The sequence below is a fragment of the Thermus sp. FJN-A genome, assembly GCF_054655095.1.
Genome location: NZ_BAAHSC010000190.1, coordinates 1 through 50,738 on the forward strand (window position 1 = coordinate 1; position 50,738 = coordinate 50,738).

At 69.7% G+C, this 50,738-nt stretch carries 63 protein-coding genes and 2 pseudogenes (1 of these 65 running past the window's edge); 34 read left to right on the forward strand and 31 right to left on the reverse strand.

The genetic code is table 11. The annotated features are described in order from the left end of the window. A pseudogene (locus ACYQ0J_RS07505) lies at positions 1-223 on the forward strand (transposase); the annotation flags it as partial. Positions 224-437: 214 nt separating this feature from the next. Here the strand turns inward: ACYQ0J_RS07505 and ACYQ0J_RS07510 are convergent. Genes ACYQ0J_RS07510 through ACYQ0J_RS07530 form a run of 5 tightly spaced genes read right to left on the reverse strand, consistent with a single transcriptional unit; the run spans position 438 to position 4,228 of the window. After that, the gene (locus ACYQ0J_RS07510; protein ID WP_460171543.1) at positions 438-1,187 is read right to left on the reverse strand and encodes a hypothetical protein; all 750 of its coding nucleotides are present in this window, start codon (positions 1,185-1,187) and stop codon (positions 438-440) included. Then, the gene (locus ACYQ0J_RS07515; RefSeq protein WP_460171544.1) at positions 1,184-1,708 is read right to left on the reverse strand and encodes a nitrous oxide reductase accessory protein NosL; all 525 of its coding nucleotides are present in this window, start codon (positions 1,706-1,708) and stop codon (positions 1,184-1,186) included. Before ACYQ0J_RS07515 ends, ACYQ0J_RS07510 begins: the two co-directional genes overlap by 4 nt. Before the next feature lie 9 nt (positions 1,709-1,717). Next, positions 1,718-2,395 carry a nitrous oxide reductase accessory protein NosL gene (locus ACYQ0J_RS07520; protein WP_460171545.1) on the reverse strand — a complete coding sequence of 226 codons (678 nt, stop codon included), beginning with the start codon at positions 2,393-2,395 and terminating at the stop codon, positions 1,718-1,720. Continuing rightward, the gene (locus ACYQ0J_RS07525) at positions 2,379-3,056 is read right to left on the reverse strand and encodes an ABC transporter ATP-binding protein (RefSeq protein ID WP_460171546.1); all 678 of its coding nucleotides are present in this window, start codon (positions 3,054-3,056) and stop codon (positions 2,379-2,381) included. Before ACYQ0J_RS07525 ends, ACYQ0J_RS07520 begins: the two co-directional genes overlap by 17 nt. Further along, positions 3,035-4,228 carry a right-handed parallel beta-helix repeat-containing protein gene (locus ACYQ0J_RS07530; protein ID WP_460171547.1) on the reverse strand — a complete coding sequence of 398 codons (1,194 nt, stop codon included), beginning with the start codon at positions 4,226-4,228 and terminating at the stop codon, positions 3,035-3,037. The genes ACYQ0J_RS07525 and ACYQ0J_RS07530 overlap by 22 nt, the downstream gene beginning before the upstream one ends. Before the next feature lie 90 nt (positions 4,229-4,318). Here ACYQ0J_RS07530 and ACYQ0J_RS07535 point away from each other — a divergent pair, with 90 nt between their 5' ends. After that, positions 4,319-4,729, forward strand: coding sequence for a copper chaperone PCu(A)C (locus ACYQ0J_RS07535; protein WP_460171548.1), 411 nt, complete (start codon positions 4,319-4,321; stop codon positions 4,727-4,729). Beyond that, the gene (locus tag ACYQ0J_RS07540; RefSeq protein ID WP_460171549.1) at positions 4,726-5,316 is read left to right on the forward strand and encodes an SCO family protein; all 591 of its coding nucleotides are present in this window, start codon (positions 4,726-4,728) and stop codon (positions 5,314-5,316) included. Before ACYQ0J_RS07535 ends, ACYQ0J_RS07540 begins: the two co-directional genes overlap by 4 nt. A 69-nt stretch (positions 5,317-5,385) precedes the next feature. Here ACYQ0J_RS07540 and ACYQ0J_RS07545 read toward each other — a convergent pair whose 3' ends face one another. Then, positions 5,386-6,180: a ZIP family metal transporter gene (locus tag ACYQ0J_RS07545; protein ID WP_460171550.1), complete on the reverse strand. Its 795-nt coding sequence runs from the start codon at positions 6,178-6,180 to the stop codon at positions 5,386-5,388. 65 nt (positions 6,181-6,245) lie between these two features. Between ACYQ0J_RS07545 and prfA the strand changes: the two genes are divergently transcribed. Both prfA and ACYQ0J_RS07555 read left to right on the forward strand, forming a co-directional pair. Continuing rightward, positions 6,246-7,310, forward strand: a complete 1,065-nt coding sequence (gene prfA, locus ACYQ0J_RS07550) for a peptide chain release factor 1 (RefSeq protein ID WP_460171551.1) — start codon at positions 6,246-6,248, stop codon at positions 7,308-7,310. Continuing rightward, on the forward strand, positions 7,310-7,777 hold the full coding sequence (locus ACYQ0J_RS07555) for an NUDIX hydrolase (RefSeq protein WP_460171552.1): 468 nt from the start codon (positions 7,310-7,312) through the stop codon (positions 7,775-7,777). The genes prfA and ACYQ0J_RS07555 overlap by 1 nt, the downstream gene beginning before the upstream one ends. Positions 7,778-7,780: 3 nt before the next feature. On the opposite strand, the gene ACYQ0J_RS07560 is transcribed toward ACYQ0J_RS07555, so the two are convergent. Next, positions 7,781-8,443, reverse strand: a complete 663-nt coding sequence (locus tag ACYQ0J_RS07560) for a hypothetical protein (RefSeq protein ID WP_460171553.1) — start codon at positions 8,441-8,443, stop codon at positions 7,781-7,783. A 168-nt stretch (positions 8,444-8,611) separates the two neighbouring features. Between ACYQ0J_RS07560 and ACYQ0J_RS07565 the strand changes: the two genes are divergently transcribed. Beyond that, a complete protein-coding gene (locus ACYQ0J_RS07565; protein ID WP_460171554.1) occupies positions 8,612-9,661 on the forward strand; it encodes an NADH:flavin oxidoreductase/NADH oxidase in 1,050 nt (349 codons plus the stop codon). A 74-nt stretch (positions 9,662-9,735) separates the two neighbouring features. Here ACYQ0J_RS07565 and ACYQ0J_RS07570 read toward each other — a convergent pair whose 3' ends face one another. From ACYQ0J_RS07570 to ACYQ0J_RS07580, 3 genes are read right to left on the reverse strand one after another with little or no spacing between them, the layout of a single operon-like run. Further along, positions 9,736-10,029: a winged helix-turn-helix domain-containing protein gene (locus ACYQ0J_RS07570; protein WP_460171555.1), complete on the reverse strand. Its 294-nt coding sequence runs from the start codon at positions 10,027-10,029 to the stop codon at positions 9,736-9,738. Next, positions 10,011-10,562, reverse strand: a complete 552-nt coding sequence (locus ACYQ0J_RS07575) for a hypothetical protein (protein ID WP_460171556.1) — start codon at positions 10,560-10,562, stop codon at positions 10,011-10,013. The genes ACYQ0J_RS07570 and ACYQ0J_RS07575 overlap by 19 nt, the downstream gene beginning before the upstream one ends. After that, positions 10,559-10,987 (reverse strand): hypothetical protein, encoded by a 429-nt coding sequence (locus ACYQ0J_RS07580; protein ID WP_460171557.1) that lies wholly within the window; start codon positions 10,985-10,987, stop codon positions 10,559-10,561. The genes ACYQ0J_RS07575 and ACYQ0J_RS07580 overlap by 4 nt, the downstream gene beginning before the upstream one ends. A gap of 74 nt (positions 10,988-11,061) precedes the next feature. Between ACYQ0J_RS07580 and ACYQ0J_RS07585 the strand changes: the two genes are divergently transcribed. Beyond that, complete coding sequence (locus tag ACYQ0J_RS07585; RefSeq protein ID WP_460171558.1) at positions 11,062-12,021, forward strand: quinone oxidoreductase family protein; 960 nt, start codon at positions 11,062-11,064, stop codon at positions 12,019-12,021. Here ACYQ0J_RS07585 and ACYQ0J_RS07590 read toward each other — a convergent pair. Further along, on the reverse strand, positions 12,010-12,918 hold the full coding sequence (locus ACYQ0J_RS07590; RefSeq protein WP_460171559.1) for a carbohydrate kinase family protein: 909 nt from the start codon (positions 12,916-12,918) through the stop codon (positions 12,010-12,012). The two genes, ACYQ0J_RS07585 and ACYQ0J_RS07590, sit on opposite strands and share 12 nt — an antisense overlap. A 135-nt stretch (positions 12,919-13,053) precedes the next feature. Between ACYQ0J_RS07590 and ACYQ0J_RS07595 the strand changes: the two genes are divergently transcribed. Beyond that, a complete protein-coding gene (locus ACYQ0J_RS07595; protein ID WP_460171805.1) occupies positions 13,054-14,877 on the forward strand; it encodes an aldehyde ferredoxin oxidoreductase family protein in 1,824 nt (607 codons plus the stop codon). 66 nt (positions 14,878-14,943) lie between these two features. Beyond that, positions 14,944-15,453 (forward strand): ubiquitin-like small modifier protein 1, encoded by a 510-nt coding sequence (locus ACYQ0J_RS07600; protein ID WP_460171560.1) that lies wholly within the window; start codon positions 14,944-14,946, stop codon positions 15,451-15,453. Here ACYQ0J_RS07600 and ACYQ0J_RS07605 read toward each other — a convergent pair. From ACYQ0J_RS07605 to ACYQ0J_RS07615, 3 genes are read right to left on the reverse strand one after another with little or no spacing between them, the layout of a single operon-like run. Further along, on the reverse strand, positions 15,450-16,127 hold the full coding sequence (locus ACYQ0J_RS07605; RefSeq protein WP_460171561.1) for an ATP-binding cassette domain-containing protein: 678 nt from the start codon (positions 16,125-16,127) through the stop codon (positions 15,450-15,452). The two genes, ACYQ0J_RS07600 and ACYQ0J_RS07605, sit on opposite strands and share 4 nt — an antisense overlap. Then, the gene (locus tag ACYQ0J_RS07610) at positions 16,124-16,756 is read right to left on the reverse strand and encodes an ABC transporter permease (RefSeq protein WP_460171562.1); all 633 of its coding nucleotides are present in this window, start codon (positions 16,754-16,756) and stop codon (positions 16,124-16,126) included. Before ACYQ0J_RS07610 ends, ACYQ0J_RS07605 begins: the two co-directional genes overlap by 4 nt. Further along, entirely contained in the window at positions 16,743-17,540 is a 798-nt protein-coding gene (locus ACYQ0J_RS07615; protein ID WP_460171563.1) for an ABC transporter substrate-binding protein, read from the reverse strand. Before ACYQ0J_RS07615 ends, ACYQ0J_RS07610 begins: the two co-directional genes overlap by 14 nt. Positions 17,541-17,562: 22 nt before the next feature. Between ACYQ0J_RS07615 and ACYQ0J_RS07620 the strand changes: the two genes are divergently transcribed. The 5 genes from ACYQ0J_RS07620 to ACYQ0J_RS07640 all read left to right on the forward strand — a co-directional run bounded on the left by ACYQ0J_RS07620 (position 17,563) and on the right by ACYQ0J_RS07640 (position 21,987). Next, complete coding sequence (locus ACYQ0J_RS07620; RefSeq protein WP_460171564.1) at positions 17,563-17,844, forward strand: DUF309 domain-containing protein; 282 nt, start codon at positions 17,563-17,565, stop codon at positions 17,842-17,844. Continuing rightward, the gene (locus ACYQ0J_RS07625) at positions 17,841-18,821 is read left to right on the forward strand and encodes an asparaginase (RefSeq protein ID WP_460171565.1); all 981 of its coding nucleotides are present in this window, start codon (positions 17,841-17,843) and stop codon (positions 18,819-18,821) included. The genes ACYQ0J_RS07620 and ACYQ0J_RS07625 overlap by 4 nt, the downstream gene beginning before the upstream one ends. Before the next feature lie 106 nt (positions 18,822-18,927). Beyond that, entirely contained in the window at positions 18,928-20,217 is a 1,290-nt protein-coding gene (locus ACYQ0J_RS07630) for an ABC transporter substrate-binding protein (protein WP_460171566.1), read from the forward strand. A 55-nt stretch (positions 20,218-20,272) separates the two neighbouring features. Then, positions 20,273-21,148, forward strand: coding sequence for a carbohydrate ABC transporter permease (locus ACYQ0J_RS07635; protein WP_460171567.1), 876 nt, complete (start codon positions 20,273-20,275; stop codon positions 21,146-21,148). Continuing rightward, a complete protein-coding gene (locus ACYQ0J_RS07640; protein ID WP_460171568.1) occupies positions 21,145-21,987 on the forward strand; it encodes a carbohydrate ABC transporter permease in 843 nt (280 codons plus the stop codon). Before ACYQ0J_RS07635 ends, ACYQ0J_RS07640 begins: the two co-directional genes overlap by 4 nt. A 7-nt stretch (positions 21,988-21,994) precedes the next feature. Here the strand turns inward: ACYQ0J_RS07640 and ACYQ0J_RS07645 are convergent, their stop codons facing one another. Both ACYQ0J_RS07645 and ACYQ0J_RS07650 read right to left on the reverse strand, forming a co-directional pair. Further along, positions 21,995-22,315 (reverse strand): FUN14 domain-containing protein, encoded by a 321-nt coding sequence (locus tag ACYQ0J_RS07645; protein ID WP_460171569.1) that lies wholly within the window; start codon positions 22,313-22,315, stop codon positions 21,995-21,997. A gap of 36 nt (positions 22,316-22,351) precedes the next feature. After that, a complete protein-coding gene (locus ACYQ0J_RS07650) occupies positions 22,352-22,903 on the reverse strand; it encodes an HD domain-containing protein (RefSeq protein ID WP_460171570.1) in 552 nt (183 codons plus the stop codon). A gap of 16 nt (positions 22,904-22,919) precedes the next feature. On the opposite strand from ACYQ0J_RS07650, the gene ispF reads away from it, so the two are divergent. Both ispF and ACYQ0J_RS07660 read left to right on the forward strand, forming a co-directional pair. Continuing rightward, positions 22,920-23,378, forward strand: coding sequence for a 2-C-methyl-D-erythritol 2,4-cyclodiphosphate synthase (gene ispF, locus ACYQ0J_RS07655; protein WP_460171571.1), 459 nt, complete (start codon positions 22,920-22,922; stop codon positions 23,376-23,378). Further along, a complete protein-coding gene (locus ACYQ0J_RS07660; RefSeq protein ID WP_460171572.1) occupies positions 23,371-23,967 on the forward strand; it encodes a trimeric intracellular cation channel family protein in 597 nt (198 codons plus the stop codon). Before ispF ends, ACYQ0J_RS07660 begins: the two co-directional genes overlap by 8 nt. Before the next feature lie 9 nt (positions 23,968-23,976). Here ACYQ0J_RS07660 and ACYQ0J_RS07665 read toward each other — a convergent pair whose 3' ends face one another. After that, a complete protein-coding gene (locus ACYQ0J_RS07665; protein ID WP_460171806.1) occupies positions 23,977-24,678 on the reverse strand; it encodes a hypothetical protein in 702 nt (233 codons plus the stop codon). Positions 24,679-24,735: 57 nt separating this feature from the next. Here ACYQ0J_RS07665 and ACYQ0J_RS07670 point away from each other — a divergent pair, with 57 nt between their 5' ends. After that, complete coding sequence (locus tag ACYQ0J_RS07670; protein WP_460171573.1) at positions 24,736-26,196, forward strand: tetratricopeptide repeat protein; 1,461 nt, start codon at positions 24,736-24,738, stop codon at positions 26,194-26,196. A 5-nt stretch (positions 26,197-26,201) separates the two neighbouring features. Further along, positions 26,202-26,978, forward strand: coding sequence for an SAM hydrolase/SAM-dependent halogenase family protein (locus ACYQ0J_RS07675; RefSeq protein WP_460171574.1), 777 nt, complete (start codon positions 26,202-26,204; stop codon positions 26,976-26,978). On the opposite strand, the gene surE is transcribed toward ACYQ0J_RS07675, so the two are convergent. The 3 genes from surE to ACYQ0J_RS07690 all read right to left on the reverse strand — a co-directional run bounded on the left by surE (position 26,975) and on the right by ACYQ0J_RS07690 (position 28,570). Next, positions 26,975-27,724 carry a 5'/3'-nucleotidase SurE gene (surE, locus tag ACYQ0J_RS07680; protein WP_460171575.1) on the reverse strand — a complete coding sequence of 250 codons (750 nt, stop codon included), beginning with the start codon at positions 27,722-27,724 and terminating at the stop codon, positions 26,975-26,977. The two genes, ACYQ0J_RS07675 and surE, sit on opposite strands and share 4 nt — an antisense overlap. A gap of 57 nt (positions 27,725-27,781) precedes the next feature. After that, positions 27,782-27,988, reverse strand: coding sequence for a cold-shock protein (locus ACYQ0J_RS07685; RefSeq protein WP_022797725.1), 207 nt, complete (start codon positions 27,986-27,988; stop codon positions 27,782-27,784). Between the two features lie 117 nt (positions 27,989-28,105). Beyond that, positions 28,106-28,570 (reverse strand): FKBP-type peptidyl-prolyl cis-trans isomerase, encoded by a 465-nt coding sequence (locus ACYQ0J_RS07690; RefSeq protein WP_460171576.1) that lies wholly within the window; start codon positions 28,568-28,570, stop codon positions 28,106-28,108. Positions 28,571-28,698: 128 nt separating this feature from the next. Between ACYQ0J_RS07690 and cysK the strand changes: the two genes are divergently transcribed. Then, the gene (gene cysK, locus ACYQ0J_RS07695; protein WP_460171577.1) at positions 28,699-29,622 is read left to right on the forward strand and encodes a cysteine synthase A; all 924 of its coding nucleotides are present in this window, start codon (positions 28,699-28,701) and stop codon (positions 29,620-29,622) included. A gap of 34 nt (positions 29,623-29,656) precedes the next feature. After that, positions 29,657-30,592, forward strand: a complete 936-nt coding sequence (locus ACYQ0J_RS07700; RefSeq protein ID WP_460171578.1) for a DUF4388 domain-containing protein — start codon at positions 29,657-29,659, stop codon at positions 30,590-30,592. Here the strand turns inward: ACYQ0J_RS07700 and ACYQ0J_RS07705 are convergent. The 3 genes and pseudogenes from ACYQ0J_RS07705 to ACYQ0J_RS07715 form a co-directional block, all read right to left on the reverse strand. Beyond that, entirely contained in the window at positions 30,589-31,227 is a 639-nt protein-coding gene (locus ACYQ0J_RS07705) for an outer membrane lipoprotein carrier protein LolA (RefSeq protein WP_460171579.1), read from the reverse strand. The genes ACYQ0J_RS07700 and ACYQ0J_RS07705 overlap by 4 nt on opposite strands. Further along, the gene (locus tag ACYQ0J_RS07710) at positions 31,224-31,976 is read right to left on the reverse strand and encodes a hypothetical protein (protein WP_460171580.1); all 753 of its coding nucleotides are present in this window, start codon (positions 31,974-31,976) and stop codon (positions 31,224-31,226) included. Before ACYQ0J_RS07710 ends, ACYQ0J_RS07705 begins: the two co-directional genes overlap by 4 nt. Before the next feature lie 37 nt (positions 31,977-32,013). Continuing rightward, positions 32,014-32,145: pseudogene (locus ACYQ0J_RS07715) on the reverse strand (TetR family transcriptional regulator); the annotation flags it as partial. A gap of 79 nt (positions 32,146-32,224) precedes the next feature. On the opposite strand from ACYQ0J_RS07715, the gene ACYQ0J_RS07720 reads away from it, so the two are divergent. From ACYQ0J_RS07720 to ACYQ0J_RS07760, 9 genes are all read left to right on the forward strand, one after another. Next, positions 32,225-32,887 (forward strand): PspA/IM30 family protein, encoded by a 663-nt coding sequence (locus ACYQ0J_RS07720; protein WP_460171581.1) that lies wholly within the window; start codon positions 32,225-32,227, stop codon positions 32,885-32,887. Positions 32,888-32,893: 6 nt separating this feature from the next. Then, positions 32,894-33,292, forward strand: a complete 399-nt coding sequence (locus ACYQ0J_RS07725) for a hypothetical protein (RefSeq protein WP_460171582.1) — start codon at positions 32,894-32,896, stop codon at positions 33,290-33,292. 10 nt (positions 33,293-33,302) lie between these two features. Next, a complete protein-coding gene (locus ACYQ0J_RS07730) occupies positions 33,303-33,947 on the forward strand; it encodes a hypothetical protein (RefSeq protein WP_460171583.1) in 645 nt (214 codons plus the stop codon). 7 nt (positions 33,948-33,954) lie between these two features. After that, positions 33,955-35,802 carry a 1-deoxy-D-xylulose-5-phosphate synthase gene (gene dxs, locus ACYQ0J_RS07735; protein ID WP_460171584.1) on the forward strand — a complete coding sequence of 616 codons (1,848 nt, stop codon included), beginning with the start codon at positions 33,955-33,957 and terminating at the stop codon, positions 35,800-35,802. After that, positions 35,789-36,403 carry an MBL fold metallo-hydrolase gene (locus ACYQ0J_RS07740; RefSeq protein WP_460171585.1) on the forward strand — a complete coding sequence of 205 codons (615 nt, stop codon included), beginning with the start codon at positions 35,789-35,791 and terminating at the stop codon, positions 36,401-36,403. The genes dxs and ACYQ0J_RS07740 overlap by 14 nt, the downstream gene beginning before the upstream one ends. After that, a complete protein-coding gene (locus ACYQ0J_RS07745) occupies positions 36,400-37,392 on the forward strand; it encodes a hypothetical protein (protein ID WP_460171586.1) in 993 nt (330 codons plus the stop codon). Before ACYQ0J_RS07740 ends, ACYQ0J_RS07745 begins: the two co-directional genes overlap by 4 nt. A gap of 48 nt (positions 37,393-37,440) precedes the next feature. Further along, a complete protein-coding gene (locus ACYQ0J_RS07750) occupies positions 37,441-38,511 on the forward strand; it encodes a TIGR04053 family radical SAM/SPASM domain-containing protein (RefSeq protein ID WP_460171587.1) in 1,071 nt (356 codons plus the stop codon). Positions 38,512-38,539: 28 nt separating this feature from the next. Next, positions 38,540-38,968, forward strand: a complete 429-nt coding sequence (locus ACYQ0J_RS07755) for a c-type cytochrome (protein WP_460171588.1) — start codon at positions 38,540-38,542, stop codon at positions 38,966-38,968. An 80-nt stretch (positions 38,969-39,048) separates the two neighbouring features. After that, the gene (locus ACYQ0J_RS07760) at positions 39,049-39,957 is read left to right on the forward strand and encodes a hypothetical protein (protein ID WP_460171589.1); all 909 of its coding nucleotides are present in this window, start codon (positions 39,049-39,051) and stop codon (positions 39,955-39,957) included. On the opposite strand, the gene ACYQ0J_RS07765 is transcribed toward ACYQ0J_RS07760, so the two are convergent. Genes ACYQ0J_RS07765 through ACYQ0J_RS07780 form a run of 4 tightly spaced genes read right to left on the reverse strand, consistent with a single transcriptional unit; the run spans position 39,935 to position 42,864 of the window. Continuing rightward, on the reverse strand, positions 39,935-40,291 hold the full coding sequence (locus ACYQ0J_RS07765) for a NifB/NifX family molybdenum-iron cluster-binding protein (RefSeq protein ID WP_460171590.1): 357 nt from the start codon (positions 40,289-40,291) through the stop codon (positions 39,935-39,937). The genes ACYQ0J_RS07760 and ACYQ0J_RS07765 overlap by 23 nt on opposite strands. A 29-nt stretch (positions 40,292-40,320) precedes the next feature. Continuing rightward, complete coding sequence (gene moaC / locus ACYQ0J_RS07770; RefSeq protein ID WP_460171591.1) at positions 40,321-40,794, reverse strand: cyclic pyranopterin monophosphate synthase MoaC; 474 nt, start codon at positions 40,792-40,794, stop codon at positions 40,321-40,323. A 17-nt stretch (positions 40,795-40,811) separates the two neighbouring features. Then, entirely contained in the window at positions 40,812-42,020 is a 1,209-nt protein-coding gene (locus ACYQ0J_RS07775; RefSeq protein ID WP_460171592.1) for an MFS transporter, read from the reverse strand. Positions 42,021-42,030: 10 nt separating this feature from the next. After that, complete coding sequence (locus tag ACYQ0J_RS07780; RefSeq protein WP_460171807.1) at positions 42,031-42,864, reverse strand: universal stress protein; 834 nt, start codon at positions 42,862-42,864, stop codon at positions 42,031-42,033. Between the two features lie 34 nt (positions 42,865-42,898). Here ACYQ0J_RS07780 and folP point away from each other — a divergent pair, with 34 nt between their 5' ends. The 3 genes from folP (at position 42,899) to ACYQ0J_RS07795 (ending at position 44,798) form a co-directional block, all read left to right on the forward strand. After that, the gene (gene folP / locus ACYQ0J_RS07785; RefSeq protein ID WP_460171593.1) at positions 42,899-43,717 is read left to right on the forward strand and encodes a dihydropteroate synthase; all 819 of its coding nucleotides are present in this window, start codon (positions 42,899-42,901) and stop codon (positions 43,715-43,717) included. A gap of 2 nt (positions 43,718-43,719) precedes the next feature. Beyond that, positions 43,720-44,076 carry a dihydroneopterin aldolase gene (folB, locus tag ACYQ0J_RS07790; RefSeq protein WP_460171594.1) on the forward strand — a complete coding sequence of 119 codons (357 nt, stop codon included), beginning with the start codon at positions 43,720-43,722 and terminating at the stop codon, positions 44,074-44,076. A gap of 176 nt (positions 44,077-44,252) precedes the next feature. Then, complete coding sequence (locus tag ACYQ0J_RS07795) at positions 44,253-44,798, forward strand: LabA-like NYN domain-containing protein (protein ID WP_460171595.1); 546 nt, start codon at positions 44,253-44,255, stop codon at positions 44,796-44,798. Here the strand turns inward: ACYQ0J_RS07795 and ndk are convergent, their stop codons facing one another. Both ndk and ACYQ0J_RS07805 read right to left on the reverse strand, forming a co-directional pair. Next, complete coding sequence (gene ndk, locus ACYQ0J_RS07800) at positions 44,799-45,212, reverse strand: nucleoside-diphosphate kinase (protein ID WP_460171596.1); 414 nt, start codon at positions 45,210-45,212, stop codon at positions 44,799-44,801. It lies immediately after the preceding gene. A gap of 21 nt (positions 45,213-45,233) precedes the next feature. Further along, on the reverse strand, positions 45,234-46,166 hold the full coding sequence (locus ACYQ0J_RS07805; RefSeq protein ID WP_460171597.1) for a PP2C family protein-serine/threonine phosphatase: 933 nt from the start codon (positions 46,164-46,166) through the stop codon (positions 45,234-45,236). Positions 46,167-46,310: 144 nt separating this feature from the next. Here ACYQ0J_RS07805 and rtcB point away from each other — a divergent pair, with 144 nt between their 5' ends. Together rtcB and ACYQ0J_RS07815 are read left to right on the forward strand one after the other, a co-directional pair. After that, the gene (rtcB, locus tag ACYQ0J_RS07810; protein WP_460171598.1) at positions 46,311-47,741 is read left to right on the forward strand and encodes an RNA ligase RtcB; all 1,431 of its coding nucleotides are present in this window, start codon (positions 46,311-46,313) and stop codon (positions 47,739-47,741) included. Between the two features lie 45 nt (positions 47,742-47,786). Continuing rightward, the gene (locus ACYQ0J_RS07815; protein ID WP_460171599.1) at positions 47,787-49,253 is read left to right on the forward strand and encodes a phosphodiester glycosidase family protein; all 1,467 of its coding nucleotides are present in this window, start codon (positions 47,787-47,789) and stop codon (positions 49,251-49,253) included. A gap of 11 nt (positions 49,254-49,264) precedes the next feature. On the opposite strand, the gene pyk is transcribed toward ACYQ0J_RS07815, so the two are convergent. Next, the gene (gene pyk / locus ACYQ0J_RS07820; RefSeq protein WP_460171600.1) at positions 49,265-50,689 is read right to left on the reverse strand and encodes a pyruvate kinase; all 1,425 of its coding nucleotides are present in this window, start codon (positions 50,687-50,689) and stop codon (positions 49,265-49,267) included. Then, positions 50,676-50,738: the 3' portion of a phosphopyruvate hydratase gene (gene eno, locus ACYQ0J_RS07825; RefSeq protein ID WP_460171601.1), read on the reverse strand. 1,206 nt of this gene lie beyond the right edge of the window; the window shows 63 of its 1,269 coding nt (coding positions 1,207-1,269); its start codon lies beyond the right edge, outside the window; its stop codon occupies positions 50,676-50,678. The genes pyk and eno overlap by 14 nt, the downstream gene beginning before the upstream one ends.

The following is a 50,738-nucleotide window of genomic DNA, read 5'->3' on the forward strand; positions in this document are numbered from 1 at the left end:
CCGTTGGGAAGTGGAGAACCGGTCCTTTTGGGTGCGGGACGTTCTCTTTCGCGAGGACGCTTGCCAAGTGCGGGGGAGAGGGGCGTGGGTCCTGGCGGTGCTGCGGGGGTTTTTGGTCTCGCGGCTAAACCGGGAGGGGGTTAAGGGGAAGAAGGCGGCCTTGGAGGCTTTCTCCTTCAACCCCCTCTCCGCCCTCCGCTTCCTGGGGCTCTATGCAGTATAGCGGTCAAGTCTGTTGGGCCAAGGAAAGCCCTTTCGCAAATCGCTTCGGTTCTCTATAGCAAGAAGAACCCCCATTCCCGTCGTGTCAAGCGCCACAGGCTCATCCCCTCAGGTAAAAGGGCGTGCCCATTCCCCGCCCCAAGAGGGCTCCTGGGCCTGGGCCGTCAGGGGCTCCCCCAGGAGCTTGCGGAGGCCCAGGCCCGCGCAGGGTGGTATCACCGGTCCCTCCGGGCGAAGACCAGGGCCCCGAGGAGGGCCAGGAGGAGGCCGGAGAGGGAGAGATGGGCGAAGCCCAAGAGGGGCCCCACCGCCCCCAGCCGCTCCGCCACCAGGTACCCCACGGGGCCCGTGAGGACGGGGGCGTCCAGGCCGGCCAGGAGGGCCACCCGGTGGACCTCCTGGGGGTTGAGGAGGAGGGCCAGGGAGAGGAGGCCCTCCAGGGGGTAGTTCTTAAGGCGCACCGCCAGGGCCACCACCAGGGGCCCGTAGAGGACGTTCAAGAGGCCGAAGAGGGCGAAGCCAAGCCCCAAGGCCCGCCGCTCCTCCAGGAGGAGGGCGGAGAGAAGGGCGGAAAGCCCCACCCAAAACCCCAGCACCCCCACCCCCGAGAGGAGGAGCCAGAAGAGGGCCTTCCCGGAAAGCCCCAAGACCCCCGCCCCCAGGAGAAGGCCCAAGGCCAAGGGGACGAAGAGCCCCGCGAAGAGGCCCAAGGCCCCCTGGAGAAACCCCCTGAAGGGGGAGAGGGGCAGGCCCAGCCAGAAGGCCCACTCCTCCCTCGAGGCCAAAAGGGGCACCCCCAGGGCCAGGGCCAAGGGGGGGAGGAGGAGGAGAAGCCCCGCGTAAAGCCCCACCAGGCCCACCCCCTCCCCCCGGCCCAGGAAGCCCAGGGCCAGAAGGGGCGGCAGGACCACAAGCCCCAGGGTCCAGGGGTTGCGCCAGGTCTCCTTCAGGAAAAGGGGAGTCATGGGGCCTTGGGGGGCGGGGGGAAGAAGTCCGTGGGCACCCAGGGGCGCTTCTTCCCCTCCTCGAGGGCCTCCCCCCAGGAGAGCACCCGCCCCCCCTTGCGCTCGGGGCGCGCCTTAAGGTGGCGCTCCAGGTTCTCCCGGCTCCGGAAGGCCAAGAGCCCCGAGCCCATGGGGGTGCGCACGGAGGGGTTGTGGTAGAGGATGGCCCTTTCCGCCTCCACCCAGACGGGAGCCGTCCGGGTGCTCTCCAGGAAGTCCGCCAGGTAGACCTCGCGGGCCTTGAGCTCCGGCCCGCCCCAGCCGTTCAGCTGGTCCAGGAGGCAGGCGGGGTCATCGTAGAAGAAGGCCTTGCCCTGGGGGTTCACCGCCTGGGCCGCGTGGCGGGCGTCCAGGATGGTCATGAAGCAGTAGGGGCAGGCCTCCACCCCCACCCGGAGGGCCCGGGGGGCGGCCTGGGCCCGGGGAAGGAGGGCCAGGAAGGCCCCCTGCACCGCAAGCCAAAGGAGATGGCGCCGCTCCATGCCCCTAGCTTAGTGCCCCCCGTGCCCGCCCCCGAGGAGCCCCGCGTGCTGGGCCAGGAGGGCCACCAGGTTCATCTCCGGCAAGGGGGCGAGGTCCCAAAGGGTCTGGAAGGCGTAGAAGCGCTGGCGCCCGTGGTTGGCCCTGTTTTTCTCCGCGAACTCCTGCGCCGCCTTAGCGCTGCCGAAGGCCAAAAGCCTGGCGTTCATCACCACCATCATCTTCTCGCCCCAGTAGAAGACCGCGTCCCGGGCGGGGATGAGGCGCACGCTCTCCTGGGGCCGGTTGGGGTCGTAGGCCCCCCGGTCCGTCACGTAGAAGGTGGCCCCCTCCCCGTCCCTGAGCCCGTGGACCCAGGCGTAGTTCACCATGCAGGCGATGCTCTCAAAGTGGAGGGCCTCCACCGCCTCCTTGGGGTTGTGGGGGGCGGGCCGGGGCTCCGCGAAGGCGATCTGGGAGTAGGTCTGCTCAAAGAAGCCCTTGGGGAAGGTGCGTCCCCGCCACTGCCCCTCCGGGGTCCGGATGGGCATGCCGCAGAAGGCGCACGTCCCCGCGTCCCAGGGGATGGGCCTCGCGGGCACCCGCCCCCCCCCGGGAGCCGTCCCCGCCTGGGCCCCCATCTGGGCCAGGGCGGGCGAAGCCAGCACCAGTCCACCCAACGCCTTCAGCACCTCACGCCGGTTCCTCATAGAGCACCTCCATCAGCCAGGGGAGGCGTTCTCCCCTCGGGCCCAAAACCCGGTCCGGGGGGCCCTCCTCCAGGACCCGGCCCCCCTTGAGGAGGAGGAGGCGGTCAAGCCCCTGGGCCTCCTCCACGTGGTGCAGGGCCACCAGGACCACCCCTTCCCCCTTTTCCCCCACCCAGGCCCAGAAGCGCTCCCGCCCCTTGGGGTCCAGGGCCGCGGTGGGCTCGTCCAGGAGCCAGAGGGGGGGGTTCCCCATGAGGCTTGCCGCCAGGGCCAGGCGCTGCCGCTGGCCCCCGGAGAGGGTGGCCACGGGCCGGGAGAGGAAGCCCCCTAGGCCCATCCGCTCCACCGCCTCCTCCAGGGCCTCCCGCCCCAGGCCCTTCATCCGCCTGGCCCCTTCCAGCACCTCACGGGCCCGCAGGTGGGGGAAGAGCCTGGGGCCTTGCGGCAGGTAGGCCCGCAAGGGGAAAAGGCGGGGGTCGCGGGGGGCGTACCCCAGGAGGCGGGCCTCTCCCCCATCGGGCTTCAGGCGGCCCGCGAGGAGGGCGAGCAGGGTGCTCTTCCCCGCCCCGTTGGGCCCGAGAAGCCCCACCACCCCTCCCTCCACCCGGAGGCTCACCCCGAGAAGCCTCCTCCCCTTGCTCAGGCCCTGAACCGCCACCACAGGACACCTCCCAAAAGCCCCAGGGCGAGCCAGGCCTCCCCAAGGGCCCCGCCCCGGGCAAGGGGAAGGGGACGGGGGTCCGCCAGGGAGGCCAGGCGGAGCCCCGGCACCTGGGCCTCCACCGCCTCCCAAAGGAGCACCCCGGGGGAGAGGGCAAAGAGGGAAAGCTCCGGCTGGCGGGCCAGGAAGAGGGCGAAGGAGCTCGTGGGCAGGTGGGGCACGGGAAGCCCCGGGGTGCGGTCGTAGCGGTTCCCCACCACCTGGGCCTTGGCCTCGGGATCATCCACCAGGAGGTCGTAGAGGTTCCCCTGGAAGGCGTTCCCCTCCACCCGGGCCGAGTTCCCGCCCCGCTCCCGGGTGAGGCGCAAGGCGGTGCCGTTTTCCCGGAAGAGGTTTTCCGCCACCCGCACCCCCACCGCATCCAGGAGCACCAGGCCCAGGGTGTTCCGGGTGAAGCGGTTGGCCTCGGCCCGGCTTCCCCGCTCGTCCTGGAGGAGGAGGCCGTAGGCCACGGGGCTTTCGTGCCCCTCCAGGAGGTTTTGCCGCACCAGGTTCTCCGCCCCGTGCATCACCGCGTTGCCGATGCCGTTCTTCCGGCTCAGGTTCCCCTCCACCACCACCCCCCAGGAGAACATCACGTGGAAGCCGTAGCGCCCGTTTTCCTCCAGGAGGTTCTTCCGGATCCGGGCGTAGGGGCTGTACTCCACGTAGATGCCCTCCATGTAGCCCCGGAGTTCGCTCTCCTCCACCCGGACCCCCGGGCTCCCGTAGACCAGCACCCCTGGGGAGGCCCCCCGCCCGAGGGCGGTGAGCCCCCGGACCACCACACCCGGGGCGTCCTCCACCCGCACCGCCGTGGGGGCCTCCTCCACCGCCACCCCCTCCAGCACGCACCCCTCGCACCCCCGGAGGTAGATGGCGGCATCGGGCTCAAAGAAGTCCTCTTCCGGCCCGGCCCCCACCACCCTTAGGCCCCGCACCCGGATGCCGGGGGCGAGGAGGGAGAGGGTGTGCCCCTCCTTCCCCCGGAGCACCGCCCCTTCCCCCTCCACCACCAGGCCCGGGGTGGTGAGGACGAGGGGGCCCGCCACCTCGCCCTCGAGGCGGAGCACCGGCTGGGCGAGCCCCGGCAGGCCGAGGCCCAGGGCCAGGAGGAGGTAGGGGCGCCTCACCCTACCCAGGGTAGGGGGACGGGGCGGGACATTCGTACTTTCCTCCCTAGACCAGGATGGGGAACCTCCCTCGTCTGGTAGCCTGAAGGCATGGGGCTTTTCCTCCTGCTCCTGGCCCTGGCCTGGGCCCAACCCGCCGTCACCCCCGGCTTCGTGCGCTGGGTGCCCCCCGTGGTGCGGGACACCGCCGCCTACCTCACCCTGGAAAACCGGGGGAAGACCCCTGTGCGCCTGGTGGGGGCGGAAACGGGGGTGGCCGAACGGGTCTCCTTCCACCAGGACTACCGGGAGCAACGGGGGGGGCAGGTGGTCCTGGGCATGCGCCCCCTGCCCCACGTGGACATCCCCCCTGGGGGCAAGGTGGTCTTTCGCCCGGGGGGGTACCACCTGATGTTGGAAGGGCTCAAGCGGCCCCTAAAGACGGGAGAAAAGGTGGAGCTTACCCTGAGGTTTGCGGACGGGACCCGGCTTAAGGTTATCCTTCCGGTGGAGATGCGATGAAAGCGAGGCTTCTTGTACCCCTAGTCCTGGTGCTGGCCCTGGTGGGCCTGGCCTACCTGCTTCTGCCCAAGGGTTCCCATAGCTTTTACGGCACTCGGCTTTTGAACCCCAAACCCGTGGCCTTCACCCTGGAAGGCCCCGAGGGCCCCGTGGAGCTCTCCCGGTTCCAGGACAAGCTGGTCCTCATCTTCTTCGGCTACGTGCACTGCCCCGACGTCTGCCCCACCACCATGCTGGCCTTGAAGCGGGCCTACGAGCGCCTCTCCCCGGAGGAGCAAAGGCGGGTGCAGGTGGTCTTCATCAGCGTGGACCCCGAGCGGGACACCCCCGGGATCGCGGACCAGTACGCCAAGGCGTTCCACCCCCAGTTCCTGGGTCTTTCGGGAAGCCTCGAGGCCATCCAGGAGGTGGCCCGCGCCTTCGGGGTCTACTACCAGAAAAGCCAGTACCGGGGGCCCGGGGAGTACCTGGTGGACCACACCGCCACCACCTTCGTGGTGCAGGGGGGAAGCCTCGTCCTCCTCTTCAGCCCGGACAAGGTGGAGGCCACGGAGAAGGTGGTGGCGGACCTCCGGGCCCTCCTCTAAGTACCCCAACGCGGCTTTCGCCGCGTTGGGGCCCAAAAACCCTGGGCAGCGAAAGGGGGACGCGGGCCCTCAGCCCAGGGCCACGTCCAGGGCCATCATCAGGGCAAAGCCCGTCATGACGCCGAAAGTGGAGATGTCCCCGTTGCCCTCCGCCTGGCTTTCCGGGATCACCTCCTCCACGATGACGAAGACCATGGCCCCTGCCGCCAAGGCCATGAGGTAGGGCAGGAGGGCGAGCATCTCCGCCACCAGCAGGGCCCCGAGCACGGCCCCGATGGGCTCCACGATGGCGGAGAGCTGGCCGTAAAACCAGGCCCGCCCGGCCCCGATGCCCGCCCGCCGCAAGGGCCAGGCCACGGCCAAGCCCTCGGGCAGGTTCTGGAGCCCGATGCCCACGGCCAAGGCGATGGCCCCGCCCAGGGTGGCGGCCCCCGTGGGGTCCAGCCCCGCGGCCCCGAAGGCCACCCCCACCGCCAGCCCTTCGGGGAAGTTGTGCAGGGTGATGGCCAGGATGAGGAGCGTGGTGCGCCGCCAGGGGGTGTGGAGGCCCTCTTCCCTGGCCCCGGGGTCCAGGTGGACGTGGGGCAGGAGGCGGTCTATCAGGCGCAGGAAGCCCCCGCCCAAGAGAAACCCCACCACCGCGGGTACCCAGGGGACCATGCCCTGGGCCTCGGCCATCTCCATGCCGGGGAGGAGGAGGGAGAAGACGCTGGCGGCCAACATCACCCCGGCGGCAAACCCCAGAAGGCCGTCCAGGAGCTTGCGGCTAGGCTCCCGGGCGAGGAAGACGCTGGCCGCCCCCACCGCGGTGAGCCCCCAGGTGAAAAGCCCTCCCAGGAGAGCGTAGAGCAGGGGCGCCTCCATGGCCCCCATTTTAGGGTTACCTAAACCCGAGGGCAAGCCCCCTTTGGGGTATCCTGAGGTAAGGTATGCTGGACAAGCTCGCACGCCTCGAGGAAGAGTACCGGGAGCTGGAAGCGCTCCTCGCCGACCCGGAGGTCCTGAAGGACCAGAAGCGCTACCAGGCCCTCTCCCGGCGCTACGCGGAGATGGGGGAGGTGATCGCCCTCATCCGGGAGTACCGCAAGGTGCTCCAGGACCTGGAGGGAACGGAAAGCCTCTTGGACGACCCCGAGCTCAAGGAGGTGGCCAGGGCGGAGCGGGAGGCCCTCTTGGCCCGGAAGCAGGAGCTGGAGCGGGCGCTAGAACGCCACCTCCTCCCCAAGGACCCCATGGACGAGCGGGACGCCATCGTGGAGATCCGCGCGGGCACCGGGGGGGAGGAGGCCGCCCTCTTCGCCCGGGACCTCCTGGAGATGTACCTGAGGTTCGCCGAGGAGATGGGCTACGAGACCGAGGTCCTGGACTCCAACCCCACGGACCTGGGCGGCTTCTCCAAGGTGGTCCTCGAGGTCCGGGGCCCTGGGGCCTACGGCACCTTCAAGTACGAAAGCGGGGTCCACCGGGTCCAGCGGGTGCCCGCCACCGAGACCCAGGGGCGGATCCACACCTCCACGGCCACGGTGGCCGTCTTGCCCAAGGCGGAGGAGTCCGACTTCCAGCTCAACATGGAGGAGGTGCGCATCGACGTGATGCGGGCCTCGGGGCCCGGAGGGCAGGGGGTGAACACCACGGACTCCGCGGTGCGGGTGGTGCACCTGCCCACGGGAATCATGGTCACCTGCCAGGACTCCCGGAGCCAGATCAAGAACCGGGAGAAGGCCCTCATGATCCTAAGGAGCCGCCTCCTGGAGATGAAGCGGGCGGAGGAGGCGGAAAGACTAAGAAAGACCCGCCTGGCCCAGATCGGCACCGGGGAGCGGTCGGAGAAGATCCGCACCTACAACTTCCCCCAGTCCCGGGTCACGGACCACCGCATCGGCTTCACCACCCACGACCTCGAGGGCGTCCTCTCGGGGCACCTCCAGCCCCTTCTTGAGGCCCTCAAGCGGGCCGACCAGGAGCGCCAGCTGGAGGCCATGACGGAAGCGTGATGCGCCGGGAGATTCTGGTGGTGGCGGCTATCCTCCTGGACCGCCAGGGGCGGGTGCTTTTGGTGGGCAACGACTGGAGCCGAAGGGGCCAGGTGCGCTACACCCTCCCCGGGGGCACCGTGGAGCCCGGGGAAACGGTTCTGGAGGCCCTGGTGCGTGAGGTGGGGGAGGAGACGGGCCTCAGGATCAAGGCCATTGAGCACCTGGCCTATGTCATCCAGGTGGAGGACCGCCGCAAGAACGAGCGCACCCTGGCCATGGCCTTCCGGGCCAGCTACGAGGGGCTTTTGAACCCGCGGGACCCCGACGGGCACATCGTGGAGGCCCGCTTCTTCACCCCGGAAGAGGTGGCGGCGAAGCTCTCCGGCCACCGCCCCCTGCAGGAGCCCCTCCTGGACTACCTGGCGGGGGAACGGGGACGCTTCTACGCCTACTCGAGCTGGGGCCAGCCGGGCACCCGGGTTTAGGGGCTAGGGGCCCAGCTTGCGCTTGAGGTAGGCGGTGAGCTCCTCAATGGCCCTGCGTAGGGCCTTTTGCTCCTCGGCCAAGGCCTCGAGGGGGTCCTTGGCGGGCTCTCCGGAAAAGGTCTTGAAGAGGAGGGTGGGGTTGCCGCACCTGGGGCAGGCCACCTGGGAGGGACGGACGGCGGGAGCGTAGAAGACGCGGGCCCCGCAACGGGGACAGAGGAGGTACTTGGCCCCCAAGGCCTCGCCCTTGCGCACCGCCTGCTCCAGCTCCATGGCCTCCTCCCGGGGAAAGCCCAAAAAGTAATCCTCCCCCACCTGCACCGGGCCCAGGCTCTCCTCGGTGGCCCTTAGCTTCCCCTGCCCGCCCTCGGGCGCTTCCCAAGTGAAGCCGTTCCAGCGGAAGTGCCTTAGGTGCTTCTTACCCTCCCGGTCCTCGATCTCCACGATGAGCTGCAGGTGGGGATCCCGGGGGTAGTAGAAGAAGCGCACCCCCAGCACCCCGGAAAGGCTCTGGGTGCGGGGCAGGGTGTAGGCCAAGGGGCCGTCCCCCTTGGCGGGGTAGCCCACCAGGCGCTCCAGGTCGTAGAGGGTGAGGCCGGGGCGCTCCACGTCCCCGAAAAGGAGGCGCTCCACGTACTGGAAGGCGGCCTCGAGGCCCGGGTCCATAAACCAAGTCTACCCCGGGAGCCCCTCCCGGGGTAGGGGTTTCCTGGGATAGGGCTCAGGGTGCAGGCCAGGTGAGGCGGTAGAAGAGCGCCCCGGGGGCGTACGGACTCCCGGAAGGCATTCCACCCACCTTTCCCAAGGCCCTGACCCAGGAGTCATAATGGACGCATGTCCCTGGCGTTCACCCCCTTGACGCTCCGGAACGTAACGCTCAAGAACCGCCTGGCCCTTTCCCCCATGTGCCAGTACTCGGCCACGGGGGAGGGCCGGGTCACGGAATGGCACCTCCTCCACTACCCCACCCGGGCCCTAGGGGGCGTGGGGCTCGTCCTGGTGGAGGCCACCGCGGTCCTGCCGGAGGGGCGCATCAGCCCCTTTGACCTGGGGATCTGGTCCGAGGACCACCTCCCGGGCCTTAAGGAGCTTGCCCGGCGCATCCGGGAGGCGGGGGCGGTGCCGGGGATACAGCTGGCCCACGCCGGGCGCAAGGCGGGCGTGGCGAGGCCTTGGGACGGGGGGAAGCCCCTGGGCTGGAAGGTGGTGGGGCCGAGCCCCCTCCCCTTCGCCGAGGGCTACCCGGTGCCCGAACCCCTGGACGAGGGGGGAATGGCGCGGGTCCTCGATGCCTTCGTGGCGGGGGCCAAGCGGGCCCTTCGGGCGGGCTTTTTGGTGGTGGAGCTCCACATGGCCCACGGTTACCTCCTCTCCTCCTTCCTCTCCCCCCTCGCCAACCGGAGGGCCGACGCCTACGGGGGAAGCCTTGAAAACCGCATGCGCTTTCCCCTGGAGGTGGCGAGGGCGGTGCGGGAGGCCATGCCCCCTGAGCTTCCCCTTTTCGTGCGGGTCTCGGCCACGGACTGGGGGGAAGGGGGGTGGGGCCTCGAGGACACCCTGGCCTTCGCCGAAAGGCTCAAGGCCCTGGGGGTGGACCTCTTGGACCTCTCCTCGGGCGGGGTGGTGCCCGGCGTCAAGGTGCCCGCGGCCCCGGGCTTCCAGGTGCCCTTCGCCGACGCGGTGCGAAAGCGGGTGGGGATGAAGACGGGGGCGGTGGGGCTCCTCACCACCCCCGAGCAGATGGAGACCGTCCTCCAGGCGGGAAGCGCCGACCTGGTGCTCTTGGGCCGGGCCCTCCTCCGGGACCCCTACTTCCCCTTGAGGGCGGCCAAGGCCCTCGGGACGGAGGCCCCCGTGCCGCCCCAGTACCTGCGGGCTTTCTGAGGCCCCCCCATCGTGGACTGGCCGCCACGGGGCTCGGAAGGAACCCGGGGGAAGGGGCGCGGAGGCCCTCTGGCCTACCCCTCGGTTTTCAGAAGCTCTAGGAGGGCCTTCCGGTAGGCCTCGTAGGCCGCTTGACCCTCCGGCGTGAGGGCCACCCAGGTCTTGGGTCTTTTGCCCTGGAAGCCCTTTTCCACCCGCACGTACCCCGCCTCCTCCAGCTTTTGCAGGTGGCTTGCGAGGTTGCCCTCGGTGAGCCCCAGGGCCTCCTTGAGCCAGGTGAACTCCACCCTGGCGTCCTCCCCGAGCCCCCTGAGGAGGGCCACGATCCGGAGGCGGGTCTCCTGGTGGATCAGCGGGTCCAGCGCCAAAGGAGCACCCCCCCATAGGCCAGGGCCAGGAGGCCCACGGCCCCCATCCCCAGGTGGAAGAGGTCCGGGAAGAGGCGGAAGAAGAGGAGGTCGGCGGCGAAGAGGCCGAGCCCCGCCCAGACCATCCCCGGGATGCGCCAAAGGACCCCCATGTAGGCGTAAGCGAAGGCCACCAGGCTCACGAGGAAGCTTTCCCCCTTAAGGTCTACGGGCGGGAGGAGGAAGAGCCAGTGGAGGAGGGCGAAGAGGGTGAGAAGCCCCCAGAAGGCAAAGGTCTGGAAGCCCATGAGGCTTCGCACCCTGCTGCCCTGCCGCACCCCCAGGTAAAAGGAGAGGGCCGCCCCCAAGGGCGCCGCCGCCGTCCAGAACCGTTCCCCCGCCTCCGGGGACCAGGCGAGGAGGAAGCTCCCCACGCCCCAAAGCCCGCCCCAGAGGACGAGGAGCCACCCCCCGAGGAGGGCGAGCCTAAGCCTGGCCGCCCGCTCCGTTTGCCCGGCGGCTTCCCAAAGCGCCTTGGCCTCTTCCGGCCTCATGGCCTGCCTCCTCCCGCGAGGAACCGCAGGTACCATCCGCCCCCGGAAAACCCCAAGGGAAGGGCGTACCCGGCACCCACCCCCAGGAGCCAGCCCCCCTCTGCCCGGAGGAACCAGAAGCCCCGCACCCCCAGGTCCAGGAGGAAGCCCCCGCTTCCCCCCCGGCTTTCGCCGCCCAGGCCTAAGGCGGGAAGGAGGAAGACCCCCGGGTTCACCGGAAGCCAGGGCCCGGCCAAGAAGCCCCCCCCGTACCCGCTCGGGCCGCCCCAGGACTCCCCGCCCAGGGCCACCTCCTGGAAGACCCCAAAGCCGCCTCCGCCCGCTTGCCAGCCCCCCTGGAAGCCCAGGAAGCCATACCCTAAGGAGCCCCCCAAGGCCGAGGCCAGGAGGAGCCAGACCCACGCCAGCACCCTGGTCGCCTTCATGTTCACCCCCGCAGATATGTTTGTAACACAAAGTCATTTGCACGTCAAGGCTTACTTCCCGGTAGACTCTTCCCATGCGGGCCATACGGGTGCACGCGGTGGGCGGACCGGAGGTCTTGAGGCTGGAGGCGCTTCCCCCCCAGGAGCCTGGGCCCGGGGAGGTCCTGGTGCGGCTTCTCGCCATCGGGGTGAACTACATCGACACCTACAAGCGGAAGGGCCTCTACCCCATGCCCCTCCCCTTCACCCTGGGGGAGGAGGGGGCGGGGGTGGTGGAGAAGGTGGGGGAGGGCGTGGTGGGGGTGCGCCCCGGGGACCGGGTGGCCTTCGCCAACGTGCAGGGGTCCTACGCGGAGTACCAGGTGGTGCCGGCGGAGAGGCTCGTGCCCGTACCTAATGGGCTAGACCCCAAGCTCGCCGCCGCGGCCCTCCTCCAGGGGATGACGGCCCACTACCTCCTCAGGAGCACCTACCCCGTGGCCCCCGGGGACCAGGTCCTGGTGCACGCGGGGGCAGGGGGCGTGGGGCAGCTTCTCATCCAGTGGGCCAAGCGCCTGGGGGCCACGGTCTACGCCACCGCCAGCACGGAGGAAAAGCGGCGGCTTTGCCTCGAGGCCGGGGCCGACTACGCCCTCCCCTACGAGGGCTTCGCCGAGGCGGTGAAAACCCTTTCGGGAGGCGGGGTGGACGTGGTCTACGACGGGGTGGGAAAGGATACCTTCCCGGGGAGCCTCGAGGCCCTGAGGCCCCGGGGGATGCTGGTCCTCTTCGGCCAGTCCTCGGGGCCGGTGCCGCCCCAGGACCCCCAGATCCTCAACCGCATGGGAAGCCTCTTCCTCACCCGCCCCACCCTCCACCACTACACGGCGAGCCGCAAGGAACTCCTCTTTCGGGCGGGGGAGGTCTTCCGGGGGGTGCTGGAGGGCTGGCTTAAGGTGCGCATCGGGGCCGAGTTCCCCCTGGAAAAGGCCCGGGAGGCCCACGAGGCCCTGGAGGGGCGCAAGACCGTGGGCAAGGTGCTCCTAATCCCTTAAAAAGCGGGCCTCCCAGGCCCTTAGCCCCTCCTCGGGCAGGCTGGCCCCCCTTACGGTGCAGGCCAAGGCGGCGAGGGCCACCGCCCCCCGGAGGACCTCCTGAAGGTCCTCTGGGGAAAGCGCCCTAAGGTTCGCCTTGCCGTACCCCCGCTTGAGGAGAAGGGCCAAGAGCCCGGCGGTGAAGGCATCCCCCGCCCCCATGGTGTCCGCCACCGCCACCCTTTCCCCGGGGGCTTGCACCGCCTTCTCCCCCAGAAAGGCCACCGCCCCCTCGGGCCCCAGGGTGAGGACCCTGAGGGGGATGGGGAGGCGCCGCACCCTCTCCAGGGGGTCCTCCGGGAAGAGGAGCATGGCGTCCTCCCAGGAGAGCTTCAGGAGGTCCACCCGGGCCAGGTAGCCCGCGATGCGGCCCCGTTCGGCCTCCGTGGGGGGGTGGCGCAGGTTAGGGTCGTAGGAGAGGAGGGCTCCTGCGCCTTCCGCCTCCTCCAGGAGGGCCTCCACCCCTGGGGCCGTGCGGGCCTCGAGGGCGAAGAGGGAGCCGAAGTGGAAGGCCGAAACGCCCCCCAAAGCCCCCTCCTCCGGCCGGAAAGGGGCCTGGAAGGGGCGGTGAAAGCTGTAGCGGGCGTTCCCCATCTCGTCCAGGCGCACCAGGGCCAAGGGCATGGGCAAAGGGTGGCGCTGGAGCCGCACCTCCAGGCCCCTCTTCCCCATCTCCTCCTCGCTCCAAGCCGAAAGCCAGTCCTCCCCCACCTCGGAGAAGAGGCGCACCGGGAAACCCAGGCGGCTTAGGGCGCTGGCGGTGTTCAAAACCGAGCCCCCTAGCACCCCGGAAAACCGCAAGGGGGCCTCGCCTTCCCAGATCAGGTCCACCAAGATCTCGCCCGCGAAGGCCAGCATACCCCCATTATCCCGGTTACCCTCTTTACAATCCTCCGGGGGCTGGGTGGTATAATGCCGCCGCAACCAGGGCAGTCTTGCGTGGCCTTTTCGGCGATGGCGCTACGTCTCCTGAGGCCCTCAAGGAGGTGGCAGATGCTCGGTGGATATGCCCATAAGCTCGCCCGGATCAACTTGAGCACCGGCCAGGTGGAGTACTTCGCCCCCGACCCCAAGGACCTGGAGATGTACGTGGGGGGCCGGGGCCTCGGGGTGAAGTACGTGTTTGAAAACGGCCCCCAGGTGGACCCCTTTAGCCCGGACAACCTCCTTTGCGTCATGAACGGGCCCCTTTCCGGCACCCGGGCCAAGATGTCGGGGAGGCTCGCGGTGGTCACCAAGAGCCCCCTCACGGGCACGGTGACGGACAGCCACATGGGGGGTTGGACCGCGGCCAAGCTGAAGTGGGCGGGGTTTGACGGCCTCCTCATCAAGGGGGCGGCGGAGAAGCCCGTCTACCTCCTGGTGAAGGACGGGGAGGTCTCCATCCAGGACGCCTCCGACCTCTGGGGCAAGACCACCCACGAGACCCACCGCATCCTCAGGGAGCGGCACGGGGAGGACGCGGACGTGATGGCCATTGGCCCCGCGGGGGAGAACCTGGTGCGCTTCGCCAACTGGATCAACAACGACGAGCGCGCCGCAGGCCGGGGCGGCACCGGGGCCGTGGCGGGGAGCAAGAAGCTCAAGGCCATCGTGGTGGTGGGCAAGCAGGACCACATGCCCCAGCCCAAGGACCCCGAGCTCTGGAGGGAGGCGGACCGCCTGGCCTCCGCCACCATCAACGACCCCAAAAACGTCACCGCCCCCAAGAAGGGCGGGCTTTCCCTCTACGGCACCAACGTCCTCATGAACATCACCAACGTCATGGGGGCCCTGCCCACCTACAACGCCCAGCACACCTGCATTGAGGGGGTGGAGACCATCTCCGGGGAGTTCATCCGGGAGCACCGCCTCATCAAGGACAACACCTGCCACGCCTGCCCCGTGGCCTGCAAGAAGATGGTGGAGGTCCACATTAACGGCAGGACCATCCGCTTTGAGTCCTACGAGTACGAGTCCGCCTGGGCCCTGGGGGCCCACTCGGGCCACACGGACACCGACTGGACCGGGTACGCCATCTACCTCTGCAACGCCTACGGCATGGACACCATCGAGGCGGGCAACGCCATCGCCGTTCTCATGGAGGCCACGGAGAAGGGCTACTACCGGGGCGGGGATGGGATCCGCTTCGGGGACAAGGAGGGGGAGGCGCGGGTCCTCGAGGCCATCGCCCACCGCAAGGGGGTGGGGGACATGCTGGCGGAGGGGCCGGCCCGGTTCGCCAAGGCCATCGGCCACCCCGAGATCGCCCTGGAGGTGAAGGGCCAGTCCATCCCCGCCTACGACCCCCGGGGCCTCAAGGGCATGGGCATCGCCTACGCCACCTCCAACCGGGGGGCCTGCCACCTCCGGGCCTACACCCCGGCCTCGGAGATCCTGGGCGTGCCCTACAAGACCGACCCCCTGGCCTGGGAAGGCAAGGGCAAGCTCACCAAGCTCTTCCAGGACCTCTCCGCCTTCACCGACTCCCTGGACCTCTGCAAGTTCAGCCAGTTCGCCGAGGGCCCCGAGGAGTACGCCAAGCAGCTCTCCGCCTACTGGGGTAGGCCCGTGACCCCGGAGGAGATCCTGAGGATCGGGGAGCGCATCTACAACCTGGAGCGGTACTACAACAACCTGGCGGGCTGGGCCGAGGGCTCGGACTACCTGCCTGAGCGCTTCCTCAAGGAGCCCTCCGACTGCGCGGGCTCCAAGGGTCAGGTCACGGAGCTGGACCTGATGCTAAAGGAGTACTACCGGGAGCGGGGCTGGGAAAAGGGCGTGGTGCCCCCGGCCAAGCTCCAGGAGCTCGGCATCCTCTCCCAGGCCGCCGACTAGGGGGTGGTACCGCCGGAGCCCCCCATGCTGGCGCGCGCCAGCATGGGGTGGCATTAAACTCAGGGTATGCCCAAGGTCAACCTCTACGCCACCTTCCGCGACCTCACCGGGAAGGGCCAGCTGGAGGTGGAGGGCGCCACCGTGGGGGAGGTGCTCTCCCGCCTGGTGCAGGCCTACCCCACCCTGAAGGAGGAGCTCTTTGAGGGAGAGGCCCTTGCCGAGCGGGTCTCCGTGTTCCTGGAGGGCCGGGACGTACGCTACCTCCAGGGCCTCGCCACCCCCCTCCCCCCCGGGGCCACCCTGGACCTCTTCCCCCCGGTGGCGGGGGGCGGGCTCGCCCAGACCTTCGGGGCGCTTCCCCCTTGGCTTTTGGCGCGCTACCTGGAGGCGTGGGGCGGGGTGCGGGAGGGGGAGGGGGTCTACCGCCTTTCCGGGGCGGTGGTCCGCTTCCGGGAGGTGGAGCCCCTTAAGGTGGGGAGCCTCGCCGTGCCCCAGCTTCTCGTGGAGGTGGAGGGGGAGGAGGCGAAGGCCTGGTACGGACGCATCGCCCTGGCCGCCGCCCGGGGCGGGGGCTAAAACAGCCTTCCCTCCAGAAAGGCCCGGCTTCGCGGGTCCCTGGGCTCGGCGAAGAAGCGGGCCGCTTCCCCTTCCTCCACCACCTGGCCCAGGTAGAGGAAAAGCACCCGCCCGGCCAGGCGGCGGGCTTGGAAGAGGTCGTGGGTGGCCAGCACCACTCCCCGCCCCTCCCGGGCCGCCTCCCGCAGGAGGCCTTCCACCTGGGCCACGTTGCTGGGGTCCAGGCTGGCGGTGGGCTCGTCCAGGAGGAGAACCTCCGGGGCCACCAGGAGGGTGCGGGCCAGGGCCAGGCGCACCGCCTCGCCCCCGGAGAGGAGGTGGGCCTTCTGGCGGGCCTTTTCCCGAAGCCCCACCCGCGCCAGAAGGGCTTCCGCCCGCCTTTGGGCCTCCCGCCGGGGCACCCCCTGAAGGCGGAGGCCGAAGGCGGCGTTCTCCAGGACGCTTTGCCGCAGGAGGAGGGGGGTCTGGGGCAGGTAGGCGCGAAACCCCCCCTCCACCGCCCCCGCCTCCGGGGTCAGAAGCCCGGCAAGGAGGCGGAGGAGGGTGGTCTTGCCGCTTCCGGAAGGCCCCAGGACCGCCAGAATCTCCCCGGGGAAGACCTCGAGGCGCTCCACCTCCAGGAGGAAGCCCCCCAGGGTATGCCGAAGCCCGTGTGCCCTAAGAACCGGCCTCATTCCCGCTCCAAGACCACGAGAAGCCCGGTGACCAAAAGGGCTACCCCTAAGAGCACCATCCCCAGGGCCAAGGCCGCCTCCACCTCCCCTTTGCGGGTTTCCACCACGATGGCGGTGGTGAGGACCCGGGTGTGGTGGCGGATGTCCCCGCCCACCAAGGTGGCGGCCCCCACCTCGCTGATGGCCCCGCCGAAGCCCGCCGCCAGGGCGGCGGCCAGGGTGCGGCGGCTTTCCCAAAAGAGGGTGGGCAGGACCTGGGCTTCCCTGCCCCCCAGGCTTCGCACCAAGAGGCGCACCTCCTCCACCCGGCCCCTGGCCCCGGAGAGGACGAAGGCGGCGATGAGGGGGAAGGCCAGGATGGCCTCCGCCAGCACCATGGCGTAAGGCGTGTAGAGGAGGCCCAGGCTTCCCAAGGGCCCCGCGCGGGAAAGGAGGAGGTAGAGGAAGAGCCCCACCACCACCGAGGGCAGGGCCATGCCCGAATAGACGAGGACCCGGCCCAAGGCCCCGCCCCCCCTCAGGGCGAGCCACAGCCCCAAGGGCACCGCCAAGGAGGCGGCAAGAAGGGTGGCCGCCCCCGCCACCAGAAGGCTCCTTAGGGTGATTTCCCAGAGCTCAGCGGCCTCCACCTGGGGGGATGATACACTGCCCCCGTAGCGGCTTGAAGAGGCTCCGCCCCTCCACCTTCAACCCCTCCACCAGTTGGGCAGCCTCCGGAGAGGCCAAAAAGCGCCCCAGGCGCTCGGCCTCCCCCTCGCCTGGGGTCTGGGGTACGCGGTAATAGCTGTATTGATTGCGAAGGAGCGGGTCCTCCCGGGCGTAGAGGGCCTCGAGGCCCCGCCTCTGCCCCACCGTGAGGTGGGTGGCCAGGTCGGAGAGGGTGTAGGCCCGCTTCTCCGCCGCCAGGACCAGGGTCTGCCCCATGCCCGCCCCCGACTCCAGGTACCAAGGGGGCGTGGGCTTTAGGCGGGCAAGCTCCCAAAGGCTGAGCTCCTTCAGGTGGGTCCCCGAACGGTCTCCCCGGGAGACAAAGGGGGCCTTGGCCCTGGCGATGCGCCCCAGGGCGTCCAGGACATCCCTGGCCTCCCGCACCCGGGCCGGGTCCTCCTTGGGCCCCACCAGGAGGAAGAAGTTCTCCGCCAGGCAGAAGCCCCCCGCCAGGTACCCCTTCCTCAGGGCCTCGGCCTCCAGCTCGGGGGCGTGGACCAAGACGGCGTCCACGTCCTTGCGCTCCGCCAGCTTCAGGGCCTGGCCCGTGCCCACGGCCAGGACCTCCACCCGGATGCCCGTGGCCTGTTGGAATGCGGGTAGGAGCCGGTCCAGAAGGCCCGAGTCGTAGACGCTGGTGGTGGTGGCGAGCCGCAGGGCCTGGGCGGCGAGGAAAAGGGGGAGGAGGAAAACCAGGAGGCGCACGGGTCCAGTTTAGCCTGGAGGCGTGGAGGCCCTAGAGGCGTACCTCACCCGCCTGCGCCAAGGCAGGTACTTTGAGGCCCACGAGGTCCTGGAGGGGGCGTGGCTTGGGGCCCGAGGGGAAAGGCGGCGCTTCCTCCAGGGGCTCATCCTCCTGGCCGCCGCCCTCCACCAGAGGAGCCTGGGGAGGAGCGGCCTGAGAAACCTCAGGAAGGCCGAGGCCAGGCTTCTAGGGCTTCCCAACCCGTACCTGGGCGTGGACTGGCAGGCCCTCTTGGCGGAGGCCCGGCGTAGACTTGGGGCGTGAGCGCCTTTGTTTACGCTTACCGCGGCGATCTCGTGGAAAACCGCCACCGGGTCTCCCTGGCCCTTTGGGGCCGGGAGGGGCTTTTGGCCTACGCGGGGAACCCCGCCCTTTGGAGCTACCTCCGTTCCTCGGCCAAGCCCTTCCAGGCCCTGGCCCTCTTCCTCACGGGAGCGGTGGGGCGCTTCGGCCTGGGGGAGGAGGAGGTGGCCCTGGCCACCGCCAGCCACGACGGCACCCCCCACCACGTGGAGGTGGCGGCCCGCTTCCTGGAAAAGCTCGGCCTCGGCCCCGGGCACCTGGTCTGCGGGGTGCACCCGCCCTTTTCCCAGGAGGCCCGGAAGGCCCTGGAGGAGGCCGGGCAAAGGCCCACGCCCTTGCACCACAACTGCTCGGGGAAACACGCGGGGATGCTGGCGGCGGCCCTGGCCCTGGGGGCCCCCACCGAGGGGTACGAGCGCCCCGACCACCCGGTGCAGGCCTTGAACCGGAAGACCCTCACCGAGCTTTCCGGGGTTGCGCCCGCCCAGGCCACGGACGGGTGCAGCGTGCCCACCTTCGCCCTGCCCCTCGCCCGGGCGGCCCGGGCCTTTTACCTCCTGGCGAGCCCCGAAGCCGCCCCCCCGCCTTACCGGGAGCCCCTGGAGCGGGTCCGGGAGGCCATGCGCCGCCACCCCCAGTTGGTGGCGGGGCCGGGGAGCATAGACACCCTCCTCATGGAAAGGCTTCCCCTGGTGGCCAAGAGGGGCGCGGACGGGTACCACGGCCTCGCCCTCCTGGAAAGCCCCAAAGGGCCCCTGGGTATCGCCTTGAAGGTGGAAGACGGCGCCACCCTGGCCCGGGAGGTGGCGGTGGTGGCCCTCCTGCGCCTCCTGGGGCTGGACCCCGGCCCCACCCCCTGGGACCGGCCCGAGGTGCGCAACCACCGGGACCTGAGGGTGGGGCACCTCGAGGCCCACCTAGAGCTGAGCTGGCTGTAAAGGGCTATCCCCTGCGGAGACGGGATCCAGCCCCCCCTTTCCGGTTGACACCCAGGGGCAAGGCGGGGTAGAATCCCCCTTGGAAAAGCTTCCATAGGAGGTTGTTATGAGGCGCAGGGAGTTTCTCAAAAAAGCAGGAGTCGGCCTGGCAGCCAGCTTCATCCTGGGCCCCGCCGTGGTCCGGGCCCAGGCGGGCCCGGTGATCCGGGTGGCCGGGGACTCCACCGCCGTGGGCGAGGGCGGGCGTTGGATGAAGGAGATGGTGGAGGCCTGGGGCAAGAAGACCGGCACCCGGGTGGAGTACATCGACGCCCCCGCCGACACCAACGACCGCCTGGCCCTTTACCAGCAGTACTGGGCCGCCCGTAGCCCCGACGTGGACGTCTACATGATCGACGTCATCTGGCCGGGCATCGTGGCCCCCCACGCCGCCGACCTCAAGCCCTATTTCTCTGAGGCCGAGCTCAGGGAGTTCTTCCCCCGGATCGTCCAAAACAACACCATCCGCGGCAAGCTCACCTCCATCCCCTTCTTCACCGATGCGGGCATCCTCTACTACCGCAAGGACCTCCTGGAGAAGTACGGGTACAAAAACCCACCCCGCACCTGGGCTGAGCTGGAACAGATGGCCCAGAAGGTCATGGAGGGGGAGCGCAAGGCGGGTAACCGCGACTTCTTCGGCTTCGTCTTCCAGGGAAAGGCCTACGAGGGCCTCACCTGCGACGCCCTGGAGTGGATTTACTCCCACAAGGGCGGGCGCATCATCGAACCGGACGGCACCATCAGCATCAATAACGGCCGCGCCGCCCTGGCCCTCAACACCATCCGGCGCTTCGTGGGCACCATCGCCCCCCAAGGGGTTACCAGCTACGCGGAGGAGGAGGCCCGGAACGTCTGGCAACAGGGGAACAGCCTCTTCATGCGCAACTGGCCCTACGCCTACGCCCTGGGCCAGGCGGAAGGAAGCCCCATCCGGGGTAAGTTCGGGGTCACGGTCCTCCCCAAGGGTGGGGCCGATGCCCCCAACGCCGCCACCTTGGGGGGGTGGCAGCTCATGGTCTCCGCCTACAGCCGCTACCCCAAGGAGGCCGCCGACTTGGTGAAGTACCTGGCCTCCTACGAGGTGCAGAAGGACAACGCCGTAAGGCTTTCCCGCCTGCCCACCCGTCCCGCCCTCTACACGGACCGGGACGTCCTGGCCAAAAACGCCTGGTTCCGCGACCTCCTACCCGTCTTCCAAAACGCCGTCTCCCGCCCCTCCGACGTGGCCGGGGCCAGGTACAACCAGGTGTCCGAGGCCATCTGGACCGAGGTGCACAGCGTCCTCACCGGCCGCAAGACCGGCGAGGTGGCGGTGAGGGACCTCGAGGGCCGCCTCCGCCGCATCCTGCGCTAGCCTTGGCCTTCCCCGGGGGGCCCAAGGGCCCCCTGGGGGGATATCCTTAGACATCATGCTCACGCAAAGACAGGTTCGCCTGGCCTGGCTCCTGGTCCTCCCCACCCTGCTGGTGGTGGCCTTGGTGGCCGGGTACCCCCTGGCCCAGGTCTTCTACTGGTCCTTCTTCAAAGCGGACATCGCCTTCGTGGAGCCCCCGGCGTTCGTGGGCCTGGAGAACTACCTTTACCTCCTGCAGGACCCCGACTTCCGCCAGGCCCTCTGGAACACGGTGAAGTTCACCCTCATCTCCGTGAGCCTGGAGACGGTCTTGGGCCTGGCCATCGCCCTCGTGATCCACTCCAACTTCCGGGGCCGGGGCCTGGTGCGCACCGCCATCCTGGTCCCCTGGGCCATCCCCACGGTGGTTTCCGCCAAGATGTGGCAGTGGATGCTCCACGACGTCTACGGGGTGATCAACGTGCTCGGGGTGAAGCTGGGGATCCTGGGCCAAAAGGTGGCCTTTCTGGCCCGGCCTGAGCTCCTCCTGCCCTCCATCATCGCCGTGGACGTCTGGAAGACCACGCCCTTCATGGCCCTTCTCCTCCTGGCGGGCTTGCAGCTCATCCCCGAGGAGCTCTACGAGGCGGCGAGCATAGACGGGGCCTCGAGGGGGCAGCAGTTTTGGACCATCACCCTCCCCCTCCTCACCCCCGCCCTGGTGGTGGCCCTCATCTTCCGCACCCTGGATGCCCTCCGGGTCTTTGACGTCATCTTCGTGATGAGCGGGGTGAATCCCGCCACCCGCACCCTCGCCGTCTACAACCGCCAGACCCTCATAGACTTCCAGGACTTGGGCTACGGCTCGGCCATCAGCGTGGCCATCCTGGCCCTCATCTTCCTTTTCGTGATCTTCTACATGCGCACCTTGGGCAGGGAGGCCCTGCGATGAAGCCCCTCTCCCGCGTCCTCGGCCGCACCTTCTTCTACCTTCTGGTGGCCTTCGTGGTCCTCTACAGCGTCTTCCCCTTTTACTGGGCGGTCATTTCCAGCTTCAAGCCCTCGAATGCCCTCTTCTCCCCCGACCCCAGCTTCCTGCCCCTGCCCTTCACCCTGGACCACTACAAAAACGTCTTCCTTCAGGCCAACTTCGGCCGCAACCTCTTAAACTCCCTCCTCGTGGCGGGCGGGGCCACCCTTCTTTCCCTCACCCTAGGGGTGCTCGCCGCCTACGCCCTGGGCCGCCTCCCCTTTCCCCCCAAAAACGCCGTGCTCTACCTGGTCCTGGCCATGACCATGTTCCCCCAAATCGCCGTGCTGGGCGGGCTTTTCATGCTCCTTAGGCAGGCGGGCCTCTTCAACACCCATCTGGGCCTCATCCTCTCCTACCTCCTCTTCACCCTGCCCTTCACGGTCTGGGTGCTGGTGGGTTACTTCCGGGGCCTGCCTCGGGAACTGGAGGAGGCGGCCTACGTGGACGGGGCCACCCCTTTGCAAACCCTCCTTCGCATCATGCTCCCCCTCACGGGGCCAGGGCTCGTCACCACGGGGCTTCTCTCCTTCATCGCCGCTTGGAACGAGTACCTCTTCGCCCTCACCTTCACCGTGGGGGATGCGGTGAAAACCGTACCCCCCGCCATCGCCAGCTTCGGCGGGGCCACGCCCTTCGAGATCCCCTGGGGCTCCATCATGGCCGCCAGCGTGGTGGTGACCGTGCCCCTGGTGGTGCTGGTGCTGGTCTTCCAGCAGCGCATCGTGGCCGGCCTCACCGCCGGGGCGGTGAAGGGGTAGCCGTCCCCTACCCCGCCCGCAGGCCCAGGAGCAACCCCCCCACGAAGCTGGCCCCGAAGGGGAGGTTGTAGGTCAGGGTCTTAAGGAGCCGGTCCCAGAGGCTCTGGAGGCCAGGTTGCTGGATGAGGGGCTCCACGTCCTTCTGGAGGCGGGTCCAGTCCACCTGGACGTACCCCGCCTGGGCCAATAGCTGCAGGGCCACGAAAAGGAGGCCGAGGCTCAAGGCCAGGAGGCGGCCCACCTTCTTCAGGGCATAGCCCACCGCATAGCCCGCCAAGCCGCCAAAGGTCATCTGCCCCAGGTAGGGGGTGAGGTCGGGCAGCTCCACGCCTCCCACCCTAGCGGGAAAAGGGGACCCGGGCAACTACTTCAGGCCCAGAAGCTCGGCGTTTGCCTTCATGGCCTCCAGCACGAAGGCCATGTGCTCCTCCAAGGGAAGGCCCAGGTCCCCCGCCCCTTGGGCGATCTCCTCCCGGTTCACCCCCTTGGCGAAGGCCTTGTCCTTGAACTTCTTCTTGAGGCTTGGGAGCTCCAGGCCCAAGATGGAGCGGTCCGGGCGCACATAGACCGCGGCGGTGATGAGGCCGGTGAGCTCGTCCACGGCGAAGAGGGCCTTGGCCATGAGGGTTTCCCGGGGTACGCCGGTGTAGCTGGCGTGGCCCAGGATGGCCTTTAGGACCTCCTCCGGGTAGCCCAGGCGCCTCAGCTCCTCCACGGCCCGGTAGGGATGCTCCTCGGGGTACTTCTCGTAGTCCATGTCGTGGAGGACCCCGGCCATGGCCCAAAGCTCCTCGTCCTCCCCATAGCGGCGGGCGTAGGCCCGCATGGCCACCTCCACCGCCCGCATGTGCCGCCTCAGGGATTCGCTCTCCGTCCAGGCTTCCATGAGGGCCAGGGCTTCGGCAAAGCTCGGCATGCCCTAAAGTATACCTGTGCGCATCGGTTACGGCGAGGACAGCCACCGCCTGGAAGAGGGAAGACCCCTTTACCTCTGCGGCCTCCAGATCCCAAGCCCCGTGGGGGCCCTGGCCCACTCCGATGGGGACGCCGCGTTGCACGCCCTCACCGACGCCCTCCTTTCCGCTTACGGCCTTGGGGACATCGGCCTTCTCTTTCCCGACCACGATCCCCGCTGGCGGGGGGAAAGGAGCGTGGTCTTTCTCCAGGAGGCCTTGCGCCTGGTACGGGAACGAGGGGGAAAGCTGGTGCAGGTGAGCCTGGCCCTGATCCTGGACCGGCCCAGGCTCGCTACCCACCGCAAGGCCCTGGTGGAAAACCTCTCCCGGCTCCTCCAGGTGCCGGAAGACCGCATCGGCCTCACCTTCAAGACCTCGGAGGGCCTGGCCCCGGGGCACGTCCAGGCCCGGGCGGTGGTGCTTCTGGATGGTTGAGGTCCTGGTCTGGCTCGGCACCCTGGTCTTCGCCGCCACCGGGGCCCTAAAGGGGGTGGAGAAGGGATTTGACCTCCTGGGGGTCCTGGTCCTGGCCACGGTGACGGCGGTGGGGGGCGGGTCCATCCGGGACGTCCTGGTGGGCACCCTGCCCCCAAGCGCCCTCAGGAACGAGCCCCTCCTGTGGAGCGTGGCCCTCGTGGGCCTTCTGGTCTTCCGCTTTCACCCCCGGGTGCAGGCCCTGGGGCCCCTCATCTATTACCTGGACACCCTGGGCCTCGGCCTCTTCGCCGCCTTGGGGGCGGAAAGGGGTCTGGCGGCGGGGCTCGGGCCCTTCGGGGTGGCCCTGGCGGGAACCCTTTCCGGGGTGGGGGGCGGGGTGCTGCGGGACGTCCTCTCCGGGGAGGTGCCCGGGATCCTCTACCGGGCGGGGGACCTCTACGCCTCGGCAGCCCTCCTGGGGGCCTTGGTGGTCTACGCCCTCCACGGGAGCCACCCGGAAGGCGCCCTCTTCCTGGGGGCCTTGACCACGGTGCTCCTCAGGATCTTCGGGCGGAGGCTCGGCCTCCGCCTCCCCACCCCGAGGTGAGGCGGGGCCTCACCGCAGCTTGGCCAGCTCCTCCTGGGCCCGCTTCTGGTCGTAGCGGTCGGCGGCGGTCTTGGCGGGGAGGGCAAGGGCGGTCTCCAGCTGCCTCCTCGCCTCGTCTTTCTTGTTCCAGGCGGCAAGGACGCGGGCGTACTCCACCCGGTGGATGATGACCTGGGGCTCCAAGGCGATGGCCCGCCGCATGAGGGGCTCCACCTGGCCCGCGTCCGCCCCCTGGGTGGCGGCCACCAGCCAGCCCTTCTGCACCAGCTCAAAGTGCCAAAGGGCCAGGGCCACCATGGCCCCGGCGTGGTCGGGTTTGAGCTTCAGGGTCTTTTCCAGGTCGCTCCGGATCCGGGGGGCCAAACCCTCGGCCAGGGCCTCGAGGATCCCCTTGAACTGGGAAAGACGGCCCAGGGCCCGGGCCCGCTCAAAATAGCCCTCGGGGTAGTCGGGGGCCTTGGCGATGGCCTCGGAGGCAGCCTTCTCCGCCCGCTCAAACCAGGGGCGCTTCTCCTCGGGCTTGGCCTGGTACAGGGCGTAAAAGCTCGCCCCCTTGGCCGCCAGGGCCAAGGCCTCGGGGGTGCCCTGCTTCAGGCCGGCCTCGTAGGCCTCCTGAAACCGGCCCGCGTCCACCAGGGCCGCCACCTGGGGCGCCTGGGCCAGGCCCAGGACCAAAACCGCCACGGTAAGTAGGGATAGCCAGCGCTTCATGGGGTTCACCCGCAGGGATTATACCCGGTACAAGGCCAGGGGCGTAAACTGGGGAACATGAGGCTTATTCTGAAGCTGTTGTTGCTTTTGGGCTTGGGCCTCGCCCCTTCCACCTGGGCCCAGGGCGCGGAGGAGTATTACGCCCGCTGCGCGCGGCTCTATGAACAAGGGGCCCTGGCCAGCGCCCAGGCCACCTGCGAGCTGGCCCTGGTGAGCGACCCCGAACACCAACCGAGCCTGAGGCTTTTGGCCCGCATCCTGCTGGAGCGGGGAGAGCTTGGGCAGGCCGAGGCCTACCTGGAACGCCTGGGAGAGGACCCCGAGGGCCTCTTGCTCCGGGCCCGCCTCCTTCTGCGGCAGGGGAAGCCCGCCCAGGTGCTAACCCTTCCCCTGCCCCCGGGGCCCGAAGCCCGGCTGCTGGAAGCTCTGGCTTTAGAGGAGCTGGGCCGCCTCGAGGAGGCCCTGGCCCTGGCCCAAAGCCTGCCCTCCTCCCCCGAGGGCAGGCTCCTCCTGGCCCGGCTCCTCCTGGCCCAGGGGAGGCCGGGGGAGGCCCTCGCGGCCCTGGGCGCCACCCTGGAAGAGGAGGTGGAGCGGGGCCGCCTCCTCCTCCTATTGGGCCGTCCCCAGGAGGCCATTCCCCTGCTGGAAAGGGTCCTGCCCCGCCTCACCGGCCACCCCGACCTCCGGGGCAAGGCCCTCTCCACCCTGGCCCTGGCCTATCTGGGCCAGGGGGACCTGAGCCGGGGCCTGGACGCCCTGCGCCAGCTTTCCCAGCAGGAGAACCTCCCGGCCCGCTTCCTGGCCCAAACCTGGATGTGGTTCCTGGCCCTCCTCTTCTTTCTAACCCTGGTGCTCCTGGGGGAAAGCCGCATTGAGCCCCTGCGCACCCTGGAGGTGGTGGAAAACCCCCTGCCCGGACCGGGGAGCCTCTACGGGATGGTGGGGGCCGCCCTTCTCGTGGCCGTCCTCTTCGCCCTCTTCCTGGGGAAGGCGCTCTACGCCAACGCCCTGGCCCTTTTCACCCCCTACCAGCGGGACGTGGTCCTCCCCGCCTTTTACCTGGTCTACGGCCTGGGGCTCTTCCTGGGCCTTGCCCTCTGGCAGCGGAAGCGTTGGGCCACCCTCGTGGGCCCTTGGGCCAGCTGGGTGGAGGGGTTCTGGGTAGGACCGGCCTTGGTCCTCGCCCTCTTCCTTTACGGCCTGGCCCGGGACTTCCTGGGGTTGCCCACCCTGCCCTTGAACCTCCTCACCTTCTTGGGCTTAGCCCTCATGGAACCCTTCTTCCGCGGCCTGGTGCCCTGGGTCCTTCGGGAGCGCTACCGGGACCTCTCCCCCCACCTCTCGGTCCTCCTCTTCGCCCTGGCCGTGCCCGGCCCCACCCTCCTCCTCGTCCTCCTGGGGGCCGGGCTCCTCTGGGCCAAGGAGCGGGCGGGAAGCGTTTTAGGGGTAGCCCTGGGCTGGGTGGTGGCGGGGGTGGTCCTGGCCCTCTTCCCCGCCAGCTGGCTCCGCCGTTTCTAGCGGGGATGCGCCCGGTCTACTTCCTCTCCGACTTCGGCCTGGAAGACCCCTACGTGGGGGTGGTGAAGGCGGTCCTCCAGGGGCGGGCCCCTGGGGTGAGGGTCCTGGACCTGGCCCATGCCCTCCCCCCCCAGGACCTGCGCCGGGCCGCCTACGCCCTCTTTGAGGCCCTTCCCTACCTGCCCGAGGGAAGCGTGGTCCTGGCGGTGGTGGACCCCGGGGTGGGGACAGGGCGGCGGGCCATCGCCGCGGAGGGCAGGCGCTTTTACGTGGGCCCCGACAACGGCCTCTTCACCCTGGCCTGGCTCCTGGACCCGCCGGAACGGGCCTTTCTGCTGGAAAACGTGTACCCGCCCATCCCCCAGGGCATCACCCCCCCTCCCGGCTGGGCCCCTGGGGGCCACACCTTCCAAGGCCGCGACCTCTTCGCCCCCGCCGCCGCCCACCTGGCCCTGGGGTTTCCCCCCGAAGGGCTGGGGCCGGAGGTGCCCCCGGACCGCCTCAGCCGCCTTCCCCTGGGCCTAAGCCGGGGGCCGGAGGGGGAGGTCCTCACCTTTGACCGCTTCGGCAACGCCATCACCACCCTCCTGGCCGCCCCCTTGGGGGCCTGGGTGGAGGTGGCGGGCAGGCGGGTGCCCATCCGGCGCACCTACGGGGACGTGCCGGAGGGGGAGGCGGTGGCCTACCGGGGAAGCGCCGGGCTTCTGGAGGTGGGGGTGAACCGGGGGAGCGCCAGGGAAGCCCTGGGCCTGGAGGAGGGGATGGCCGTACGGCTCTGCTAGAGCGCCGCCACCCAGCGCCGGACCTCCTCCAGGAGGTCCGTGGCGGTGAAGTCCAGGCTCACGGGGGTTATGGAGATGTAGCCCCGGCGCACCGCGAAGAGGTCCGTCCCCTCCTCCTCCTCGCCCACGGGGGTGCCGGCGATCCAGTAGTAGGGCTTGCCCTCTGGGTCCAGGCGCTCCACCACCCGGTCCTCCCAGCGGTGGGTGGAAAGCCGGGTCACCATGACCCCCCTGGGCATCCCCGCGGGGAAGTTCACGTTGAGGAGGACCCCTTTGGGAAGGCCCCGCTCCGCCACCAGACGGGCGATTTTCACCGCCCACTCCGCCGCCAGGGGGAAGTTCAGCTCCTCCCCCGAGGTGTCCAGGCTGAAGGCGATGGAGGGGATGCCCAAGGAGGTGCCCTCCAAGGCCGCGGCCACCGTGCCCGAGTGGGTGAGGTCCAGGCCCAGGTTCACCCCGATGTTGATGCCGGAGACCAAGAGGTCGGGCCAGCCCAAGAGGTGCACCCCCAACACCACGCAGTCCGCCGGGGTGCCGTCCACCCGGTAGGCGGGGATCTCCCCAAAGCCGGCGCTTTGGGTGTGCTTGAAGCGCAAGGGACGGCGCACGGTGATGCCGTGGCCCACCGCCGACTGCTCCACGTCGGGGGCCACCACGTAGACCTCGCCCAAAGCCCGCATGGCCAGGCCCAAGGCCTTGATGCCGGGAGAGAAGATGCCGTCGTCGTTGGAGACCAGGACGCGCATGGCCTAAGCCTAAAGGAAAAGGGCCCCCTAGGGGGCCCTTTTCCCGAGCGTGCCCCCTTAGATGCGGCGGACCTTCTTGGCCTGGGGGCCCTTGCCGCCCCGGCCGGGCTCCACCTCAAACTCCACCCGCTCCCCCTCGTTCAGGGTGCGGAAGCCCTCGGCCTCAATGGCCGTGAAGTGCACGAACACATCGGGACCCTCTTCCTGCTGGATGAACCCGTAGCCTTTTTCCGCGTTGAACCACTTAACGGTACCCTTCTTCATGCTTCTCCTTCATCCCGAAAACCCACCTGGCTTTCCAGGGACTCCTCACTATCCCACGGGGGGAGGAAAAAGTCAAGCCCCAGGAAGCCCAGGCCTCCGGGGCTTAGGGGCGGGGGATTAGTGGTGGCCGCCCTCGTGCACGTGGCCGTGGAGGACCTCCTCAGGGGTGGCCTCGCGCACCTTCACCACCTGCACCTCAAAGTCCAGGTCCTTGCCCGCCAGGGGGTGGTTGAAGTCAACGGTGACCTCCTCCCCCTGGACCTCCACCACGGTGAGGGGCATGGGGTTGCCCTCCATGTCCTGGGCGTAGAACTGGGCCCCCGGCACCACCTCCGCATCCTGGGGGAAGGCGGAGAGGGGCACCACCTGCACCCCCTCCGGGTCGTGGGGGCCGTAGGCCTTCTCCGCGGGCACGTGGGCCTGGAAGGTCTCCCCTTCCTCGCGGCCCTCCAGTTCCTCCTCGAGGCCCCGGATCAGGTTGCCGTGCCCGTGCAGGTAGGAAAGCTCCCCCTGGTCCAAGACCTCCCCCTCCACCTGGAGGGTGTAGCGGATGGTTACCACCTTGTCCTGTTCAACCTTCATGTTCACCCTTTCGCAAGCCAGGCTTGCCCCCTTAGCTTAGCAGAAGGGAAACCCCCTGGGAGGCCCAAGGGGAGGAAAAGGCGCAGGACACCCGCAAAGGCCCCCCTCCCGCCTTGTAGAGTGGGCGTATGCGGGTGGAAGAGGTCATCGGAAAGACGCCGGTGGTGCGGCTTCACCGGGTGGTGGAGCCCGGCATGGCCGAGGTGTGGGTGAAGCTGGAGGGCCAAAACCCCGGGGGCTCCATCAAGGACCGGCCCGCCTGGTACATGATCAAGGAGGCGGAGGAAAAGGGCATCCTGAGGCCCGGTTCGGGGCAGGTGATCGTGGAGCCCACCAGCGGCAACACCGGCATCGGCCTGGCCATGATCGCCGCCAGCCGGGGCTACCGCCTCATCCTCACCATGCCCGCCCAGATGTCCGAGGAAAGGAAGCGGGTCCTGAGGGCCTTTGGAGCGGAGCTGGTCCTCACCGATCCCCAAAGGCGGATGCTCGCGGCGAGGGAAGAGGCGCTCAGGCTCAAGGAGGAGCTTGGGGCCTTCATGCCAGACCAGTTCAAAAACCCCGCCAACGTCCGGGCCCACTACGAGACCACGGGGCCCGAGCTCTTCGCGGCCCTGGAGGGGCGGATTGACGCCTTCGTCTACGGCTCCGGCACCGGCGGGACCATCACCGGGGTGGGCCGCTACCTCAAGGAGCGCCTACCCCACGTGAAGGTTTTCGCCGTGGAGCCCGCCCGCTCCAACGTCCTCTCCGGGGGGAAGATGGGGCCGCACCAGTTCCAGGGCATGGGCCCGGGCTTCATCCCCGAGAACCTGGACCTGAGCCTGTTGGACGGGGTGATCCAGGTCTGGGAGGAGGACGCCTTCCCCCTGGCCAGGCGGCTTGCCCGGGAGGAGGGCCTCTTCCTGGGGATGAGCTCGGGGGGCATCGTGTGGGCCGCCCTCCAGGTGGCCAGGGAGCTCGGCCCCGGGAAAAGGGTGGCCTGCATCAGCCCCGATGGGGGCTGGAAGTACCTCACCACCCCCCTCTACGAGACCCCCGAGGGGGCCTGACCCTCTTCTGAAGATGGCCCCCCAGGATGGGGGCATGGGCGCCTCGCTGGAACCCTTGTCGGAAAGGGGGGTTCTCGAGGACCCCTCCACCTGGAGGGGTACCTTCCAGGAGTTTCCCCTGGAGGCGATCCTCGCCACCCTGGGCCGGGTGCGGGCCACGGGCAGGCTGCACATCGTTCCCCTGGACGTGGAGCTCCACCTGCGGGAGGGGCGGCTGCAAGCGGTCTCCGGCCTCCTGCCCCTGGGGGACCTCCTCCTCCGGGGCGAGCTTTCCGAGAAGGCCCTGGCCTCGGCCCTGGCCTCCGGGGTGCGCCCCCTGGGGCAGGCCCTCCTGCGGCAGGGACTGGAACCTGAGGCCCTGAGGCGGCTCCTCCTGGTCCAGGCCCAGATGGGGGTGGCCCTCCTCCTCCAGCACCTCCAGGGCCAGGCCTTCGCCTTCTACCCGGGGCCCCCGCTTCCGGAACCCGGGGCCGACCTGGAGCTTGGGCCTCTCCTCCTCACCTGGGCCCGCTCCACCCTGCCCCTTCCCCTGGGGGCGCCGGTGGAGCTCGCCCCCAGCCTCACCCCCGTGGCCCTGGACGAGGAGGAGTGGCGGCTCATAAGGCTCATCAACGGGCGCCGCACCCTGGCCAACGTGCTCCGCTTCTCGGGCCTGGAGCCGCAAAGGGCCTGGCAGAAGGCGGAGGGACTCATCGGGCGGGGGCTGATCCGCCCCTCGGCCCTCTTTGGCCTGCGGCTGGTGGTGCCAAGCCGCCCGCCCCGCCGCACCAACTACCACCCCCCTTCCAGCCTGATGGCCAACCTCTTCCTCAAGTGGGTGGACGGGGAACGCACCGCCGCCCAGATCGGCACCATCCTGGGCCTGAGCCCCCACGAGACCGCCCTCTACCTGGTGGACCTCTACCGGGAAGGGCTTCTGGAGGTGCGCCAGGGCCGGGTAGAGATGGAAAGGCTGCTGGGGGAGTTCTAGCGCCGCACCACCTGGGCGTCCTTGGGGTAGCGCCTCAGGTCCTGGGGCCTCAGGGCCGTCCGCCTGAACTCCACCACCCGGAGGTCGGCCAAGACCTTGCCCGCCTCGTCGCGGAAGACAAAGCGCAGAGGGCGGGGATCCGCCTTCAGCACGTAAAGCTCCAGGGTGGCGAAGCCCTGGCCCTCCTTGGCCTGGCCCAGGAGCCTCCAGGCCACCCCCTCCGCCAGGCGTTCCTCACCCGCCACCCGGAAGGCCACCCGCTCCGAGAGGGCCCTGAGGTCCCCCAGGCCCTGGGGGCTGAAGCCCAGGCCCTGCACCTGGGCCCGCTCCTTGGGGGCGATGACGAGCTGGTTGGTGAGGTAGAGGTAGTTCCAGACCTCCTTCTCGGTGATGACGGTGAAGTTCCCCTCCAGGGAGCCGGGTCTTAGAAACTCTATGCGGAAGAGGTCTTCCCTGGGGATGGCGAAGACCCGGATCTTAAGCTCCTCCTGCCCCGTGGGGCCCTGCACCTGGCCCTGGATCACCGCCTGCCAGGGCTCGGAGAGGTTCTTCTCCACCCGGTCCAGGATCTCCGCCGCGGGTTGGGCCAGGGCCCAGGCGAAGAGGAGGAAAAGCGCCGCTGCGCGTTTTTTCATGGCCACCTCCAGGCGTGGCGGACCCAGACGTAGGGGGCCCCCTTGTAGCCCGCCTCCAGGCCCAGGTCCCCCACCCACGCCCCCACGCTACCCGCGAAGGGGTAGGAGAGGGTGAGGAAAAGGCTAGCGTCCCCTAAGTAAAGCCCCGCCTCGAGCCGGTTGAGCCCCCCCAGGCGCAGGGCGAGGTCCAGGACGTCCATCCCCTCCCCCACCTCCCCCTTGAAGCCCAAGACCAGGTAGGGGAAAGGGGCTACCCCCGCCCCAAAGGTGTAGGTGGCCCCCTCCCTGCGGGCGTAGGTGGCCTCGAGCCGGAAGACCTCCTCCTTTTCCAGCAGGAGGCCCGCCACCTCCCGGGGCAGGAGGCGGTAGCGGAGGGAGAGCCTCCCGTGGACCCCCACCTCGGGGAAGAGGGGGAAGGCCCCTTGGGGGCGGTAGCCAAGCCTCCCCTGCAGGGCCACGGGCCCCGCCCCCCCCTCGGCAAACACCGCCCCGCCCAGGCCCCCCTTCCCCAGCTCCACCTGGACCCCGTAGGCCAGGTGGCCCAGAGGCCCCAGGGCCAGGCCTTCCGAGAGGCCTAAGGCCCCCCGCTCCGGCTGGAGGCGGAGAAAAACCTCCCCCGCCTCCAGGGTGAGGGCGGCCTCGAGGGTGGGCCCCCAGGTCCCCGGGGCCCCGTACACCCCCGCCTCCAGCCACCCTTGGGCCAGCGCCCAGGAAAACCCCAACCCCAGCCACAAGAGCGCCCGCTTCATGCCGTCACCTGCCTCTGGAAGCGCACCGAGGCCAGGAGAGGCCCACCTCGCCCACCCCTGCCCGCCGGGCCACCTCCTTGGTGGTGGCCCCCCGAAAGCCCCGCTCGGCCAAAAGCTCCAGGGCGGCCTGGAGCAGGCGGGCTTCCACGGGGCCTGTAAGTGAGCGCATACTTGCAGCCGAGCCTACGCCCACCCCTTTCACCCGGTCAAGGGGCAGGTGTGGCATACTCTAGCTTGGAGGAAAAGCCATGAACCTACTGGACCGCATCAGCCGCCTCATCCGGGCGAACCTGAACGACCTTTTGCGCCGGGCAGAGGACCCGGGGAAGATCATAGAGCAAGCCCTTCTGGACATGCGGCAGGCCCTCAAGGAGGCCCGGGAGCAGGTGGCCGCCGCCATGGCCGAGGGCAAGCGCCTGGAGCGGGAGGTGGAAAGCCACCTGAAGGAGGCAAGCCTCTGGGAGGAGAAGGCCAAGGAGGCCTTGAAGGCGGGCCGGGAGGACCTGGCCAAGGAGGCCCTAAGGCGCAGGAAGCGGGCCCTGGACCTGGCCGAGGGCTTCAAGCAGCAAGCCGAGGAACAGAAGGCCCTCCTGGAGCGGCTCATGACCCAGCTCAAGGCCCTCGAGGCCAAGATTGACGAGGCCGAGGCCAGGAAAAAGCTCCTCCTGGCCCGCAAGAAGGGGGTGGAGGCGGCGGAGGCCGTGCGGCGCATGGAATCCAGGCTGGACCAGCACCCCGCCCTGGAAGCCTTTGAGGAGATGGAGGCCCGGATCCTGGCCATGGAGGACCGGCACGAGGCCCTGAAGGAGCTGGACGGCCAGGACCTGGACAAGGAGCTCGCCGCCCTCTCCGCGGAAAAGGACCTGGAGGAGGAGCTCGCCCGCCTGAAGCGGGAGCTGGGCCAGTCCTAGCCGGGCATGCCCCTGGTCGTAGAGGTCTTCCTCCTCCTCGCCACCTTAGTCCTTCTGGCCCTCCTCCTCCGGCCCAAGCCCCGGGGCCTGGACTGGGCCCGGGCCCGGCTCAGGGGCCTGGTGGACTGGGGAGAGGTGGAAAGGGCCCTGAGGAGCCTGGACCGCCAGGAGGAGGCGCTGGAGGAGGCCCTTAAAGCCCCGCACCTCCTCCCGGAAACCCAGGCAAGCCTAAAGCGGGCCCTGGGGGAGGTGCGGGAGCAAAGGGCCAGGCTTTTTGCCCTCCTGGAGAGCCTGGCGGCGGAGCGGGCCTTGGCCGGAAGGGACCTGGGAGCCGCGGCGCGCCTGGAGGAGCGCCTGGCCACCTTGCGGGGAGTGTTGGCCAGCCTACGGGAGCAGGAGGGGTAAACTCCGTACCATGAGGCGGTACCTTATGGCCCTCGCCCTTACCCTCGCCGCCTGCGCCCCCCAGACGAGCCAAGCCCCGGAGGCCAGGCCCCTCCTGCGGGAGGCCGCCTTCTACCCCGCCACCACGGGCCTGGAGTGGGCGTACGTGCCGGAAGGGGAGGCCCTCACCTCCCCCCCCTACCGGGTCCGGGTGGAAGGGCCCGCGGTCTACGAGGGGCAGGAGGCCTTGCGCTTCCGCAGCTTCGGCCGCGGGGAGGACCGGGTCTACTACCGGCAGGTGGGGGCCTTTGGCGTCCGGCTCCTGGGCTTCCAGGACCCCTCGGCCCGGGTGGTCTTCACCCCGCCTTTGCTGGAGTACCCGCCCGAGGCCCTCCTGCACGTGGGCTACCGCTGGGGGGGGAGCGCCCAGGTGCGGGTGGAACTCCTCACCCCCGAGGGGCGGGAGCCCCTGGCCCAGGGGGTCCTGAACTACACCATGGAGGTGCTGGAGGAGCGGGAGGTGCGCCTGCCCGCGGGCACCTTCCGGGTCTTCCGCATCCGCCAGACCTACCAGGACAACCGGGGCCAGGACGCCCGCGAGGTCTGGTTCGCCCCCCGGGTGGGGGAGGTGCGCACCCGGGAGGGGCGCATCCTGGTGGAACGGAACTTCAACTGAGGTGGGTATGGTACTGGACAAGGTGACGAGCCCCGAGGACCTAAAGCGTCTGACCATGGAGGAGCTCCTGGCCCTGGCCGAGGAGATCCGAAGCGAGATCATCCGGGTCACCGCGCAAAACGGCGGCCACCTGGCGAGTTCCCTGGGGGCGGTGGAGCTCATCCTGGCCCTGCACCGGGTCTTCCAGTCCCCGCGGGACCGCATCCTCTTTGACGTGGGCCACCAGGCCTACGCCCACAAGCTGGTCACGGGCCGCAAGGACCGCTTCCACACCCTGAGGCAGGAAGGGGGGCTTTCGGGCTTCACCAGGGTATCGGAATCCCCCCACGACGCCATCACCGTGGGCCACGCCAGCACCTCCTTGGCCAACGCCTTGGGAATGGCCATCGCCCGGGACCTCCAGGGGGAGGACTACCACGTGGTGGCGGTGATCGGGGACGGGGCCCTGACGGGGGGCATGGCCCTCGCCGCCCTGAACAAGATCGGGGAGCTCCAGAAGCGGATGCTCATCGTCCTCAACGACAACGAGATGAGCATCTCCGAGAACGTGGGGGCCCTCAACAAGTACTTCAAGGAACTGCAGATAAGAAAGTGGGTGCAGGACGCGGAGAAACTGGGCAAGCAGATCCTGGAACACATCTCGCCCAAGCTCTTCGGCCTGGTGGACCGGGCCAAGGAGGCGGCCAAGCTCATCCTCCACCAGGAGAACCCCTTCTACGCCTGGGGCATCCGCTACGTGGGCCCCGTGGACGGGCACGACCTCAAGGGGCTCATCCACATCCTGGAGCACCTGAAGGCCCTGGACGGCCCCACCCTCCTCCACGTGGTCACGAAAAAGGGGAAGGGCTACAAGGTGGCCGAGGCCGATCCCATCTACTGGCACGGCCCCCCCGGCTTCAACCCGGAGAAGCCGGAAAAGGTGGCCAAGGGCTACTCCTGGAGCCAGGCCTTTGGGGATGCGGTGACGGAGCTCGCCCACCTGGAGCCCCGGCTCTTCGTCCTCACCCCCGCCATGCGGGAGGGCTCGGGGCTCGTGCGCTACTCCCTGGAGCACCCCGAGCGCTACCTGGACGTGGGCATCTGCGAGGACGTGGCCGTGACCACGGCGGCCGGGATGGCCCTGAGGGGCCTAAAGCCCATCGTGGCCATCTACTCCACCTTTTTGCAACGGGCCTACGACCAGGTGATCCACGACGTGGCCATCGAGAACCTTCCCGTGGTCTTCGCCATAGACCGGGCGGGGATCGTGGGGGCGGACGGGGCCACCCACCACGGGGTCTTCGACATCGCCTACCTCAGGACCATCCCCAACCTGCAGATCGCCGCCCCCAAGGACGCCCTGGAGCTTCGGGCCATGCTGAAGGGGGCCTTGGAGGTGGGGGGCCCCGTGGCCATCCGCTACCCCCGAGACAACGTGGAGCGGGCCCCCGAGGGGGCCTGGCCCGAGATCCCCTGGGGGAAGTGGGAGGTGTTGAAGGAGGGGACGGAGGCCTACATCCTGGCCTTCGGCAAGACCCTGAGGTACGCCCTCGAGGCCGCCGGGCAAGACCCCAGGGTGGGCGTGGTAAACGCCCGCTTCCTCAAGCCCCTGGACCGGGAGATGCTGAGGGCGCTTTCCCACTACAAGCTCCTCACCGTGGAGGACCACCAGAAGATGGGGGGCTTTGGCAGCGCGGTCCTCGAGGCCCTGAACGAGATGGGCCTGAAGCCCGAGATCCAGATCCTCGGCCTCCCCGACCGCTTCTTGGAGCACGGGGCGATCCCGAGCCTCCACCGCCAGGCGGGGATTGACGCGGAAGGCATCCGGAAGGCCCTGGCCGAGATGGGCCTCGGCCTCGTCCATGAGCGGGCTTGAGGTCCTGCGCTTCGCCGCCAACCTCTACCGGGTGCCCGTCAAAGGGGGGTACTTCCTGGTGGACGCCGGGCTCCCCTGGGAGAGCCGGAGGCTCCTCTCCCTGCTCAAGGAACCGCCCCAGCTCCTCTTCCTCACCCACCACCACCTGGACCACGCCGGCGGGGCCAGGGCCCTTTGGGAGCGGTTCCGGGTACCGGTCCTCGCCCATCCCAGGGAGTGGCCCTACCTCACCAAGAGGAGGCCCCGACCGCCCCTTCCCCTCCCCCTCCTCGGGGGGGTCCTGGCCAACCTGGGCCAGGCGGTGCCGGAGGAGGCCTTACGGCCCGTGACGGAAGGGGAGGAGGTCTTCGGCTTTCGCGTGGTCCACCTTCCCGGCCACACCCTAGGCCAGGTGGGGCTCCTCAGGGACGGGGTGCTCCTCGCGGGGGATGCCCTCAGGGGAAGGGGCCTGCCCCCCAGGGGCGTCAACGAGGACCCGGAACTCGCCCGGCGCACGGTGCGCAAGATCCTGGACCTGGGGGCGGAGCTGGTCTATCTGGGGCACGGGGGGCCCTTGCGCCGCGAGGACATTGAGGGCTTGGCCGGTAAACTGGGGGTATGAGGAAAGCCCTGGTCCTCCCCGTGCTGGCCCTCCTGGCCTGGGCCCAGGAGGTGGTGGTCTACCCCGGGTTCGCCGAGGTGAAGGAGCCCGTCGTCCTGCCCCCCTCCGCCTGGGTCTACCTGGCGGGAGAGCGGCTCTCCCGCATGGTCCCGGGTTCCCTGAGGCTTCTCGGGGTGGAGGAGGTGGAGAGGGTCTACCAGGGTTCCGCGGTCCTCTTCCGCTACCGAGGGGAGGGGGAGGCCAGGCTCCGCTACCTCTACACGGGGCTTTCTGGGGAGGTGTTCTACACCCTGGAGGAGGGCCGCCTCACCGCCTGGGCCCGGCTTAGGCTGGAGGGGGAGCCCCTCCAGGCCCAGAAGCTCCTCCTCCTGGCCGGGGAGGCCCCGGTCCTGGAGGCCAGGGCTACCCCCGGGGTGGCCTTAAAGGCCCTGGCCGAGGCTGCCCCGGAAAGCCCCTTCGGCCTCTTCCGCTACGAGCTTCCCCCCAGGAAACTTCTCCCTGGGGTCACGGAGGTGCCCTTCCTGAGGGCCGAGGTGCGCCCGGAGCGCCTCCTGCGCTACCAAGCCCCTTTCCGCACGGACAAGCTCCTCCCCTTGGCACGGGGCTACCGCTTCTCGGCCCCCTTCCCCTTGGCCCCGGGGAGCCTCGAGGCGGTGGAGGGAGGCCTCTTCCTGGGCCAGGCCCTCCTTCCCGCCACCCCCAAGGGGGAGACCGCCGAGGTCTGGCTCGGAAAGGACCTGGAGGCCCGCCTCGTGCGGAGCGTGAGCCTCCTCTCCCACACGGAAAAGGAGGCCACCTACCGGGTGGAGACCCGGCTGGAAAACCCCTATCCCTACCCGGTCACCCTACTCCTTTCGGAAACCTTCCCCCAACCCTTCCGCCTGGACTTCCCCGGGGCCACCCTCCTTCCCGAGGGCTACCGCCTGGAACTTCCCCTAAAGCCCGGGGAGGCCCGCGTCCTCACCTACCGCCTCACCCTCCCCCGCTAGCCCGTCCCGAGGACATTTGCCCCTGCCCCAAACGGGCATCCTGAGGGCATGAAGCCTGACCTTCACCGCTTCCCCCTCCTGGTGGCCTGGGAGATGACCCGGGCCTGCCTCCTCGCCTGCCAGCACTGCCGGGCCTCCGCGGTGCCCGATCCCCTCCCCGGGGAACTCTCCACCGAGGAGGGCCTAAAGCTCCTCCGGGAGCTCGCCACCTACACCCCCAAGCCCATCCTCCTCCCCACGGGAGGGGACCCCTTGGCCCGGCCCGACCTCTTCCTCCTCCTGGAGGAGGCCGGGCGCCTGGGCATCAAGGTGGGCATCACCCCCGCCGTGACCCCCCGGCTCACCCGGGAGGTGGTGGCCCGCTTCAAGGCGCTCGGCGTCCACCAGATGGCCATCTCCCTAGACGGGGCCAGCCCGGAGAGCCACGACGGCTTCCGGGGGGTCCCGGGCACCTTCGCCCTGGCCCTCGAGGCCCTCTCCTGGGCCCGGGAGGAGGGCCTCATGACCCAGGTGAACACCACCGTGACCCGGCGCACCGCCAAGGAGCTCCCCGGCATCGCGGAGATCCTGGCGGAAAAGGGGGTGGCCACCTGGGAGGTCTTCTTCCTGGTGCCCGTGGGCCGGGGGGCAGTCCTGGAGCAGCTCTCCCCGGAGGAGTACGAGGCGGTCATGCACCTCCTCTTTGACCTCTCCCGGCGCTACCCCTTCCGGGTGCGCACCACGGAGGGCCCCATGTTCCGCCGGGTGGCCCTGGAGCGCAGGATGCGGGAGGGCGGGGAGGACAAGGCCCTGGTGGGGGAGGGCCGGGGGGTTCACCTCTCCGACGGTTTCGGCTTCGTCTTCGTCTCCGCCACCGGGGAGGTCTACCCCTCCGGCTTCCTCCCCCTCTCCGCGGGCAACGTGCGGGAGCGCCCCCTTCTGGAGATCTACCAGAAAAGCCCCCTCTTCCTGGAACTCCGCAACAAGGCGCTCCTCAAGGGCAAGTGCGGGGCCTGCGAGTACCGCGAGATCTGCGGGGGAAGCCGGGCCCGGGCCTGGGCGGAAACCGGGGACCACCTGGCCGCCGACCCCCGTTGCGCCTACACCCCCCGGGCCTGGGGACAAATGCCCCTGGCCTGAGGGGGCGGGCGTTCTCTATGCTTAGGCCATGAAACGCCTGATGCCCCTTCTGGCCTTCCTGGGCCTTCTGGCCTTGGGGCAAAGCCCGGGGGCCAAGCTCTACTCGGCCAACTGCCAAAGCTGCCACCAGGCCGTGGGGCAAGGCATCCCCGGCACCTTCCCTCCCCTCACCCACCTGGACAAGGTGGTCCAGGCCAAGGGGGGGCGCGAGTACCTGATCCGCGTGGTCCTCTACGGCCTGCAAGGCCCCCTTTCCGTGGAGGGGAAAACCTATAACGGCCTCATGCCCCCCTTCCGCCAGCTCAAGGACCAGGAGGTGGCGGATCTCCTAAACCACGTCCTCACCGCCTTCGCCAAGTCCAAGGCGAAACCCATCAGCGCCGAGGAGGTGAAGGCCCAAAGAGCCCGGGCCTTCTCCCCGCAGGACGTCCTCAAGTCCCGTCCCCCGGTCAAGTAGACCGGTGTACTCCCTCCCCCCGGGGCCTTCGCGCCCCGGGAAACCCTTTTGGGCCACCCGCGGGGGATAATGGCCTTAAGGTGGGCCCGGGGTTTCACCTCCTCTACGCGGGGCGCCTGGCCTGGCGCTACCGCCTTCTTCTGGCCTGGGGGGTGGCCCTTCTGGGCCTCCTTCTTCCCCCTTTGGCCCTCCTTTCCCCCCTGGCCCTCCTCCTCCCCGCCCGGCTTTGGGAGGGGCGGGCCCTAAGGGAGATCGCCCGGACCAGCCTGGCCTACGCCACCGCCCGGGCCTACGGGGAAGCGCGGCTTTGGGAGGAGGCGCGGAAGGTGCGCATGCACCCTCCCCCCTTTCCCACGGGCCTCCTCCTGGCCTACCTCCTCACCCTCCTCCTGGTCCTGGCCCTGGCCCTCTGGCAACCCCCCTCGAGCCCCCAAGGCCAAGGCCTCCTCCCGGGAAGCGAAAGGCCCCTGGGGCCGGAAGGGGCAGAGCCCCCGGAGGGGAAGGGAGAACAGGGGGCGCGAGGAGGGGAAGGCCAGGCCCTGAGCCCCCCAGCCGGGGAAAGGGGGGAGGAAGCCTCCCCGGGCGCCCAGGGACCGGAAGGCTCCGGGGAACAGGCCCGCGAGGCCCCTTCCCCAGGCCGGGGAGAAGAAGCCCCCCCAGGACAAGCCCCAGCCCAGGAGGGGCCCACTGCGGGCCCTGGCGCCCCCAAACCGGGAAGGGGCCCGGAGGAGGAAGGCCAGGCCACCCCCGGGACCTCCGGGCAGGGCCCCAGGGTGGAGGCCCCGGCCCCCCCCCTCCCCCTGGCGCCCGGGGGCGAGGAGGAGGGGCTTTTGGAGCCCGGGAAGGAGGGCGGGGCCGCTCCCCTGCCTTCCCCCTGGCGCCAGGGCCAGCCCCCCGAGGGGGTGCGCCGGGGGGTGGAGGTCTACCTGGAGCGAAACCCCCTCCCCCCGGAAGCCCGGGAGCTCCTCAGGCGCTACTTCCTGGAGTGAGGGGGGGCTCAAGCCCCCGGGAGCGGACCCTCTCCAGGGCCTCGGCCAGGCTCACCGGGCCCACCTCCAGGCGGTCCGCCATGGGGAAAGCCCCCATAGACCCCCCGTGGCCGAAACGGGCCCCCACGCGGAGGTCCACGTCCTTCAGGAGTTCCCGCATGAGGGCGTGCTTGTTCCCCCCTTCCAGGGCCGCGTAGGGGTTCTCCCGCACCTCCACCAGGCGGGCCTCCCCATCCTCCCCCAGCTGGTAGATGGCGTAGCGGGGGGCGTGGCCGAAGGGGCCAGGGTAAACCCGATCCGGCTCTTTTTTGGCCAAAGCGATCGCCACGCGCATGCCCTTAGGATACACCCCCAGGGTAAGGGTTAGGAGGGGCGCCGCCACTCCCCGCTCTTCCCCCCCGCCTTGTGGAGGAGGCGCACCTCCGAGATGACCAAGCCCTTGGAGACCGCCTTCAGCATGTCGTAAACGGTGAGGGCGGCCACGGCGCAGGCGGTGAGGGCCTCCATCTCCACCCCGGTCTCCGCCTTGGTCTTCACCGTGGCCTCGAGGCGCACCCGCCGCTCCTCCCGCAGGAGCTCCACCCGCACCTCCACCCCGGTGAGGGGCAAGGGGTGGCAAAGGGGGATGAGGTCCGCGGTCTTCTTGGCCGCCATGATCCCCGCAAGCTGGGCCACGGCGAGGGGGTCCCCCTTCCCCACCCCGCCCCGCTCCAAAGCGCCTAGGGCCTCCTCCGTGAGCTCCACGAAGGCCTCCGCGGTGGCGGTGCGGAAGGTGGCGGGTTTCCCGGTCACGTCCACCATGTGGGGCTTGCCGTCCTTAAAGTGGGTGAGGTCCATGGCCCAAGTCTAGTACCCTAGCGGGCCCGGCGGATGGGGGCCACCAAAAAGGCCCCCAGGAGAAAGAAAACCCCGGCCAGGAGGAAGAGCACCAGGTACCCCAGGCCCTCCGCCTGGGCGTTGAGGAGGTCCAAGGGCCTGCCGAAAGCCCCCGCCAGCACCTGGGGCACCACGATGGAGGTCTGCCACAGCCCCATGTCCGTGGCGTGGGCCTCGGGGTCCCGCAGCACGTCGGCCACCAGGGCCCAGTCCACCGCCAGGTACACCCCGTAGCCCAGGCCGAAGAAGAGGGCCAGGAGGAGGAGGAAGTCGTACCGGGGGAAAAGCAGGATCAAGGGCATGAATAGGCCAAGCCCGGCCCCGGAGAGGTAGATGAGGGGCTTGCGGCCCAGGCGGTCCGAGGCCCTGCCCGCGGGCACGCTGGCCAGGGCGGCCCCCAGGGAGATGAGGAGGCCCAGGAGGGCCACCGCCTGGAAGGGCTCCTGGGCCAAGGAGCGCCCCAGGGCCTGGAAGGTGCGCACCACGTCCGCCAGGTAGTACTGCAGGTAGGTCTGGGCCAGGTAGAAACCCAGCATCACCAGGAAACGGGTGAGGTAGACCAGGAGGAAGTCCCGGTCCCTCCAGGGCCGGGCCAAGGCCGAGGCCAGGGGCCGGGGGTTGGCCCGCAAGGGGTGGTCGGGGATGACCCGGAGGCTCAACCCCGCCCCCAGGAGGTTCACCAAGGCCGCCAGGTAGGCCTGGGGGGCCAGGGGCAGGAGAAAGCCCACCGCGCCCCCCAGCACCTGGCCCGACACCTGCAGGACCCCCATGTACCCCGAGGCGGTGCCCCTGGCCCCCCGGGGCACCAGGTCGGGGATGAGGGCGGAGTAGGGCCCCGTGGCCAGGTCATCCGCCACCTGCAGGAGGAGGTAGGCCAAAAGGAGGAGCCCGTAGGTGGGGGCGTGCACCAGAAGGAGGAGGGCCAAGGCGGTGAGGAGGCTCCCCCAGAGGAGGAAGGGCTTGCGCCTTCCCAGGCGGTCCGAGAGGTACCCCATGAGGGGGGGCCCCAGGATGGCCATCACCGCCCCCAGGCCGAAGAGGAAGCCCAGCCTCGAGGCCTTCTCCTCCGGGGGGGAGAGCTCCGCCACCTTGGCGGGAAGGATGACCAAGAGGACCAGAAACCACTTGAGGCTGGTGGCGAACCAGTAGGCGGAGAGGGAGAGGAACCAGCCCGGCCCGTGGCGCATGGGCCTTACCTTACCAGACCGCGGCCTCGGGGACCACCAGGAGGGGGAGCCGGGTCTCTTGGGAAAGCACCTCCACCATCCGGCCCAGGCGGTGCCGCCAGGTGCTCTTGGCCTTGGAGCCCAGGACCAGAAGGCCAGCCCCCCTGGCCTCGGCCAGGCGCAACAGGTCCGGCTCGTCCTCCCCCTTGCCCACCTCCACCACCCCGGTGGCCTTCAGGAGGGCCTCCAGGTGGCCCTTGGCCCGCTCCAGGACCTCGGCCAGGGCCAACCCCCGGGGGTCCAGGTAGGTGGGGAAGCAGCACCCCCCTTCCCCGCTCACCAGGTGCAGGCCCACCACTTCGGCCCCCAGGGCCTTTCCCCAGGCCTCGGCCAACCGGAAAGCGGCCAGGCTCGCCGCGCTCTCGTCCAGACCCACGGCGATGCGCCGCACCTCCCTCAGGGCCTTCGGGAGCAGAAGCACCGGCACTTCCCCCCGGTGCAGGAGGTACCGGGCCAGGCCCCCCCGGGCCAGGACCTCGAGGCCCCCCACCCCCCGCTGGCCCAAAAGGACCAGGCGGCTCTTCTGGGCCTCCCCCCCCACCACCTGGGCGGGAAAGCCCCGGAGCACCCGGCCCCTTAAGCCCGTGCCCGCCAAGGTCTCCCGCACCCGTTCCTCCACCCGGGCCAGGGTGGCTTCCAGGTGGGGCGCCAAATCGGGGAAGCGGCGGGCCAGGGCCTCAAAGTAAGGGGTCGGCACCACGTGGAGAAGCTCCGCCGGAAGGCCCAGGCCATCTTGGAGGAAGCGGGCCGTCTCCACCACATCCTGCCAACCCTCCCCCAGGTCCACCGCGGCCAAAAGGCGCATGTTCCTCACCTCCTGGCCCCACTATAATCCTTTCGTGCTCTGGCTCCGCGACCGCACCCTAGACCTGTCCCGGCCCCGGCTCATGGGCATCCTCAACCTCACCCCCGACTCCTTCTCCGACGGTGGCCTCTACCTGGAACCGGAAAGGGCCCTGGAAAGGGCCAGGACCCTGGTGGCGGAGGGAGCGGACCTCTTGGACCTGGGGGCCGAGTCCACACGCCCAGGGGCGGAGCCCGTCCCGGTGGAGGAGGAAAAGCGGCGGCTCCTCCCCGTGCTGGAGGCGGTTTTGGCCCTGGGGGTGCCCGTGAGCGTGGACACCCGCAAGCCCGAGGTGGCGGAGGAAGCCTTAAGGCTCGGTGCCCACCTTCTAAACGACGTCACGGGGCTTCGGGACGAGCGCATGGTGGCCCTGGCCGCCAGGTACGGGGTGGCGGCGGTGGTCATGCACATGCCGGTGCCCGATCCCCGGACCATGATGGCCCACGCCCACTATCAGGACGTGGTGGCGGAGGTCAAGGCCTTCCTCCACGCCCAGGCGGCCAAGGCCCTCAAGGCCGGGGTGCCCCAGGTGGTCCTGGATCCAGGGTTTGGGTTCGGCAAGCGTTTGGAGCACAACCTGGAGCTTCTGCGCCGCCTGGAGGAGATCGTGGACCTGGGCCATCCGGTCCTGGTGGGGCTCTCCCGCAAGCGCGCCATCGGGGAACTCACCGGGGTGGAAACCCCGGGGGAGCGGGCGGTGGGTTCGGTGGCCGCCCACCTCTACGCGGCCATGAAGGGGGCGAGGCTCCTCCGGGTCCACGACGTCAGGGCCCACCGGGAAGCCCTCGCCGTCTGGAACGCCCTCTGGGGGTAGGTATGGGAGAGATCGCCCTCCTGGGCCTGGAGTTCTACGGACGCCACGGGGTGATGCCCGAGGAAGGCAAGCTGGGGGCCCGTTTCGTGGTGGACCTCTGGCTCACGGTGCCCTTCGAGGGCAAGGGGGACCGCCTGGAGGAGACCGTGGACTACGCCGCGGTCTACGCCTTGGTGGAGGCGGCGGTGCGCCACCGCCGCTTCTACCTCATCGAGGCCCTGGCCGAGCACCTGGCGGAGGAGCTCCTCCGGGCCTTCCCCCGCCTTTTGGGGGTGCGGGTGCGGGTGCACAAGCCCCACGCCCCCATCCCCGGAGTCTTTCGCGACGTGTACGCGGAAACGGTAAAAACGCGCTCCTAGAGGGATCCTTTGCCCCTCATCTTGCGCTCATGGGAAGGGCGTGGTAGGATACCGGCGCCCGAAAAGGGCTAAGCCGAAGCTGGTATGCCTCCCCCACCGCTCATGGAGCGGTGGGCTATGAACTTTCTCACGCCCCTGGGCTAGACTAAAGGAGCCCGGAAAGGGGCGGGCCTGCTATGGAAAGGGTGGCCATATTTATAGACGGCTCCAACCTCTACAAGGGGCTGGTGCAGCACCTGGGTTCGGATTATCGGCTCAACTTCGTGGAGTTCATCACCCTCCTCACCGCCGGGCGGAAGCTCCTCAGGGCCTACTACTACAACGCCCCCCTCCCCCCGGAAGACCCCGCGGCCAAGGCGCACCAGAGTTTCCTCAACTACCTGAAGCGGGTCCCCTACGTGGCCGTGCGCCTGGGGCGGCTGGAAAGGCGGGCGGACGGCTTCGTGGAAAAGGGGGTGGACATCCAGATCGCCATAGACATCCTGCGCCTGGCCTACGCCAACGCCTACGACGTGGCGGTGCTGGTTTCCGGGGACGGGGACTTCGCCGAGGTGGTGAGGGTGGTGCAGGACATGGGCAAGCAGGTGGAAAACACCACCTTCCACGCCCTCTCCTCCCACCGCCTGGCCCAGCAGGCGGACCGCTTCTACCCCCTGGACGACTTCCCCTGGGAACGCCTTCGGGCCCCGAGCCTGCCCCAGGCCCCGGAGGGCGGGGAATAATCAGAGGAGCTCCTCGGGCCGGAAGAAGAGGGCGATTTCCCTTTGGGCGTCCTCGAGGTTCGCCGAGCCGTGGATGACGTTCTCGTCAATGGTGGTGGCGAAGTCCCCGCGGATGGTGCCGGGAAGGGCGTCCTTGGGGTGGGTGGCCCCCATCATCTTGCGCACCTCGGCCACCACGCCCGGTCCCTCCAGGACCATAGCCACCACGGGCCCGGAGGTGATGAAGCTCACCAGCCCGGGGAAGAAGGGCTTCCCCTGGTGCTCGGCGTAGTGCCGCTCCGCCAGCTCCCGGGGGATCTGCATCAGCTTAAGCCCCACCAGGCGGAAGCCTTTCCGCTCAAAACGGGCCAGGATCTCCCCCACCAGGCCGCGCCGAACGCCGTCCGGTTTCACCATCACGAAGGTGCGCTCCATACCCCTAGGAGTCTAGCAGGTCTAGGGGCCCCTGAAGTAGCCCAGCAGGATGTAGGCCACCACCACCACCCAGAGGAGGATGAGGAGCACGTCCCGCCAGGTGATCCGGGAGGGCCTGCCCTCCGGTTCCAGCACCTGGGTGGGAAGCTCCTCCGGCTCCTCCCCCAGCTTGAGGCGCACCGGGGCGCCGCCTGCCGCCTCGAGGGGAAGGGCGTAGGGACGGCCACCCCGGGGGAGCTCCTCGGGAAGGCGCACCACGATGGCGCTCACGTTGTCCGGACCCCCCCACTCGTTGGCCAGGGACACCAGGCGCCTGGCGGCCTCCTCCGGAGGAAAGTTCCTAAGCACCTCCAAAAGGGTCCGGTCCTCCAGCACCCCGGAAAGGCCGTCGGTGCAGAGCAGAAACACGTCCCCCGGCTCCAGCCTGAGGCCCAGGAGGTCCACCCGGGCCTGGGGAAAGGAGCCGAGGGCGTTGGTGATCACGTTGCGCCAGCGATGGGTCTTGGCCTCCTCGGGGGAAAGGAGGCCCTGGCGCACCCTTTCCGCCACCCAGGAGTGGTCCTCGGTGAGGAGGTGGAGGGCGCCCTGGCGCAGGAGGTAGGCCCGGGAATCCCCCACGTGGGCGAGGAGGGCGTAGGGCAGGTCCAGCACCAAGCAGGTGGCCGTGGTGCCCATCCCCCGGTTCTCCGGGCGCTGGGCCTCCTGGTGGATGCGCTCATTGGCCCGCTCAAAGGCCTGAAGGAGCACCCTGGGCGAGGGTTCGGCCCCCTTCAGGTGCTCCAAGATGGTCTCCACGGCGAGCCGCGCCGCCACCTCCCCGGTGCGGTGCCCCCCCATGCCGTCCGCCACCACGAAGACCCCGCCCCAGGGGGTGAGGGCGTGGCCCACGGCGTCCTCGTTCTTGGGCCGCTTTAGCCCGGGGTGGGTCTCCAGGGCGAAGGCCAGGTCGGGCACGGGAGGATTTTACCCCACCGGGGCGCCCCGGGGGCCAAGAGCCAGCCCCCGCCCCTGCATAGCCTTGACGCATACCGCATACCGGGGTACCTTGAGATTAAGCCCGGGCCCTAAAGCCCGGCGGTTTTGTTTTGGGAGGGCGCCATGCGCTTTGAAAAGATCGCCCCCTACACCTACCGCATCCCCCGCCAGGGGAAGATGCGGGTGGACGCGGTCTTCTTCGCCTCGGAGGAGATCTTAAGGGACCTCGAGGCCGAGAACTACGCCTCCTTGCAGCAGCTCATGAACGTGGCCACCCTGCCCGGCATCGTGGAGCCCGCCCTGGCCATGCCCGACATCCACTGGGGCTACGGCTTCCCCATCGGGGGGGTGGCGGCCTTTGACCCGGAGGAAGGAGGCGTGGTAAGCCCCGGCGGGGTCGGTTTTGACGTCAACTGTGGCGTCCGCCTCCTCGCCTCCCACCTCACCCTGCAAGACCTCCTCCCCCGGCAAAGGGAGCTCGCCGATGCCCTTTACCGCCTGGTCCCCTCCGGGGTGGGGAGCGAACGGCGGGACGTGCGCTTCAGCAAGAAGGAGCTCAAGGAGATCCTGAAGGAGGGCGCGGGCTGGCTCGTGAAGCGGGGCTACGGCTACCCGGAGGACGTGCGCTTCATCGAGTCCGAGGGCCGCCTCCCCTGGGCCAACCCCGAAAAGGTCTCGGAAAGGGCCTTTGAGCGGGGCGCCCCCCAGATCGGCACCCTGGGAAGCGGGAACCACTTCCTGGAGGTGCAGTACGTGGACGAGGTCTATGACGAGGAGGCCGCGGAGGCCTACGGGCTCTTCAAGGGGCAGGTCACCGTCCTCATCCACACGGGAAGCCGGGGCCTCGGCCACCAGGTCTGCCAGGACTACGTGGAGCGCTTCCTCAAAGCAGCCCCCCGGTACGGCATTGAGCTCGTGGACAAGCAGCTTGCCGCCGCCCCCATACGAAGCCCCGAGGGGGAGGACTACCTCCAGGCCATGGCCGCCGCCGCCAACTTTGCCTTCGCCAACCGCCAGCTCATCGCCCACTTCGTGCGGGAGGCCTTCGAGCTGGTGGGCTTCACCCCCAAGGCGCACGGCCTCCGGGTCCTCTACGACCTGGCCCACAACAACGCCAAGTTTGAGGAGCACGGGGGGAGAAGGGTCCTGGTCCACCGCAAGGGGGCCACGCGGGCCTTTGGCCCGGGGAACCCGGAGATCCCCGAGGCGTACCGCAGGGTGGGCCAGCCCGTCCTGGTGCCAGGGGACATGGGCCGCTACTCCTACGTGCTGGCGGGCACCGCCAAGGCCATGGAGGTCTCCTTCGGCTCCAGCTGCCACGGGGCCGGGCGCAAGATGAGCCGCCACCAGGCCAAAAGGATAGCCCGGGAGCGGAACCTGGTGAAGGAGCTGGCGGAGAAGGGCATCCTGGTCAGGGCCGCCACCCGGGCCACGGTGGACGAGGAGATGCCCGAGGCCTACAAGGACGTCTCCGTGGTGGTGGAGGCGGTGCAGGGGGCGGGGATCGGGAAAAAGGTGGCCCGCCTGAAGCCCGTCATCGTGGTCAAGGGCTAGCCGCGGTATCAGGCTTTTCTCACCCCTCTCTGCTTTCATGGGGGGATGAGGCGCCTTCCTTTCCTCCTGCTCTTCCTCTCCCTCGGCCTGGGCAGGACCCTGGTCCCCGCGGGTGCCCTGGACCTGGCCTTCCGCGAGGAAGGGGGCGCTTGGGTGTACGAGGGCCAAGGGGTGCGGCTGGTCTACGTGCCCGGGGTGGGGTGGGCGGAGCCCCCCGACCCCTCCCTCCCGCCCCCCGACCGGGAGCGGGTGCCCCTCGAGGCCCTAAAATCCCTGGGCTACCTCCGGGTGCCCGAGGCGGGCACGCGGTTCGGGGCGCAGGGGCGGGCCTTCCGGGTGGTCCTGGACCTCCCTGCCCCCCACCCGGAGCCCGCCCAGGAGGGGCAGGGGAGGGAACGCCTCACCCTCCTCCTCCCCTACCTGGCCCCGGGGGCCCTCCAGGCCCCCTGGCCCCCAGGCCTGCGGGCGGGGGTGCGCCTCCTGCCCGGGGGCACCGAGCTCCGCCTGGAGGCCCCGGGCCAAATCCTCCGCTACCGCCTATTTCCCCTCCAGGACCCCTCGAGGCTCGTCCTGGACCTCTACCTCCTTAGCCCCGAGGTGGAGGAGGCCCTGGCCCCCGGGGTGCGGTACAAGGAGGTCTGGGCCTTCACCCCCGAGCCCCTGAGGCTTTACCTGGTGGAGGCGGAAAGGGGCAGGCTCCTTCCCGTGGGCACCCCGGGGAAGCGGGCGCTTCCCAAGGACCTGGCCCCAGGCGCCCTCGCCGTCTTGAACGGGGGCTACTTTGACCCCAAGACGGGGACCCCCATCGGGCTTTGGGTGCAAGACGGGGTGACGGTGTCCTACCCTTACGGCCGGGTGGCCCTCCTCTGGGACGGGTTCGCCTTCTTTCTGGGCTTCCCCCAGTTCGTCGCCGAAGCGGTGGGGCCCAGGGGAGAACGGGTCCGGGTGGGGGTGAACGCCTCCAGGGCCCGCTACACCGCCCACGCGGTGCCGGGCCCCGTGGGACGGGAAGGGGAGGAGGTGGCCCTGGTGCGAAACGACCGAGTAGAAGCCTTCCTCCCCGCCCCAGCCGAGCTTCCGCCGGGGGCCTGGGCCCTCACCTTTCCCAAGGGAAGCCCGCCCTTCCCCTTGCAGACGGGCGACCGCTTAAGCCTCTACGGCCGCCTGGACCCCCCCTTCGCCCACGCCCTGGAGGGGGGGCCCCTCTTGCTTCGGGAGGGCCAGTACGCCTTGGACCCCGCCCGGGAGAACTTCAGGGATCCAAGGCCCCTCCAGGCGGTGGCCCCCCAGGCGGCCGTGGCCTGGACCAGGGAAGGAAGACTTTGGCTCCTCGTCTCCGAACCCACCACCCCCGGGGCCCTGGCCCGGGGGCTCCTCTCCCTGGGAGCCTGGAACGCCCTCCGCATGGACGGGGGCGGCTCGGCCCAGCTTTGGGTGCGGGGAAAGCTAAGGAGCCCCTACCAGGGCCCCCCCCGGCCCGTGGTGAGCGCCTTGGCCCTTTACGTCCCCTGAAGGGGCCACCTTCAGCTCACCCGTTCCACCCGGATGAGGTTGGTGGTCCCCCGCACCCCAAAGGGCACCCCGGCGGCGATCACCACCCGTTCCCCCACCTGGGCGAGCCCAGAGGCCCTCGCCTCCCGCAAGGCGATGCGCACCATGTCGTCGGTATCCTGGGGGTCGGGGGCCAGGCGGGGCAAAACCCCCCAGACCAGGGCCAGCTGGCGCTGGACCTCGGGGCTTGGGGTCAGGGCCAGGATGGGCACCTGGGGCCGGGTGCGGGCGATGCGCCGGGCCGAGCTTCCCGTGGCGGTGAAAACCACGATGGCCTTAGCCCCCACCGCCTCCACGATGTCGTCCGCCGCCTGGGCGATGGCGTCCTGGGTGGTGGGGGTAGGGGCGGGGCGCAACACGTTTAGCTTCTGCAGAAACTCCGGCGAAGCCTCCACCGCCCGGGCGATCTTGGCCATCATGGCCACGGCCTCCACCGGGTAGGCCCCGGCGGCGGTCTCCGCGGAGAGCATGACCGCGTCCGTCCCGTCAAAGATGGCGTTGGCCACATCGGAGGCCTCGGCCCGGGTGGGGCTCGGGTTCTGGACCATGGACTCCAGCATCTGGGTGGCGGTGATCACCGGCTTCCCCGCGGCGATGCACCGGAGGATGAGGCGCTTTTGCACGATGGGCACCTCCTCCAAGGGCATCTCCACCCCCAGGTCCCCCCGGGCCACCATGACGCCGTCCGCCTCCTCCAGGATCTCCTCAAACCGCTCCACCGCCGAGGGCTTCTCAATCTTGGCCATGAGCCGGGCCCGGGACCCGTAGCGGGCCAGGTAGTGCCGGGCCAAAAGGAGGTCGTCCCGGGTGCGCACGAAGGAGACCGCCACCCAGTCCGCCCCGAGCTCCGCCCCCAGGGCCAGGTCCCGAATGTCCTTCTCCGAGAGGGCGGGGATGGAGAGGTCAGCCCCCGGAACGTTGATGCCCTTGTGGTCGGAAAGCACGCCCCCCACCTCCACCCGGGTGTGGATCTCGTCCCCCTCCACCCCCTCCACCCGCAGGCGGATGCGGCCATCGTCCAGGAGGAGGACCTGGCCCGGGGCCACGTCCTCGGGCAAGCCCTGGTAGGTGAGGGAAACCCGGGTCTCGTCCCCTTCCACGGGGGCCCGGGTGAGGACAAAGGGCTGGCCCGCCTTGAGCTCCACGCGCCCCTCCCGGAATCGCCCCACCCGGATCTTGGGTCCCTGGAGGTCCTGGAGGATGCTCAGGGTCTTGCCCAGCTCCTCCCCCACCTCCCGCACCAGGGCGACCCGGTTCCGGTGGTCCTCTGGGGTGCCGTGGCTGAAGTTGAGGCGGAAGACGTCGGCCCCCGCCTCCACCAAGCCCCGGATCACCTCCTTGCTGCTGGAGGCGGGCCCCAGGGTGGCCACGATCTTGGTGCGCTTAAAAGGCCCCATAGCCCAGGAAGCGGGCCGCCTGGCCCAGCTCCTCCTCAATGCGCAGGAG

Bases quoted from the DNA above. Each gene is read 5' to 3' on its own strand.
- ACYQ0J_RS07510 (WP_460171543.1), bottom strand. From the start codon at position 1,187: ATGACTCCCCTTTTCCTGAAGGAGACCTGGCGCAACCCCTGGACCCTG.
- ACYQ0J_RS07515 (WP_460171544.1), bottom strand. From the start codon at position 1,708: ATGGAGCGGCGCCATCTCCTTTGGCTTGCGGTGCAGGGGGCCTTCCTG.
- ACYQ0J_RS07520 (WP_460171545.1), bottom strand. From the start codon at position 2,395: ATGAGGAACCGGCGTGAGGTGCTGAAGGCGTTGGGTGGACTGGTGCTG.
- ACYQ0J_RS07535 (WP_460171548.1), top strand. From the start codon at position 4,319: ATGGGGCTTTTCCTCCTGCTCCTGGCCCTGGCCTGGGCCCAACCCGCC.
- ACYQ0J_RS07540 (WP_460171549.1), top strand. From the start codon at position 4,726: ATGAAAGCGAGGCTTCTTGTACCCCTAGTCCTGGTGCTGGCCCTGGTG.
- ACYQ0J_RS07545 (WP_460171550.1), bottom strand. From the start codon at position 6,180: ATGGAGGCGCCCCTGCTCTACGCTCTCCTGGGAGGGCTTTTCACCTGG.
- prfA (WP_460171551.1), top strand. From the start codon at position 6,246: ATGCTGGACAAGCTCGCACGCCTCGAGGAAGAGTACCGGGAGCTGGAA.
- ACYQ0J_RS07555 (WP_460171552.1), top strand. From the start codon at position 7,310: ATGCGCCGGGAGATTCTGGTGGTGGCGGCTATCCTCCTGGACCGCCAG.
- ACYQ0J_RS07560 (WP_460171553.1), bottom strand. From the start codon at position 8,443: ATGGACCCGGGCCTCGAGGCCGCCTTCCAGTACGTGGAGCGCCTCCTT.
- ACYQ0J_RS07565 (WP_460171554.1), top strand. From the start codon at position 8,612: ATGTCCCTGGCGTTCACCCCCTTGACGCTCCGGAACGTAACGCTCAAG.
- ACYQ0J_RS07575 (WP_460171556.1), bottom strand. From the start codon at position 10,562: ATGAGGCCGGAAGAGGCCAAGGCGCTTTGGGAAGCCGCCGGGCAAACG.
- ACYQ0J_RS07580 (WP_460171557.1), bottom strand. From the start codon at position 10,987: ATGAAGGCGACCAGGGTGCTGGCGTGGGTCTGGCTCCTCCTGGCCTCG.
- ACYQ0J_RS07585 (WP_460171558.1), top strand. From the start codon at position 11,062: ATGCGGGCCATACGGGTGCACGCGGTGGGCGGACCGGAGGTCTTGAGG.
- ACYQ0J_RS07590 (WP_460171559.1), bottom strand. From the start codon at position 12,918: ATGCTGGCCTTCGCGGGCGAGATCTTGGTGGACCTGATCTGGGAAGGC.
- ACYQ0J_RS07595 (WP_460171805.1), top strand. From the start codon at position 13,054: ATGCTCGGTGGATATGCCCATAAGCTCGCCCGGATCAACTTGAGCACC.
- ACYQ0J_RS07600 (WP_460171560.1), top strand. From the start codon at position 14,944: ATGCCCAAGGTCAACCTCTACGCCACCTTCCGCGACCTCACCGGGAAG.
- ACYQ0J_RS07605 (WP_460171561.1), bottom strand. From the start codon at position 16,127: ATGAGGCCGGTTCTTAGGGCACACGGGCTTCGGCATACCCTGGGGGGC.
- ACYQ0J_RS07630 (WP_460171566.1), top strand. From the start codon at position 18,928: ATGAGGCGCAGGGAGTTTCTCAAAAAAGCAGGAGTCGGCCTGGCAGCC.
- ACYQ0J_RS07635 (WP_460171567.1), top strand. From the start codon at position 20,273: ATGCTCACGCAAAGACAGGTTCGCCTGGCCTGGCTCCTGGTCCTCCCC.
- ACYQ0J_RS07640 (WP_460171568.1), top strand. From the start codon at position 21,145: ATGAAGCCCCTCTCCCGCGTCCTCGGCCGCACCTTCTTCTACCTTCTG.
- ACYQ0J_RS07650 (WP_460171570.1), bottom strand. From the start codon at position 22,903: ATGCCGAGCTTTGCCGAAGCCCTGGCCCTCATGGAAGCCTGGACGGAG.
- ACYQ0J_RS07660 (WP_460171572.1), top strand. From the start codon at position 23,371: ATGGTTGAGGTCCTGGTCTGGCTCGGCACCCTGGTCTTCGCCGCCACC.
- ACYQ0J_RS07665 (WP_460171806.1), bottom strand. From the start codon at position 24,678: ATGAAGCGCTGGCTATCCCTACTTACCGTGGCGGTTTTGGTCCTGGGC.
- ACYQ0J_RS07670 (WP_460171573.1), top strand. From the start codon at position 24,736: ATGAGGCTTATTCTGAAGCTGTTGTTGCTTTTGGGCTTGGGCCTCGCC.
- ACYQ0J_RS07675 (WP_460171574.1), top strand. From the start codon at position 26,202: ATGCGCCCGGTCTACTTCCTCTCCGACTTCGGCCTGGAAGACCCCTAC.
- surE (WP_460171575.1), bottom strand. From the start codon at position 27,724: ATGCGCGTCCTGGTCTCCAACGACGACGGCATCTTCTCTCCCGGCATC.
- ACYQ0J_RS07685 (WP_022797725.1), bottom strand. From the start codon at position 27,988: ATGAAGAAGGGTACCGTTAAGTGGTTCAACGCGGAAAAAGGCTACGGG.
- ACYQ0J_RS07690 (WP_460171576.1), bottom strand. From the start codon at position 28,570: ATGAAGGTTGAACAGGACAAGGTGGTAACCATCCGCTACACCCTCCAG.
- cysK (WP_460171577.1), top strand. From the start codon at position 28,699: ATGCGGGTGGAAGAGGTCATCGGAAAGACGCCGGTGGTGCGGCTTCAC.
- ACYQ0J_RS07700 (WP_460171578.1), top strand. From the start codon at position 29,657: ATGGGCGCCTCGCTGGAACCCTTGTCGGAAAGGGGGGTTCTCGAGGAC.
- ACYQ0J_RS07705 (WP_460171579.1), bottom strand. From the start codon at position 31,227: ATGAAAAAACGCGCAGCGGCGCTTTTCCTCCTCTTCGCCTGGGCCCTG.
- ACYQ0J_RS07710 (WP_460171580.1), bottom strand. From the start codon at position 31,976: ATGAAGCGGGCGCTCTTGTGGCTGGGGTTGGGGTTTTCCTGGGCGCTG.
- ACYQ0J_RS07720 (WP_460171581.1), top strand. From the start codon at position 32,225: ATGAACCTACTGGACCGCATCAGCCGCCTCATCCGGGCGAACCTGAAC.
- ACYQ0J_RS07725 (WP_460171582.1), top strand. From the start codon at position 32,894: ATGCCCCTGGTCGTAGAGGTCTTCCTCCTCCTCGCCACCTTAGTCCTT.
- ACYQ0J_RS07730 (WP_460171583.1), top strand. From the start codon at position 33,303: ATGAGGCGGTACCTTATGGCCCTCGCCCTTACCCTCGCCGCCTGCGCC.
- dxs (WP_460171584.1), top strand. From the start codon at position 33,955: ATGGTACTGGACAAGGTGACGAGCCCCGAGGACCTAAAGCGTCTGACC.
- ACYQ0J_RS07740 (WP_460171585.1), top strand. From the start codon at position 35,789: ATGAGCGGGCTTGAGGTCCTGCGCTTCGCCGCCAACCTCTACCGGGTG.
- ACYQ0J_RS07745 (WP_460171586.1), top strand. From the start codon at position 36,400: ATGAGGAAAGCCCTGGTCCTCCCCGTGCTGGCCCTCCTGGCCTGGGCC.
- ACYQ0J_RS07750 (WP_460171587.1), top strand. From the start codon at position 37,441: ATGAAGCCTGACCTTCACCGCTTCCCCCTCCTGGTGGCCTGGGAGATG.
- ACYQ0J_RS07755 (WP_460171588.1), top strand. From the start codon at position 38,540: ATGAAACGCCTGATGCCCCTTCTGGCCTTCCTGGGCCTTCTGGCCTTG.
- ACYQ0J_RS07765 (WP_460171590.1), bottom strand. From the start codon at position 40,291: ATGCGCGTGGCGATCGCTTTGGCCAAAAAAGAGCCGGATCGGGTTTAC.
- moaC (WP_460171591.1), bottom strand. From the start codon at position 40,794: ATGGACCTCACCCACTTTAAGGACGGCAAGCCCCACATGGTGGACGTG.
- ACYQ0J_RS07775 (WP_460171592.1), bottom strand. From the start codon at position 42,020: ATGCGCCACGGGCCGGGCTGGTTCCTCTCCCTCTCCGCCTACTGGTTC.
- ACYQ0J_RS07780 (WP_460171807.1), bottom strand. From the start codon at position 42,864: ATGCGCCTTTTGGCCGCGGTGGACCTGGGGGAGGGTTGGCAGGATGTG.
- folB (WP_460171594.1), top strand. From the start codon at position 43,720: ATGGGAGAGATCGCCCTCCTGGGCCTGGAGTTCTACGGACGCCACGGG.
- ACYQ0J_RS07795 (WP_460171595.1), top strand. From the start codon at position 44,253: ATGGAAAGGGTGGCCATATTTATAGACGGCTCCAACCTCTACAAGGGG.
- ndk (WP_460171596.1), bottom strand. From the start codon at position 45,212: ATGGAGCGCACCTTCGTGATGGTGAAACCGGACGGCGTTCGGCGCGGC.
- rtcB (WP_460171598.1), top strand. From the start codon at position 46,311: ATGCGCTTTGAAAAGATCGCCCCCTACACCTACCGCATCCCCCGCCAG.
- ACYQ0J_RS07815 (WP_460171599.1), top strand. From the start codon at position 47,787: ATGAGGCGCCTTCCTTTCCTCCTGCTCTTCCTCTCCCTCGGCCTGGGC.
- pyk (WP_460171600.1), bottom strand. From the start codon at position 50,689: ATGGGGCCTTTTAAGCGCACCAAGATCGTGGCCACCCTGGGGCCCGCC.